The organism is Psychromarinibacter halotolerans (genome assembly GCF_029168315.1).
In the GTDB taxonomy this organism is placed as follows: Bacteria; Pseudomonadota; Alphaproteobacteria; order Rhodobacterales; family Rhodobacteraceae; genus Psychromarinibacter; species Psychromarinibacter halotolerans.
In genome coordinates, this window is sequence record NZ_JARGYD010000016.1 from 1 (window position 1) to 40,588 (window position 40,588).

Genomic DNA, 40,588 nt, shown 5'->3' on the forward strand with positions numbered 1-40,588 from the left:
CCGAGTAGCCGTCACAAGGGCCGCAGTTCTCGATGGTCGGCTGACCGTCGCAAACAGAAAACGCGCCGCATGACCCCCATGTTTTGTCCACTCCCCGCGGCCCTTCACCCAGGGCATGCCAATGGCGGTCTCGCTGTTCATCGTGGCGCTGCTGCTGACCGGATTGAATGTCGGGCTGATCCTGCCATTCCTGAACAGGAAGTTGGGGCGCTGGCTGGCTGCGCGCTGAAGCCGGAACGGGCAGGGCGGTACGATTTCATATATGTGAAATGTCGCAATGATCCCGCCGGCAATCAAGACAAGGTGCTCTCCGCCAAATAAGCTTAGATAGCTTACCCTTTAGGTTGAGCAGCCAATCCAGACCAGACTGTCCGCCCAGGGGCGGCGCAGTCGGAACGCTACGGGAGGAGCGAGCGACATGACTTCATCCACCACATTCACCAACAAACTGCGTGCCCTTGCGGGCGCTTCGGCGCTGTCGGCCGCGACGCTGGGCCTGACTGGTGCCGCCGAGGCACGCGACTTCCGCCTGCTGTCGGGCTGGGATTCCAGCTATGTTGCGGTCGACGTGCTGACGTCGTTCATCGAGACGCTCGACGAAGCCGTAACCGAGGGCTTCGGCGTCAACGTCATGGGCCCCGAGACCGTGCCCCCGTTCGAGCAGTTCGACCCGGTGTCGCGCGGCCTGTTCGACCTGCTGTTCACCAATGGTGCCTATCACTTCAACCAGACTTCGGTGGGAATGGCGCTGGACGGCCTGTCGGGCGATACCGAGGCCTTGCGCGAAGCCGGAATTTGGGACGCGGTGGATGCCGATTACCAGGAGCAGGGGTTGAAGCTGATCGCTGTGCTTTACGACCTGAATGGCTACCACATCATGCTGAACGAGCCGGTCGGCGAGAACGGCCTCGAAGGACGTCGCGTGCGCGGCACGCCGATCTACCACCCGGCGATCAACGTGCTGGGTGGCTCGCCCGTGGTGCTGCCGGGCGGCGAGATCTACCCGGCGCTGGAACGCGGTGTGATCGACGGTGCGGCCTGGCCGACCATCGGCGCTCTGTCCTACCGCTGGTTCGAGGTCGCCGACTACATGATGCGCCCGACCTTCGGCCAGGTCGGCCATCTGGTGTTGATGAACCTTGACACCTGGAACGACCTGTCCGAGGAAACCCGGGCCGAGATCGAGACCGCCGCGCGCGAGTTCGAGATCGAGGCCAATGGCCTGTTCGACACGCTAGTCGCCGAAGAGAGCGCCGCCCTGGAAGCAGAGGGCATGAGCGTGACCGAGCTGTCCGAGGAACTGGCGGGCACGCTCAGCTCGGCCTGGTTCTCGGGCGTGATGGACCTCGCGGCCACGCAATCGGGCGAGGCGATCGAGGAAATTCGCCGTCTGGCAACCGAAGCCGATCTCGACGGCTGATCGGGGCCCGGCCCCTTCCGACGCGCGGCCGCTTGGTGCCGCGCGTCTTTCCGTCCCCCGGTCGTCCTTCTCGGCCCATTCTCTTCGGCCTTTCCGTTCCAGGAGCTTCCCTCCATGCGACCGATCCTGACGCTTCAGGACGTGCTGACCCGGCTGATGTTCTTCATCGGCGTCGGTGCGCTGGCAGCCATCGTGCTCATCTACGCCTTCGAGGTCGTCTCGCGCTATGCCTTCGGCGCGCCGACCCTCTGGGCGAGCGATTTCGTTTCCTTCCTGCTGCTGATCACGGTGTTCAGCACCGCGCCCTGGCTGACCCGCGAAGGCGGGCACGTGGCCGTGACTATCCTGCCCGACCTGGTCGGCCGGCTGCGCCAGGTGATCCTGCGCGCGGGCTTCCTGGTGGCGGCGGCGACCTGTCTCTGGGCTGCCTGGCTTTGCATCGGCGAGGTGCAGCACCTGGCCTCGCGCGGGACGGCGACCCTGACCACCGTGCGCATTCCGAAATGGATCCTGGTGGCCTTCATCACCTATGGCGTGGCCAATTCCGGCCTGTATTTTCTGCGCCTCGCCTTCGGCCAGGCGCTTTCCGAGACCGACTCCCAACCCGAGGTGACCCATGGTTGAAGGTATCGCCGCCGTCGCGACCGGCGTGGGGCTGCTTCTGGGCTTCATGGCCGTAGGCCTGCCCGTCTTCGCGGCCTTCCTGCTGGTCAACCTGCTGGCCGTCGCGGTCATCATGGGACCGATGGGCTACGGCATGTTCGTCAACTCGCTCTACGAGACGACGACCACGCAATCGCTGGTCACCATCCCGCTGTTCATCCTGATGGGCGAGATCCTGTTCCGCTCGAACTCGGTCGAGGTGCTGTTCCGGTCCATCGACACGCTGGTCGGTCGGGTGAAGGGGCGCCAGTACGTGCTGTCGATCCTGCTGGCCACGGTGTTCAGCACCCTGTCGGGTGCTGCGATGGGCGTGGCGGCCATGCTGGGCCGCTCGCTGCTGCCGGGTATGATCGCGCGCGGGTACGACGCGCGGCTGTCGGCCGGCACGATCCTGGCCGGCGCCAGCCTGGCGCCGCTGATCCCGCCTAGCGTCCTGGTCATCATCATTGGCACGCTGGCCGGCGTGTCGATCGCCGGGCTGCTGATCGCGGGGATCATCCCGGGGCTGATGTTCGCGGGCATCTTCCTGGGCTATTGCTTCATCCGGGTCTGGCTCAACCCCTCGCTGGCGCCCGACGAGCCCGACGACGGCACCCGTGCCACGCTGGCCGACAAGGGCTGGGCGCTGCTGCGGGTGGTGCCGTTCTCGATCATCATCCTGATGGTGATGGGTCTGATCCTGGCCGGGATCGCCACGCCGACCGAGGCGGGCGCGATGGGGGTCATCGGCTCGCTCATCACCGCCGCGATCTATCGCAACCTGTCCCTGAAGATGATCGGCGAGTCGCTGGTCTCCTCGGCCAAGGTGGCGGCGATGATCCTGTTCATCATGGCCAGCTCGAAGCTGTTCAGCCAGCTGCTGGCCTTTACCGGCGGCGCCTCGGCGATGACCGAATGGGTCGTGGGGCTGGAACAGTCACGCTGGGTGATGCTGATCCTGCTGATGCTGCTGCCCTTCGTGCTGTGCATGTTCATCGACCAGATCGCGCTGATGCTGATCGTCATCCCGATCTACCTGCCGATCATCGAGGAGCTGCAATTCGATCCGATCTGGTTCTGGCTGCTGTTCTTGGTGAACATCACCGTGGGGGGCATGACCCCGCCCTTCGGCTACACGCTGTTCGCGCTGAAAAGCGCGTGGGAGGATGCCAGCCTCGGCAAGGTCTTCTCCTCGGCCTGGCCCTTCGTGCTGCTGTACCTGCTGGGCATGATCGTGCTGGCGCTGGTTCCCGGGCTGACGACGCTGCTGCCGTCGATGCTGTGACAACCCTCGGCGCGGCGGCCCCGGTCGCCCGCCCCCTGCAAGACAAGGAGGGCTCCATGCTCGAACCGATCCTGCCCGACAACCTGGGCCTCTACTACGGCAATGCTTGGCACGCGCCGCAATCCGGGCGCACCGATCCGACCTTCGACCCGGCAACCGGCAAGGTGCTGGCCCAGGTGGCCACGGCGGGCGAGGCGGATGTCGACGCGGCCGTGGCAAGCGCCCGCGCGGGGTTCCGCGAATGGCGCGACGTGGCGCCCCTGGAGCGCGCGCGCGTGCTCAAGGAGATCGCCGCCATCATCCGCAAGCACGGCGACGAGCTGGCGCTGCTGGATTCCGCCAATTGCGGCAACCCCTATACCGAAATGCGCGGCGACGCGGGCGTCGCCGCGGCGCAGATGGAATTCTTTGCCGGCCTCGTCACCGAGATGAAGGGCGACACCATCCCGATGGGCCCCGAGCGCATCAACATGACCCTGCGCGAGCCGTTGGGCGTGGTGGCGCGGATCCTGGCGTTCAACCACCCGCTGATGTTCTGCGGCGGCAAGATGGGCGCACCGCTGGCTGCGGGCAACGCGGTCATCATCAAGCCTCCGGTGCAGGCGCCGCTCTCGGCGCTGAGGCTGGCCGAGCTGATCGACGGCCTGCTGCCCAAGGGTGTCTTCACCGTGCTCCCCGGCGGGACGGAGGCGGGCGCGGCGCTGGCCTCGCACAAGGGTATCGACAAGGTCACGCTGATCGGTTCGGTGGGGGCCGGGCGCGCGGTGATGCGCGCGGCCAGCGACACGCTGAAGCCGGTGCTGCTGGAACTGGGCGGCAAGAACGCCCTGATCGCCTATCCGGACAGCGACCCCGACAAGGTGGCCAACGCCATCGTCGCGGGCATGAACTTCAGCTGGTGCGGGCAGAGCTGCGGCTCGACCAGCCGCGCCTTCCTGCATGACGACCTGCACGACGCGGTCGTCGAGCGGCTGGAGGCGGATGTGTCGCGCTTCAAGCCGGGCATGCCGACCGATCCCGCGACGACGATGGGCGCGCTGGTCGGGCGCGAGCATTTCGACCGGGTGATGGGCTACATCGCCTCGGGCAAGGCAGAGGGCGCGCGCGTCGTCACCGGCGGCAACGCGGTGACCGAGGGCGCGATGGCGGACGGCTGCTTCGTCGAACCGACGATCTTTGCCGATGTCACGCCCGACATGCGCGTCGCCCGGGAAGAGATCTTCGGCCCGGTTCTGGTGCTGCGCCGCTGGTCGGAAGAGGGGGCGATGATGGACGAGGTGAACGGCCTCGACGTGGGCCTGACCTGCTCGATCTGGTCGAAGGACCTGGCCACGGCGCATCGCGCGGCGGCCCGCGCGGAGGCCGGCTTCGTCTGGATCAACGAGGTCGGGCGGCACTTCCTGGGTGCGCCCTTCGGCGGCTACAAGCAGTCGGGCTTGGGGCGCGAGGAGGGGATCGGCGAGCTGATCTCGTTCACGCAGGAGAAGAACATCCACATCAACCTGGGCGGCCAGTAAGCCTTTATCCGGACTGTGGGAAAAGGAAAGGGGGCGGATCATCCGCCCCCTTTTTCGTGTCTCAGCGGGGCGCCAGCCGGCCCACCGGGTCGCGCTCCCGCAGCCAGTCCAGGAGGTCTGTCAGCTGGCGGTCGCGCTCCTCGACGATCTCGGCATAGGGCGCGTCGTACTCGTACCAGCCGCGTCCGGTGATCGCGCCCATGTGCCCGGCCTCGGCCAGGTCGCGCAGCGCCTTGCGGCCCTTGTAGTTCTCGTCCCCGGTCTGGTGGTACAGCGAGTCCGTGACCGCCAGCGCCGTCGCCTTCGACACGATCAGATCTTCGGTCAGCAGCGGCCCCCACAGCGCGAGGCGCGGCCCGATGCTCAGCCGCACGGCCGCGTCGATATCGTCGCGGCTGGCGATGCCCTCGTCCATCAGGCGATAGATCTCGGTCAGCATGGCGAACTGGATCTTGTTGATCAGGAAGCCCGGCCGCTCACCGCAGGCGACGCCCACGTGATCGATGGATTCGACGAAGGCCCGGCCCCATTCCACCAGCGACGCCGGGGTGAAATCGGCGTGGATCACCTCGATCGAGCGGATGATGTGCCCGGGCGTGATATAGTGCAGGCCCAGTATCCGCTCCTTGCCGTTCACCCTGGCGCCGATGTCCGACAGCAACAGCGACGAGGTGTTGGTGGCCAGAACCACCTCCGACGGGCAGAGCGCGTCCAACTCGGCGAACAGCGCCTGCTTGGTCTCGAGCTTCTCCTGCACCGCCTCATGCACCATGAAGGCGCCCTTCACGGCCTCGGCCAGCGAGGGCTCGGTGCGCACGCGTGCCAGCATCGCGTCGACGGCGGCCGAGTCGTCTGCGAAGGTCGCGGCGATCGGGCGCGCGCGCTCGGCAAAGCTGGCCAGCAACTCGGTATTCATGTCGCACAGCGCGACATCATGGCCGTGGTGGGCATAGAGCGTGGCGATCACGCAGCCCATGAAGCCCGCGCCGACGACGCAGATCGTGCCGGACGACGGCGGGCGGGGGATGGAGGGGGCGGTGTCGGGCATGGAACCTCGTCTGGTGTCAGGGGCGGTCGGGGCGTGCCGGCCGCCTGCCGAAAGGGATGAACGGGGAGGGCCGTGCCGCTGCGCCATCGCGCGCGCATCCCGCCGTCTCCCTTGCCGACAGCCTTGCGAAATCGGGCCTCCGGTCAACGCCAACCGCCCCGCACGGCGGATATTTCGAGGATGTGAATTCTGCCCGTAGTCCCGTGCGCCGGCTGCGGGACATCCGCCGGGGCCGCGTCGCGAACCCTTTCCGCAGCGCGCCGATTCGCCTAGATTGGGACAGGAGGGAGCTGGCCGGTACGGGTCGCCGAGTCGTGTGAATCGGAAGGGCAGGAGAGATGACCGCAGACAAGGTGAAATCCGCCGCGCGGGTGTTCGAGATCCTCGAGTTCTTCGCCAGTCACCGACAGCCTGCCCGGCTGCACGAACTGGGCGCCGCGCTCGGCTATCCGGTTTCCAGCCTGACCGCGCTTTTGCGTACAATGCTGGACATGGGTTACATGACGCTCGATCCCGCGACCCATGCCTATCTCCCCGGGCCCCGGCTGCAGACGTTGACGGGCTGGATGCAGGTCGACGATTATGAGCAGACCGTGCTGTTCGATGCCCTGTGCCGTCTGCGCGAGGCTGCGGGCGAGCCGGTGGTGCTGGCCGCGCCCGCCGACCTGCATGTCGATTACGTCACCTCGCTGCACCGGCAGGAGGGGCGCAACACCCATATCCGCGCGGGCGACCGGCGGCTGATGGTGCAGAACGGCACCGGCTGGCTGATGCTGGCGCGCGCGCCGCGGCCGGTGGCGCTGCAGATCTACCGCCGCACCGTGGCCGAGGGGCTGATCTCGCCGCGCGACTACCCCCAGGCGGCCTTCGAGGCGGTGCTCGACGCCAATCGTGATACCGACGTGTCGATCCTGCACGCGCGCGACCTGCTGGACATTCCGACGCACCGCACGGTGCATTGGGATGCGTCTATGATGTCGACGCTGATCCCGGTGCCGCCGGGGCACGCACGCTCGCTGGGCATCGGGATTCATGGGCCGACGGAGCGCATATCACGCCGCGCGGATGAACTCTCCGAGCTGCTGCGCCGGACGTCGGCGGAGCTGGCGGCGCGCCTCGAAACCGTCTGAAGAGGCGCGCGCAACTCTGAACAAGACCATGAAAAAAGGCCCGCACGATTGCTCGTGCGGGCCTTCCCTGCGTGCGCCTTGGGAGGAAAGCGCCAGCGCGTCACTCGGCCGCTTCGGCCGGGTCATGGGCGACCAGCGTGCGCCAGTCGACATCCTTGGGATAGACCCCCTCGTGCGAGGCGATGCGCGACTGCAGCGCGAAGCTGTCGGTGCCGATCGCCTTGCCGCCCTCGGCCACCTTTTGCGCGGCGTCGGTCATCAGGCGGCGGAACTCGACGATCGCCAGATCCGAGGCGCCCAGCACGTCGGTGTGACGCTGCACGCGGCTGCCCATCGACACCCACATGATGATGTCTTCGTTCGGGATGCCCGGAACGCCGGTGAAATGGCCTTCCTTCATCAGCTCACGGTCTTGTTTGAAGTCGTTTTCCAGCGTGCGCAGCGTGCGCCACTTGTGGTCCAGATCCTTGCCCGGCACGGCGTGGTTGAAGGCGCGCCATTGCTCGGTCGAAGGCACGTTCGGGCCACCGAAGGCGAGGAAGTGGAACGCCGTCTCATCGTCGTTGATCGGCACGATGACGCTGGCGACCTTGTAGTTGTTGTTGGGCGGAATGAGCGAATAATAGGGCGCCACGAACTCGGTGATGCGCAGGTAGTGATGCGTCGCCGCGTTCTTGATCGGCTTGCGGATCGCCGCATAGTGGAAACCGTAGCTGGTGGTTTCCGTCTGCATGCGCGGCGACTTGTCGGTCGAGGGGCGGTACCACGACTTGTCATCGGCCGCGGCACTTTCCACCCGCGCCGGTTTCATCGTTGATGAATGCAGCGACGAGGAATGCGCGCTGTCGATCTGTCCTTCGTGGATCTGCGCCCAGTTGGCGGGGACACGGATCTTCAGGATGGCGACCGGGGTGTCTTCGGTTGGGGCGAAGGCGGGGGGCTGGAACTCCGGCATGTCGGTCTTGTCGCCGAGCCACGCCCAGACGAAACCGCCCCATTCGCGCACCGGGTAGGAACGGGCCTTGACCTTGTCCATCAGCGGGCTGCCCTCGGGCTCGGACGACATGGCGACGACGTTGCCGTCCACATCCATCTTCCATCCGTGGTACAGGCAGCGCAGGCCGCAATCCTCGTTGCGACCGTAGACCAGCGAGGCTTTGCGGTGCGGGCAGAGCTCGTCGAGCATGCCGAGACGGCCCTTGGTATCACGGAACGCGACGTAGGATTCGCCAAGCACTTCGACGCGCAGCGGCTTGCCGTCGTTCTCCGCCACTTCTTCCATCAGGCAGACCGGCGTCCAGTGCTGACGCATCAGTTTCGCCATCGGCGCGTCACCCGTCACGCGGGTCAGGACTTCGTTCTCTTCGGGGGTCAGCATCTCGTACTCCTCCTGCGGCCCGGGCCCGTGAAGGCCAATCTCGAATGCTTGACAACATATACTTAGCTATCTAAATGAGCAAGGGCAGATACACGTTTTTTGGGAGGGGCGAATGGAGCTCATCAGGATGCGCGTCGGTGCAAGACGCGCGCTGACCCCGCAGATCACCGAATTCACGCTGGTTCCGATGGAAGAGGGCGCGCTGCCCGGATTCACGCCCGGCGCGCATGTCACGGTCGAGACGCCCTCGGGGGCAATGCGGCGCTATTCGCTGGTCAACGACGGCACCGCGCCGGACCATTACAAGATCGCCGTGAAGCGCGAGCCGGCCAGCCGGGGCGGCTCGGCCTCGATGCATGACGAGGCGGTCGAGGGGTTCGAGCTGAACGTCGAGGCGCCGGAAAACGACTTCCCCATGGCCGACGCGCCGCGCTACCTGCTTATCGCGGGCGGCATCGGGGTCACGCCGATCTCGGCCATGGCCGCGCATCTTGAGCGCGAAGGCAAGGATTTCAACATCATCTACCTCAGCCGCAGCGCGGAAGAGGCGGCCTACCTGGAAGACCTGACCACCGCTTACGGCGACCGTGTCCTGGCCCATCACGACGAGGGCGACCCCGAGAAGATCTACGATTTCTGGGACCATTTTGCCGAGCCGCAGAAGCTGAATGTCTATTGCTGCGGGCCAAAGCCCCTGATGGACGAGATCGAGGCGATCTCGGGCCATTGGCCGGAAGGCCGCGTCAACTTCGAGGATTTCAAGCCCGTCGACGTTGTGCGCGCCGATGACGAGGCCTTCGAGGTCGAGCTGAAGAAGACCGGCATCACGCTGACCGTGCCCGCCGACCGTTCGATCCTCGAGGCTATGCGCGATGCCGGGTTCCCGACCGTCAGCTCGTGCGAGAGCGGCACCTGCGGCACCTGCAAGACGCGACTCCTGGAGGGCGAGGCCGATCACCGCGACATGGTGCTGATGGACGAGGAAAAGGCCGACAAGATCATGATCTGCGTCTCGCGCGCCTGTTCGGGCGGGAGGCTGGTCCTTGACCTCTGAGCCCGCGCAAATGCCCGTCAGGCTAGGCGTCGTCGGGCTGGGTCGCGGCTTCATGCTGATGATCCCGACCTTCACCGCCGATCCGCGCGTGAAACTGGTCGCCGCCGCCGCCCCCCGCGCCGAAAGCCGCGCGGCGTTCGAGGCCGAGTTCGGCGGTCGGACCTATGACGACATCGTGCCGCTTTGCGCCGATCCTGAGGTGGAGGCGGTCTATATCGCCACGCCGCACCAGATGCACGCCGACCACGTCTGCACCGCGCTGGCCGCCGGCAAGCATGTGCTGGTCGACAAGCCGATCGCCATCTCGATGGCGGATGCCGACCGCATGGTCGCGGCCGCCGAGGCCTCGAGCAAGCATCTGATCGTAGGCCCCAGCCACAGCTTCGACCCGCCAGTCGAGGCCGCGGCGCGCCTGATCGAGAGCGGTGAGGTGGGATCCCTGCGGATGATCCAGGCGTTCAACTACACCGATTTCCTCTACCGCCCCCGGCGCCCCGAGGAACTGCGCACCGAAGAGGGCGGCGGCATCCTGTTCAGCCAGGCGATCCACCAGATCGACGTGGTGCGCCGGCTGGCCGGTGGCCTTGCCACCCGAGTCACCGCGATGACCGGCGCCTGGGATCCCGCGCGCCCGACGGAAGGCGCGTTCAGCGCGCTCATCGCCTTTGCCAATGGATCCTTCGCCAGCCTGACCTATTCCGGCTACGCGCATTTCGACAGCGACGTCTGGATGGATAATGTGGGCGAGCTGGGCCAGCGCAAGGACCCCGCCGCCTATGGCAAGGCGCGTCGCGCCTTGCAGGGGCTCGACGCCGAGGCCGAAGCCGCGCTCAAGCAGACCCGCACCTACGGCAGCGGGGCCGGGCTTATCGAGGCGGAAAACAACGAGCATTTCGGCCCGGTGATCGCGCTGTGCGACCGCGCCGACCTGCGGCTGACGCCTGCCGGGCTGGATGTCTTCGGCGACATCGAGCGCCGCTTCGTCGAGGTGCCCTTCGGCCCCGCCCCGCGCGGGCCGGTCATCGACGCGCTGGTCGGCGCCGTGCGCGAGGATCGCGCGCCCGCCCAGACCGGCGCCTGGGGCCGCGCGAGCCTCGAAATCTGTCACGCGATCCTGGAATCGGCGGCCTCGGGCCAGCCGGTGGATCTGCAGCGCCAATGCGGCATCACGTAAAGGAGGAACACGTGTCCGATCTGAAACTCTCCCTCGCCATGGGGAATTACGACCGCACGCGGGCCATCGTCGACGGCCGGGTCAAGATCGACGGCGTCGATCCCGTGCCGATGCTGCTGTCGCCCGAAGAGATGTTCTTCCGCGCCTTCCGGCACGAGGCCTTCGACATCTCGGAGCTGTCGCTGTCGTCCTATTCGATCTCGGTCGCGCGCGGGAACCCGCATTACGTCGCGATCCCGGTGTTCCTGAGCCGCGCGTTCCGTCATACCTCGGTCTATATCCGCACCGACCGCGGCATCGACCGGCCCGAGGATCTGAAGGGCAAGCGCATCGGCATCGCCGAGTACCAGCTGTCGGCCAACGTCTGGGTGCGCGGCATCCTGGAAGAGCATTTCGGCGTGAAACCCTCGGACGTGATCTGGGTGCGCGGCGGCATGGACACGCCGGGCCGCCCGGAAAAGATCGCGCTGACGCTGCCCGACGACATCACCATCGAGCAGGCGCCCGAGGGTGCCACGCTGAACGGCATGCTGGCGGCGGGCGAGATCGACGGCTTCATCGGCCCGCGCTGGCCGCGCTGCTTTGCCGAGGGCCATCCCCATGTCGGCCGCCTGTTCCGCGACAGCATCGGCGCGGCCGAGGAGTATTTCCGCCAGACCCGCATCTTCCCGGTGATGCACGTTCTGGGCGTGCGCCGGACCTTGGTCGAGGAATACCCCTTTCTGCCCGCAGCGCTGCTCAAGGCGTTCTCGGAGTCGAAGAAGCTGGCCGAAGAGGCCTTGAACGACACCTCGGCCACCAAGGTGACGATGCCCTTCGTCGAGGACACGCTGAACCGTGCCCGCGCGCTGATGGGCCCCGATCCCTGGAGCTATGGCGTCGGCGCCAATGCGCATGTGCTCGACAAATTCCTCGACTACCATTTCGCGCAGGGCCTCTCGCCGCGCCGGGTGCAGGTCGACGAGCTGTTCCACCCCTCGACCCTCGAAGCCTACAGCCTGTGAGCAAGGAGGCCCCATGAGCCGTTACCAACCCGGCGATATCGTCGAGATCCGGCTGGAGCAGGGCCTCGCCTATGCCCAGCTGACCCATGAGCACGAAAGCTACCCGCCCGTCGTGCGCCTGTTCCGGGGGCTGAGCGACAGCCGCCCCTCCGATCTGGAGGCGCATGTCGCGCAGGCTCCGCGCCTGACGGCGATGATCCCGCTGGAACAGGCGCTGGACCGGCTGGGGCTGGCGCATGAAAAGGCGGGCAGCGCCGCGCTGCCCGAGGACGAGCGCAAGTTCCCCACCTTCCGCATGCCGATCCGCGACAAGCAGGGCGAGATTGTCTATTGGTGGTTCTGGGACGGGCAAGGGCTGAGCTATTCGGTCGAGCTGGACGCGATCCAGGACAGCCTGCCGCTGCGCGAGGTGATGTCCTCAGCCAGGTTGCTGCAGGAATTGCAGGCCCCGGCCTGAGCACGAAACACGACAGGTCCCCATGATCCCCTTTATCGGCGAGATCTTCGCCATCCTCGCCGCCTTTTGCTATGCCTTCGGCTCGGTCGCCGCGACCAAGAACGCGCGCGAAAAGGGCGGGCGGGGCAATGCCGTGCTGCTGTCGATCGTGTTGACGGCGCTGTTCTCGGGCGGGTTGTGGCTGATCATGGGGCCGTCGCTGCCGCCGATTGACACAGGCTTCTGGATCGGCGTGGCGATCTTCGTCGTCGCCGGCATGCTGGCCACGGTGCTGGGGCGGATCTTCTTCTTCCGCTCCATCGAGCTGGCCGGCGCCATCGAGACCGGGCTCATCCGCCGGCTGATCCCGGTGTTCGCCGCCGTGCTGGCGATCCTGTTCCTGGGCGAGAGCCTGACCATCGCCAGCGCGCTGGCCTTCGTGCTGGTCTTCGCCGCCGTGGCGCTGGTGGTGTTGTCGAACAGGGGCCAGATCGTCGCCGATGACGAGGACGCCCGGCGAGCGGCCGGCGAGCGCAACACCGGCCGTGTCCTGGCGCTGATGTCGGCGGCGAGCTATGGCGGATCCTACGTGGCGCGCAAGTTCGCCATGCGCTGGCTGCCCGATCCGCTGATCGGCGCCTTCATTGGCGCGGTAGCCGCCTTCGTGTGGTTCGCCGTCGCAGCCCTGTTCAGCGCCGCCTATCGCCGCCACCTGAGCGAACTGTTCCGCCGCCCGACCGGCTGGCAGCTGGTGGCGGCCTCCTTCGTATCGCTGGGCCAGACCGCGCAATTCGTGGCGCTCAGTTTCACCACCGTCACCGCCGTGGCGATCATCGGCACGATCGAGATGTTCCTCGCGGCCTGGCTGGCCGCCTGGGTCCTGCGCACCGAGGATCGCCCCGGCCCGATCTTCGCGCTGGCTTCGCTGATGGCGATGGCAGGCGTGATCGTGCTGGCGCTGGTGCGCACCTGAAATAACACAAGAATTCCGAAACGGGAGAGAGACAGATGACCAGGGAAACCGACCGCCCCACACCCTGCGAGGTGAAGACGCTCTACGGCAGCGACGCCATCGCCGAGATGCTGCGCCGGCTCGACACGCCCTACGTCGCGCTCAACCCCGGCTCGAGCTTCCGGGGCCTTCATGACAGCATGGTCAACTACCTCGGCAACCAGGATCCGCACATGCTGCTGTGCCTGCATGAGGAACACGCGGTTTCCATCGCCCATGGCTGGGCCAAGATCACCGGCAAGCCGATGACCGTGGTGCTGCACGCGAATGTGGGCCTGATGCACGCCGCGATGGCCATCTACAACGCCTGGTGCGACCGCGTGCCGATGCTGATCCTCGGCGCGACCGGCCCGGTCGACGCGGCCAAGCGTCGGCCCTGGATCGACTGGCTGCATACCTCGCGCGATCAGGCGGCGGTGGTGCGGCCCTATGTGAAATGGGATGATCAACCGGCGTCGCTGGCCGCCTCGCTGTCGTCGCTGATGCGGGCGATGCAGATTACCACCTCGGCCCCGATGGCGCCCACCTATGTCTGCTTCGACGTGACGGTGCAGGAAACCGCCATCGAAGCCATGCCCGCGCTGCCCGATCCCGCGCGTTTCGCAGCCCCTCAGGCCCCGGGTGCGAGTGCCGCGCAGGTCTCGGCCCTGGCCGACATGCTGGCCGAGGCGCAATCGCCGGTGATCCTGATGGGCCGCGTCTCGCGCGATGAAGGGGACTGGGCGCGGCGCGTGGCGCTGGCCGAGTATTTCGGCGCCCGCGTCATCACCGACATCAAGACCGGCGCCGCCTTCCCGACGCGCCACAAACTGCACGCGGGCGCGCCCGGGTTCTTCCTGTCGGCTGAATCGGTCGAGGCGCTGTCGGGCGCGGATCTGGTGCTGTGCCTCGATTGGGTGGACCCGGCCGGCACGCTGGCGCAGGGCAAGCTGGGCGCCGGGGCCAAGGTGGTCAACGCCACGCTCGAGCCGATGCTGACGAACGGCTGGTCGATGGATCATCAGGACGTGGTGGCGAGCGATCTCACCATCCTGACCGAGGCCGATGCGCTGGTCGCGGCGCTGTGCGAACGGCTGGGGCTGGAACCCGCCGCACCCGCGCCCCGCACGGCACCCGCGCCGCACGGGCAGGAGCCCGATGCCGTGCTGTCGCTCGACGCGCTCTCGCATGTGCTGCGCGCGGGGCTGGCCGAGGATCCGCACACGCTGGTGCGTCTGCCCCTGGGTTGGGACGGTCGCCATTGCGATTTCACCGGGCCGCTCGATTATCTGGGCTATGACGGCGGCGCAGGCATCAGCTCGGGCCCCGGCATGGTCGTGGGCGCGGCGCTGGCACTGAAGGACACGGGCCGCATGCCGGTCGCGGTTTTGGGCGACGGCGATTTCATCATGGGCGCGACCGCGCTGTGGACCGGGACGCATCAGAGCGTGCCGATGCTGATCGTGGTGGCCAACAACCGCTCGTTCTTCAACGACGAGATCCACCAGGAACGCGTCGCCCGCGACCGCGACCGCCCGGTCGAGAACAAGCATATCGGCCAGGCGATCGACGAGCCGGATATCGACATCGCCGGCCTCGCGCGGGCGCAGGGCGCGGTGGGCATCGGCCCGGTCGCGACGGTGGCCGCCTTCGAGGCCGCGCTGGCCGATGCCGTGGCGCAGGTGCGCGCGGGCAAGTCGGTGGTGATCGACGCCCGCATCCTGCGCGGCTACGTCAAGGAGATGGCCGAAGGCATGACCGCGGAACAGGACGGCTGAACAGAATGGCTATGCGGGGCGTCGTGGATGGGCAACGGGTGACACGAAACGGTTGAAAAGACATCTAACCCTTGTGTCCTGCACGGGAAATCAGCACAAATGGAAGCGACCCGTCGCCGGCATCGCGCTGGCGACGGGGCTTTCGTTTCTGGCCGATTGAGACCGTTCCACATGGATGAAACCGCGCCCTCGGGGCATGAAGACTTCGATCCCAAGCTGACCGAAGAACGCCTCGCGCGTCTCGTTCGTCTCGCCGCCAGGGCTTTCAACCGCTCGCTGCAGATGCGCCTTCAGGACGAGGGGATCACCTTCGGCCAATGGATCTTCCTGCGCATCCTTTGGTACAATGACGGGTTGTCGCAGCGCGAGCTGAGCCAGCGCGCGCATCTGACCGAACCCACCGCGCACGCCGCGCTGACCAAGCTGGAGAAGCAGGGCGTGATCACGCGGCAGAAGATGGACGGCAACAAGCGGACTTTGCAGATCTTCCTGACGCCCAAGGGCTGGGAATTGCGCGACCGGCTGGAGCCGATGGCGCATGACGTCAACCTGATTTCGCTGAAGGGGCTGGAGGAGGACGAGGTGCGCGTGCTGCGCAAGGGTCTCCTGGCGATCATCACCAATCTCGAGGCGGATGAGAACGCCGCCGCCGAGCAGGGGATCAAGGTGCCCGCGACCCGGTCGAGCTTCTGACCGGGGCGCAGGCGGGTTGGTGGGGCAGGGCGCCGTTCAGGCGCCCGCCATCTCGCGCATCAGCGCCGCGTCGAGCGAGACCACGTCGGCATATTTTGCCTGCAGGTCCAGCAGGCTCTGCTCATGTGCGGGCTGGCTGCGGTCGCCCACCGCCTCGCGCACCACGATCGGACGGAAGCCGTTCTGCAGCGAGTCCACCGCCGTCGCGCGCACGCAGCCCGAGGTCGTGCAGCCGGTGATCACCAGCGTGTCGACACCCTCGGCTACCAGGCGGCTCGACAGATCGGTGCCGAAGAAGGACGAGGCGTATTTCTTCACCAGCGTGCGTTCTCCGGCCGCGAGGCTCAGCCTCGGGTCCAGCTCGGCCCCGTCGCCGCTGGCGGCCAGCGTCTTCAATCCGCCCTGTTTCAGCGGCCAGATCCCGGCGTCCGACAGATCCGGCTCGTCGTAGCGCACGGTGGTAAAGAACACCGGCTCGCGGCGGGCCGCGAAATCGGCGATCAGTGCGTTGATCGCCACGATCTGCGACGACAGGTCCGCGCCCAGCGGCAGGTCGGGATTGGTGAAACCCTTGATGACATCGATCACCACCAGCGCCGAGCGGCGGCCGAAACCGATGGTCTGCCCGAAGCCACGGGCCTTGAAGGCTTGTTCGTCCATGAAGTTTCTCTCAGTTTGGATCCCGGAAGCCCAGGGATCGGGATATGGAATGGGCATAGAGGCGGTTGAGCCGCCCGGTATCCTCGCGCCGGCCGTCGCGGCTGCCGTCGCGGTCGTAGATCGTGCTGAGCACGCCCACCGGCGCGCCGGTCTCGTCGCGGAAGGCGCAGGCAGTGCCCTCGATGTTCTCCAGCCCGCTGCCGAGGTTCTCGGCGTAACCCAGGTCGCGGGCGGCGGTGACGCGCTCGGCCAGACCCTCGTAGGTCAGGCCGCTGTCTTCCAGGTGGCGGCTGATCTCATCGCGGCGCGAGGTCAGCTCGACCTCGGGCTTGGCGGCGATATAGGCGATCTGGAAGGCCACGAAATCGGACCAGCCGTAGATGATTCGCCAGATCGGCACGCGGGTGCCCGTGGGCCAAAGCCTGCGCATGGGATGGGCGATCGGCGTACCGATCCGATCATAGAGGGTCAGTTCCTGGCGTTCCTCGGCTGCCAAAGTGATGTGCACGAGGCAGTTCGCCTTGAGCGCGAGCCCGTCCGCGTCATTCAGCGCAAGTTGTCCTGCGCGCGAGTGCAGCCATACCTCGTAGCCCATCTCCCAGTAGCGCAGCGAAGGGCTGTAGCGGGACTTGGTGTTCTTGTGGACGAATCCATACGCCGCAAGGGTTTGCAACAGGCGGTGCACGTTGCTCTTGGTCATGCCGAGAGCCGCCGACAGGTCGCTGATGCCCGCCGGCGCCTCGCAGGTTGCTAGGTGCCGCAACAGGATCAGCCCCTTCGAGAAGGACTTGTCGAGACCTGCCTTATTGTTGGGCAGATCGGGGCTTTCGTCGGTCATGCCGCACGCCTTACTTGACGGAAAGAAATGTGAAAAATTAGTCGCAAATTACGGTACAAGCTTTCTACAATATAGAACAAGGGAGGTCAATATGATCCGCCATACCGGAAAGCCCCTTATCACCACCGCGCTTTCGTCCGTGCTGTTCGCAGGTGCCTTCACCGGCCCCGCGCTGGCGCAGGAGCTGATCGAAGGGCATCTCAACATCATCGGCTCGGCCAGCTTCATGCCCCTCTATGCCGAGCGGGAGATGCCGTTCTGGACCCAGACCCTGGCCGAGGAATCCGACGGGCTCATCACCGCCGACGTGCGCCCGTTCAACGCGTTCAACGAGGCCGGCCTCAACGGCACCGAGCTGTTGCGCCTGCTGCAGCAAGGCGTGGCTGATGCAGCGACGCCGATCCTGAGCTACCTGGCTGCCGACGACCCGATGAGCGAAGCCATCGACCTGGCCGGCATCGCCCCCGACTTGGCCAGCGCCCGCGCCGTGTCCGAAGCCTGGGCGCCGGTTCTCGACGCGCATTTCGCCGAGCGCAACGACGCGCGCGTGCTGGGCGTTCTGGCCTATCCGTCGGGCGCTGTTGGATAAATCAGCTGGCGAGCGCAATCCCCCTTTCCCCGGGCACACTTACCCTGCGGCCACGGTCATCGGGATGCCGAGTGCCGTGAAGCGGTTGAGGACCGCCACCCGGATCTGGACCTCCGCCACCTGGCGGTCGAATTCCCGGGACATCAGCCGCTGGCCGAGCAGCTTCACGCAGTTCATTCTCGTCTCGACCCTGCTGCGCCGGCGGTACCCGCTCCAGTTCCGCCAGAGTGCCCGGCCCAGGTGCTTCGATGCTCGCAGGATCTCGTTGCGTGCGCGAGCTCCTGCCGTGTCCGGCTTCCAAGGCCGGGCGTTTCGACGGGGTGGAATGATCGCTGTTGCTCCACGGGCCGCAATGGCATCGTGGCAGGCGCGTGTGGCGCAGGCACCGTCAGCCGAGACAGTGGCGATGTCCTCGTTCGCCGAGATCTGGGCGAGAAGGTTCGGCAGCATCGGGGCGTCGCCGACATTGCTTGAGATGACCTCGACCGCCCGGATCGCTCTGGACGCTCATTCGGTAGAAGCGCCGCATGTTGACGGCCGGGTCGATCCGCTTGAGACCGATCACGGTCGGGAACACCTCGAGCTCGTGCAGTAGGTCGAGCATTGAGCAGCCACCTCTTCAGCGGCCAGTTTTTCAGCCGGCGCTCGGCGTCTCCACTCAATTGGAACCAAGGGCCGGGATTGGGGGCTCGCGCCCCCACCTCGAACTTCATGACCGGGATCGGACGCCTCGATGTGTTGAACTTGGATCTGGCGCCCATGCCAAGCGTGATCCACGCCGTACATCTGGGGCGGCATGGCATGCGCCCGGCAGTGGCGCAATTGCTGGATTGGCTGAAAGTCTCTGCGAAACGCCTTGTATGACGGACCCGTGCGGCACGAGGCGAACAGATATCTTCCGCAAACAAAGGAAACCGATCAGGCTGATCTATGTGGGCGTCGCCGACGCAGATACCTGCGCGTTCAGCCGTGAAAATCTTCCTTGAATCTGTCGATCTGATGCATGCGCTCATGCAGGATCGCGACGATACCGATATCGCCGTCGGACAGTCGGCGCCAATAGACGATGTGGTGTTCGTACCGAAAGAAGAACCCTTCGACGCCGAACTCTGCCGGGATCAGCTTTGAGGCGACGCCATGGGCCTCGATCCGTTCGAACGCTTCGAACATGCCGGTGATGTAGCGGTCCGCCTGGACCTCGCCCCATCGGTCGCGCGTATAGCGGTAGATGTCATCGAGGCGGAGTGATGCCGCCTCCTGAACCCGGATCGCCATCTGGTCAGGCCCGGTTGCGAGCGATGACTTCGGCGGCCGTCAGCGGCCTGTAGCTGGTCTCGGGCGCTGCGAAGGCGCGGGTCAGCTCGGCCTTCAGCCGGTCAAAAGCCTCCTGCTCGGCCCGCTCCTTGTCTCGCCGGATCAGGTCGCGCACGTATTCGCTGATGTTCTCGTAGGAGCCGTTCTCGCCGACATTGGCCGCGACGAAATCGCTGAGCGCACCGCTCAGACGGACGGTCATGGTCGTGGTGCGGGACATGGAAGGCTCCTCATGCTTGGCGCGTATTCAATATAACCAAAAAACACTACACATCAAGTCTGGCGGCGGTGGAGCAATTTGGCCTCCCCGCCGCCTCAGTGGCGGCTTGACCTTATTCGGCATCCGCGCCGTCGTGCCGATCGGCCAGCAGCAAGACCATGTGGAACACGATATCCGAGTGCCTGGCCAGTGCGATCAGATGCTCGCCGCTGGGTCCACGCTCGCCCGCAATCCAGTATTTCACGGTTCGCTCGCTGGCGCCCGTCCACCGCATCGCCGTCTTGACTGCTCGATGCGTCAAGCCGAGTTCGTCCCGAAGCGCCGCGGCAATGGCGGTCCGGTAGTCGGCGGCATCGGCTTCAAGGTGCACATTTGTGCCCGTTTTCGGCACAAATGTGCCCGTCTTGGTCCGCATCTCTGCGTCCTCCTTCGATAATACTCTGGGAAGGACATGAAAAGCGGCAGTTCGTATTTGCGCCCAATCTGCGGTAGAGGGCCATCAGCTCGAAGCAGCCCACATGATTTCTTGGGAGGCGGGCGTGGCTCGGGGAAAAGCACCATTATCCGAAGGAGAAACCGAGCCGTCCGCGCAGCTGCTGGCTGCGGAGTACGTCCGGATGTCGACCGAGCATCAACAGTATTCAACCCAGAACCAGGCGCAGACGATCCGCGAATACGCCGAACGCCGCGGCATCAGGATTGTCAAAACCTATTCGGATGATGCGAAAAGCGGCCTGATCATCGGCGGCAGGATGGCATTGCAGCAGATGATCGCCGATGTCGAATCCGGCGTGGCCGACTTCAGCGTGATTCTGGTCTATGACGTCACCCGCTGGGGACGTTTTCAGGACACCGACGAATCTGCCTATTACGAATATCGCTGCCGAAAGGCGGGAATGCAGGTCGCCTATTGCGCCGAGCAATTCGAGAACGATGGTTCTCCGACCTCTACCATCGTCAAAAGCGTCAAGCGGGCAATGGCGGGCGAATACAGCCGTGAGCTTTCAGTGAAGGTCTTCGCGGGCCAATGCCGTCTGATTGAGCTCGGCTATCGTCAGGGCGGCCCGGCGGGCTTCGGGTTGCGTCGCGCCCTGCTCAATGAGCGGGGCGAAGTAAAAACCGAACTGAAGCGCGGTGAGCACAAGAGCCTTCAGACGGATCGCGTCGTCCTGGTTCCCGGACCAGACGATGAGGTCCGGACGGTGCGCTGGATCTACAGCCAGTTTCTGAAGAAGGGCCTGTCGGAAACCGAAATTGCGACAGAACTGAACGCGCGCGGCATCCTCACCGATCTCGGGCGGGCCTGGACCCGCGCGACCGTCCATCAGATCCTGACCAATGAGAAATACATCGGCAACAACGTCTACAACCGGCGCTCGTTCAAGCTGAAGCGAAAGCGGGTCGCAAACGGCCCGGAGATGTGGATCCGCTCGGACGGCGCCTTCGATGCCATCGTCGAGCCGAAACAGTTTCAGAAGGCCCAGGCCATCATCGCGGCACGCAACCGTCGCTTCTCGGATGAGGTGATGCTGGAGCGCCTTGCCCGGCTCTTCCAGCGTCATGGTTACATTTCCGGGCTGGTGATCGACGAAGCAGATGGCATGCCGTCCAGCGGCGCCTATGCCCATCGCTTCGGCAGCCTGCTCAGGGCCTATTCCCTTGTCGGGTTCACCCCGGATCGCGACTATCGCTACATCGAAGCCAACCGCCTGTTGCGGCAATTTCACGGCGACGAGATTGAGCGCGTGATCCACGAAATCACCCTGCTTGGCGGTGCTGTGATCAGGAACCCTGCGACGGACCTGCTGACCATCAACGGCGAATTCACGGCATCCGTCGTCGTCGCCCGCTGCCGCGAAACCTCCTCAGGCGGCCTGCGCTGGAAGATCCGCTTCGACACCGGACTCGCGCCCGACATCACCATCGCCATCAGGATGAACCGCACGAACACTGACGCGCTCGATTACTACCTGCTGCCCCAATTCGAGATGCGGAGCAAACCTCTGGGGCTTGCAGAGGAGAATGGCCTGATGCTGGACGCCTTCCGCTTTGAAACGTTGAACTTTTTCTTCGACATGGCCCGGCGCGTTTCCGTTTCCGAGGTGACACCATGGTGAGCGATATCGAAACCCACGCCGAGGTTCAGATTATCCCCATTGCGGCCATCACCGTGGAAAATCCGCGAGAACGATCTGAAAAGACCTTTCGTGCGCTGGTGGACAGTATCGGCAAGGTCGGGCTGAAGAAGCCGATCACCGTCGCGCAGGATGACACGGCGTCAGGGGATGCCTATCGGCTGGTCTGCGGTCAGGGGCGGATGGAGGCCTATGTTGCACTGGGCGAAACCCACATCCCGGCCATCGTCGTGGACGCGAACGAGGTCGAACGACTTCTGCGTAGCGTGATCGAGAATATCGCCCGCCGTCAGCAGCGACCGCTCGAGCTGCTGCAGGACATCGCCATCCTGCGCGACCGAGGATACTCGGACCACGACATCACCGAGAAAACCGGATTGTCATGGTCGTACGTTCACGAAATCGGCGAGTTGATCGCCAACGGCGAGGAACGACTGCTGATCGCGGTCGAGACCGGTCAGATGCCCCTCAGCGTCGCACTGTATATCACGAGGGCGGAAGAGAAGGATGTGCAGAAGGCGCTGGAAGCGGCCTATGCCTCGGGTGAATTGCGCGGCAAGAAGCTGCTTGAAGCACGGCGGCTGGTGGAACTGCGCCACCGGCACGGCAAGAAAAAGGGTGCCACACGCACAAAACGATCTGGGGTGCGGATGACATCGGCGGCGCTGGTCCGGGCCTATCGTATCGAGGCAGAACGCCAGCAGGACATGATCCGCAGGGCCCAGTCGACGCGCGGCAACCTGCTGTTCCTCGACGCAGCGTTCCAGTCCCTGCTCAAGGATGAGAATTTCCTCACTTTGCTCCGTGCCGAGGGGTTGGATTCCCTGCCGAGCATGGTGGTCGACGGTCTCAAGGAACCTCGGGCATGACACATATGGGCAAAACGCCCCCGCCCAAGGGGCCAGGATTTGAGCCGACCCTGCGTCAGATCCCGATCGCCACCATCCTGCCGGTGAAGCAACTGCCGATCACGGTTCCCAAGGGCCAGAAGTATGCACAGATCGCCGCATCGATCCGCGAGGCCGGCTTGATCGAACCGCTCGTGGTTGCGCGCGCTCCTGGTCAGGACGGCACGTTCATCCTGCTCGATGGTCATGTCCGTCTGCATGTCTTGAAGGAAATGGGCGAGGAAACCGTCACCTCCCTGGTCGCCACAGACGACGAGTCTTTCACCTACAACAAGCGCATCAGCCGTCTCGCGACAATTCAGGAACACAAGATGATCTTGCGGGCCATTGAGCGTGGCGTGCCAGAGGCCCGTATTGCTGCTGCACTGAATGTGGATGTGGCGTTGATCCGGCGAAAGCGGACATTGCTGAACGGCATCTGCCCCGAGGCTGCTGAACTCCTGAAGGACAAGCATTGCCCGGTCAACAGTTTCAGGTCCCTGCGCAAGATGAAGCCCTTGCGGCAGATTCAAGCGGCGGAACTTATGATCGCCGCGAACAACTACACGGTGGCCTATACCGAGGCCATCCTTACCGCGACCGATGCCGAAGACCTTGTCGATCCGGAAATGAAAAAAGAAACCTCTGGCATTACGCGCGAACAGGCGGAGCGGATGAAGGCCGAAATGGCCAGCCTGCAGAAGAACATCAAGTTGATCGAGGGGACGCTTGGCCCCGATCATTTACGCCTTGTGGTAGCGGGTCGCTACGTCGAACGGCTGCTCACGAATGAACGGATCAATCGCTATCTCGAAAAGAACCATGGAGAGATCCTCGGCGAGTTAGGTCGAATCGTGGCGGGCCTGTCTCGACCGGAACCGTCTTCGGAAGGGCCCGACGAGGCGGACGATTAAGGGATTCTGGAACAATCTGACGATGGGGACCCGGACCCAGTTCAAGCGCGGGGACCGCGGGAGACGCCGGACTGTGGGCCGGATCAAGCGCGGAGGTGGGGATGGCGGCGAACCCGTTCGGAGCCCACCAAGGTCGGCGGACATATCGCCGACCACGCAGGTATTCTTTTGCGATGACTATCTGCGATGTTTGACGGGCGCGCTGCATTCGACCGGATATTGGGTGCCAGTTGGGTTGGCGGCGCGCCCGCGAGTGACCACGTTTTGGTTGGCCAACACTTCGGTACTCAATGCCTGTCTGCCGCGATGCAGGGCAGGCCAGAATGGATTGGGCCCGCAAGTCATCTCGATATCTCGCCGGCCAGCACCGCGAGTCCGTGCACCGCCAAGGTCGCTGAAAACCTCTGGCACTCAAACTTGCGGATCACATCGAGGACCCGCGCTTCGTAGGCAGCGTGTCCAATCAAGCGACACAAGTCGGACGCGTGGAACTGGCGGTTCGCCGTTGGTGCGGCTTGCATCTGTCTCAGCAATTCGCGCTCTTTGGGGTCCGTTGTTGGTCTCGCGGGCGGCTTGACCGCGGGACGAGTTGGAGTTCCCGACGAATTTCGCCACCGGCGCATGAAGCCAAGCAGGAAGCCGGCCGGCACCCTGCCGTTGCCTCGCGACCGGTTGAAGGCGAGGAAGCGATCCCAGATGACCTGGGTGTCGATGTTCCAGCAGGGCAACGTGGCCTTCACTGCTTTGATGAGCTCTGCCCAACTGGTCTGAAAAACGTTCGAACTCGCGGTGATATCGATCAGCCCTGAGAAGATAGTTTTGTTATTATTATCTCTAGATAGTGATGTGTCGCCTTCACCTGACACGAGATCATGGGTTTCACGCTCCTCGTCGAAGGCGGAAAACCGAAAGATCCAGGGCGCGAACTTGCCATTCGGCTTCGCCCGCTCGAGCTGCAACTGCGAAGCCTCAAGTTCGTTCAGAAGAACCGTAAGATACTGCCGTGAGACACCCATCTTCTCCGCCAGGGCCGAGAGGGTGAAGGCTGCCGTTCCGCGCGACAAACCGTTGTAGCCATCCTTCCAGGCGATGGCGTCGAGGATGAGGGTGGCAAGCTTGTGCGCTGCGACAGAGAGATTTGTCTGTGTAATCCGTCGCAGGATCAGGCCGGTCGTAGGTTCCATAGTCGAGGTCTCCTTGGAGATCCGACGCCATGTCGTGAGACAACAACATTCTTGCCAGCAAAACAACTTTGCTGGTTGCAGGTGTTTTAGCGGTGCGCTAGGAAACTCTTGTTCACGGAGTTTTCTAGCGCGGCGTCAGGCTTCACGGTCTGGCGTCGTATCCTTTTCTTGGGGGTTAAGGGGTGCCACGCTTGGTCGTCAGGGCAAGAACGACGAAGCGCGGGCCGGTTTGTCAGTAGTGAACTTCTTCGAATCCGTAGCTGCCTGCGTTATCTCGCCAGTCGACGAAGACGGATCGGTATAAATAGCTGCCACACCGATCAGGGATGCTCAGGCCAGCTGCGGCCGGCACTTGGCCAACGTTGGATCTTGTCCATCGGTAATCGCCCTGCACGCCGTAGGACCCCAATCGCGTGAGATCGCTATGATGACATGTGCCATCTCGGTTCTCGTACTGGCTATACTCGATGTGATAGACGCGAATGCTGCGCACGAAATCAAAGGCGTCGCCCGAAATGTCGATGTCGGCTTGCTCATCCGCTTGGACGCGGACTAGGGGAATTGGATTCGAGGCCTGCGGTTCGGGCGGATTGCGGAACGTGATGTCATAAAGGCGTTCCATAGGCGACATTGGACTGGGGTCTTTGAACGACACACCCATTGGGCACCGCCAGATTTGTAAGGGCGGCTCGATCGGCCATGGCGTGATCCGCCGAATGAAGACCGCTCTGGCATGCGCGCAGGGCGCAGAGGCAGGCCAACCGCCCGCAAGGCAGAGGAGGATCGCACAATCCACCTGATAGGCCTGAGCCGGAGCTGACGAGGCCATTAGTCCGGATATGCTTATTGCCGTGGCTGTTGCCACGCCGTGGATCACGTGCTTCATGATGCCGACTCCATCTATAATGGTGCAGCGATACGAAACAACATTAATGATAGCAAGGAGATTTGATTGATGGTTGCGTGCGATTGTTCGCTTGTCTAGCTTGATGGCTTCCAAGAACTGACGTCGGTTCTGGCTGCTTCGGCGTCTTGAAAGTGGCCAAAATTGCGGACCTCTTTCATGTTAACTTTCACTCAAATATCTGTAAAAAAATACAAATATAGCATTTCAATGCGGCCACGAAAGCGGTCATGGAAGAACAGGCCGCATGAGCCCGTCACACGGAGAGTCGCAGCGCTCATGGTCTCAGGAATGGCAGAACGGAAAACTGTCTCGCCTGGTTCCCCGGCGGGAATCCGGGCGCAGAAGGACGGGGTGGAGCAACGAGCCTATGTTGGGACCGAACATGACCTTGAAGATTTATGTCAGTATCTGATACGATTGAGCATGGATAGGAGAGTCTGATGCCAAACGTCCACCTGACCGAACCGATGCAGAAATATGTGCAGGCGCAGATCGAGTCCGGCGCCTACGCCAATTTGAGCGAAGTCGTGCGCGCCGGCGTCAGGATGCTGATGGAGCGGGATGGCGCCCGGCAGTTCTATTCCCTCAAGGCCGACCTAGAGGAAGCAGCCTCCCTGGCCGAAAATGGGGATTTCGCCGAGTTCGATGCTCATGCCTTCGAACCGGATGCGTTTGATCGCTGACCCACATGACAATTCGGCTTTCCGGTCGGGCCAGGGCCGACCTTGAAGAGATCCGTGCCTACACCGTCGAAACTTGGGGTAGGGACCGATGGCTCGTCTATTACCGCCAGTTGGTCAACGCCTTCGAGCAGATCACCGGGGATCCCGACCGGGGTCGGGACAGGAGTCTCTTCGTTCCGGGGATGCGGTCCGTCAACTGCCAACGTCACGTGATCTTCTACAAGCGGCTAGATGCGGCGGACGGGGCGGCAGTCATCCTGCGCATCGTGCACCTGCGCCGCAACATGCCCGCGCTCGTCTACTACGAGGATCTCGACGGCGGTTAAGCCCTTGCGTTTCCTCATTCCAATAGCTCGACCAGTTTCCCATAGTCTTCACTGACCTCGCGTGCCTCCTGAAACGCGCGTTGACGCTCGGCATCAAGGCAACGGAAGTATTCCTGGATGTCGGCGATGTAGCCCTCGAAATCAGAACGCAGCAGATCGGCATAGGCACGCATGTCTTCTTGCGACTGGGGCAAGAACGGTCGCTCGGGTGGTATGCAATCCGCAGCTGCGGCTACCGGCATGCTTCTAAGCAGGAACGCGAACAGCAACGGTGCGTTGCGCGCAATAAACAAGCGCAGGGCAAAACTCCTTTGCCGCCTTTAAGATTATCATTCTGTCGGATATCACCCTTATCGGAGCAAGGCGAACTTCGTCAACACGTTATTATTGTCTTGCTATCATTAATGTTGTTTTGTATCGCTCGCGGTGTTGCGACCCCGTGGGCCTGATACTGCACCCAGGCAGAACAAGGACCCAAGGGAAGGCCATGATAGAAGAAGCCCCGAATGTGGTTACAGAAGACGGACTGCGCGGCTTGCTCGCCGAGGGCTACCTCATTGAGGTGGTCTGCAAGGAGAGAGCAGAGAAGCGCCATAACAGCTGGTACGGCTCGTGGGTCATCCGCGCCGTCGCCACTGATGGGCGTGACGATAAGATGCTCGTCACCAGCCGAAGCGTCCTCAAGCTCCGCGACTTCAAAACCATCGTTGGCCTTGTCAGTTTCCTGGCCGACATGGGCTGTACGACCGCTAGCATCCCACTTGAAGAAGGTGGCCGCGAACGCCACGCCGCGCCTCCGGTCAAAGGCAGCTGACTGCGCGACTGCGCTCGTCGTTGCTTTGGGTACAGGCGTTTGTTCCGCGCCCCCGGCCCTGGCCGACGGTTTCATCTTTTCGGTTGGCCCAGACGGCCAATTGATTTCCACTTCTCAAGAGGCAAACGGGCGCCTTTTTCTCTTCGCAGAACCTCGCGTTCCTGACGCAACGAGCGAGACAGCGATCCCGGCTCGATCCGCCGCCCGCGCCACCCCAGAAATCCTCCATGCGATCGAGAGCACGGCTCTGCGGTATGCCGGGCATGGTGCGCTGCGTCGCGCGGGGCTTTCAGTCACTGATTGGGCGCTCCTTTACCGGGCCAATATCGAAGTCGAGAGCGCATACAATCCGGCTGCACGTAGCCCTGTCGGTGCGATAGGCCTTGGCCAGCTTATGCCGGATACCGCCCGCGACCTCGGCGTGGACCCACATGACATTGCGCAGAACCTCGACGGATCAGCCCGCTACTTGCTGATGATGCTCGACCAGTTCGGTGAGGGCTCTCTGGCCCTTGCGGCGTACAACGCTGGCCCTGAGGCGGTCACACGCCACGGCGGCATCCCCCCTTTTCGAGAAACCCAAGGGCATGTGGCCCGTGTGACTGCCGTGTTTGAGCGGCTCAGAGGAGATCTTTCATGACATCGAGACCTTCGATCGTCGCGCTCGGCGCGATGGCCCTTATCGTGCTGGCGGGTCCAGCGCTTGCACAGAGCATCGACCTCTCGCCGGTACAGACCCTGCTTCAAGGAATTGTCGATGCGATCACCGGCCCCTTGGGAATCGTGATCGGAACGCTTGCGCTGATCGGGGTGTTCCTTTCCTGGCTCTTTGGCATCCTCGACTTCCGTCAGGCGCTCTGGGTCGTGGTTGCAATCGCGGGCATCGCCGCAGCACCCACCATCGTCGCCGCCATCTGGACCACCTGAGCTCCGTCCATGGCTGACCAGTCCCGCGTGTTCATCGGCCTTCTCAGGCCACCCAAGCTGATGGGCTTGCCGATCATGTACGCCATGGTCTGGCTCTTCGGCTCGACGCTTCTGTTCCTCTGGGTGCAGAGCTGGGTGGTCGCTGTGTTCGCGGGGCTGGCCTGGCCGGCGCTCTGGAAGGCCGCAGACTGGGATCCGAACTTCCTCGATGTCCTGGTGATCACCCTGCAGGAAACCCCGCCCACGACGAACCGCAAGCTGCACGGAGGCGACAGCTATGCCCCGTGATGGACTTGCCGATGAGGTTGAGAACGCCAGCGATCCGCTGACCGCGCTACCCGCATGGGTCAAGGGCGAGAAGCGGCTCTCAATGATGCTGCCTTATGTGAGCCTCGTGAACGACCGAACGATCCGGACACGCGGCAACGAACTGATGCAGTGCATCCGCCTCGAAGGGGTGAACAGCACCACGAGCGAGGACGGGCATCTCGACCGTATCGGAGGGTTGCTGGCTGGCATCGTGGCGCAGGTCGGGACCGAGTTCTCATTCTACCTGCACAAGGTGTCGAAAGCGGTCGATGTGACCCTGCCGCCCGTTCCGGGCGAAGGGTTTGCGGCTGCCGTCGACGAACGATGGCACGCGCATCTCGGCCGCGCGGGTTTGCGCGACAAGACGCTGACCCTGACGGTGCTGAAGCGACCCGAGACCGGCAGCCGCTTGCCCTTCGGTCTGGGCGCGTCCCGCGCCCGGCATGCGGCGGACACGACCCGACGCTTGCGCAAGCTCGACGAGGTGGTGGGGTTTCTGCTGTCGTCCTTCGATGAGCTGAAGCCCCGCCTGCTGGCCGCCAGCGGCGGCGAGCTTCTGGGCTTCCTCGGCTCCCTCAACACCGGCGAAGAACATCCGCTCTTCCCCCGGTCGCGCCTCGGTGTGATCGCCGAGGACGTAGCCAATACCCGCGTCACCTTCCGCGGCACGACCATCGCGCTCTCCGACGGTGCCGTGGGCGACAAGCTCGGCGCGATCTTCGCGGTGAAGAACTACCCCGCCAAGACCGACAGCCTGATGCTCGACGAGCTGAACCTGCCCGTCGACATGGTGGTCACCCATTCTTTCGTGCCGATCAACGCCAACATCATGGCCGGCAGGATCAAGCGGCAGCTGCGCCTCATGCAGGCCGCCAATGACGGGGCCGTCAGCCTCGCGCAGGAGTTGGAACTGGCCCAAGACGATCTGGAATCGAAACGCCTGATCTTCGGCGAACATCATATGACGGTGGCGGTCTATGCGCGGACCCAAGCGGCACTCGACGACATCGCGGCCGAGATCCGCAATATCTCGGCCACCTCCGGCATCAACCTGATCTCGGAAGCCTTCGGGGGGCGGGCGCATTTCATGGCGCAGCATCCCGGGAACACCGGGGCGCGCAGCCGAAAGGCCGCGATCACGAACCACAACTTCGCCGATCTCGCCACCTTCCACCGCACGCCGCTCGGCAAGACCGGTAGGGAAGTGCCATGGGGCGTGCCGATCACGCTTTTCCCGACACCGGAGCGCAGCGGGTTTCGCTTCAGCTTCCACGAACAGGGCGCGCCGGATCGCGAACCCACGGGAGGCCACACGCTAATCCTCGGCCGTCCCGGCTCCGGCAAATCCGTCCTGGCGGCCTTCCTGATGACCATGGCACGGCGGGCAGGTGCGCGGGTCTTCGTCTTCGACTATCGCGCGGGGATGGAGATGGCCGTCCGCGCGCTCGGAGGCAGCTATTCGACCGTGCGGGCGGGGCGCCCCACGGGCCTCAATCCGCTCCAGACCGAGATCGACGTGCGGGGCCAGGCATGGCTTGCTGATTGGCTCGCGAGCCTCTTGGAGCGGCGCGATCGACCGCTAACCCCGGTTCAGACCAACCGATTGCAAGAAGTCGTGCGCCAGAACGCAAGCGCAGGACATGCGGGCCTACGAAACTGGTCGGATTTCGCCTCGCTGCTGGTCTCGACCGATGACGAGGGCGATCTCTTCGAGCGTATGCAGGAATGGACGGCCGAGGGTCGCTACGGCTGGATCTTCGGGGCCAATGCCGAGGACAGTTTCAGCATCGATGGCGACGTCGCGGGCTTTGACCTCACTGGCATTCTCGATTCCGAGAGTGAGCGGGAACGCATGGCCGTCCTGTCCTACCTCTTTCGCCGGGTCGAGCGGGTGATCGAGGACCGCAAGCCCACCATCATCGTCATCGACGAGGCATGGAAAGCCCTCGACAACGCCTACTTTGCGGAGCGACTCAGCAACTGGCTGGTGACCGCCCGCAAGCAGAACGCCGTCGTCGTGATGATGACGCAATATGCCAGCCAGCTCGAGCGCACGCGCACCGGCAAGACCATCGTGGAAGCTGTGCCAACCCAGGTGCTCTTGCCCAACATTCGTGCTTCCGCCGCTGACTACGCGATGCTCGGCCTGACCGAGAAAGAGCTCGACGTGCTTCTAGGCGTCGGCTCGGCCTCGCGGCTCGCGCTTGTACGCGACGACCGTGGTTCCGTCGTGATCGATGCCGATCTCAGCGCGCTCGGCCCGCTCGTGACCATCCTTGGCGGAATGGAGAAGGGCGAAGCGCTTGTCGGCGCCGATTATCGCGAACGTCCTGATTTCTGGAGAGTGACATGACCCGTACCATCATTCGCAGCGTCGTGCTGCTCGGGCTCGGCCTGACGTTGACAGCCTGTGCGCAGCATAACGCCCCGCAAGCCAACTGCTTCAGTTTTCGCGAGGCTCCTGTGCAGGCAGGAACCGCCACCGCCACGATCTCGACCATGGGGGCGGAGGTCACGCGCCGCGACACGGCCTGCGATTTTGTCCTCTTGGGGGCGAGCGGCTAAGCCAATGCGGACCTGGCTTCCTCTCTCGATGATCGGTTTTGCGCTGGCAGGTCCCACGGCGGGGCCAGCGATCGCCCAGGGCGTGCCGACCTTCGACCTGCGCCTCTTCGCGGAGCGGCAGGCCATCCTTGAGCAGACCGATCGTGACCTGGCACTGCAGCAGGACCGGCTAAGCCGCGAGGAGGAACTGGCCGAAATCGAGCGCCAGCAACTCGCCTCCCTCGAAGGGCTGATGGATGCCATGTCGCTTGGCGCTGGAGACGTGGCCGGAACCGTGGCGGGGCTCGAGGCGGGGCAGGGGGCGGTAGACAACGTCGAAAGCGCGGCCGCCAGTCTTTATGCGCCCGAGGACGCCAATCCAGCGGCAGCGCGGATGTTCGGCGATGCCCGGGAGGGGATCGAGGAGCTGATCATCCGCGCAGCACGCGACACCCATAGTCTGTCCGGGGTCGGCCGCGCAGGTCTTTCGCTCGTGCAATGGCGCTGTCTCTTGCAGGCGCTGATCTGGCAGGAAAGCCGTTTCCAGATCGGGGCACGCTCACCCGTGGGGGCCTTCGGACTTACCCAGATCATGCCCGGTACCGCGGGGGATCTCGGGATCTACCCGGCCTATTACGACGATCCCTATCTGCAGGTCACCGGCGGTGCGCGATACCTCGCACAAATGCTGAACATGTTCGATGGCAACATTATCCATGCGCTCGCCGCCTATAACGCCGGGCCGGGCAATGTGCAGGATTATGGCGGTGTGCCGCCTTTCGCGGAAACCCAGCATTATGTCGTGGTGATCCCGCAGCAGTACAACAGCTACCTCGCGGCCGTAGGCGGCATCGATGCCCTCGGCACCATCGACCCTGTGCTCCTCGCCAACGCGAGTTTCAGCCTCTCGGCCCACGGCGCAGGGGTCTATGGCGACTATTCGCTGGTCTCGGTCCGTGCCGCCGCCCTGCGGGTTCAGGACATCATCACCCGCATTGGTGAGACCGAGGATCTCCACGAGGCCATCGCGCTCAACACCTATGCCCGGGCCGAACTGGCCCGGCTGGTCGCAATCCGGACCCGGATCAAGGCCGCACGAACCGAGCCACTCAGCGCCGAGCAGTTCGCCTTGGCGGCAGCGCAGGCTGCCGAACGGCAATACATGGATTTTAGTCAGGAGGATTTGCGTTGAACCTGCGCCTGCCCCGTTCCCTTTTCGCCGGTAGCATCGCTCTCGCGCTTGCCCTCAATGTCACCGGACCTGTCGCGGCACAGGGTGTGCCCACGGTGGACACTCAGAACATTGCTCAGGAAATCCGCCAGCTTCAACAGATGCTGCAGGATTTCGGGATCCAGACCGATCTTCTGGACAATGCGTTGGAGCAACTGGACATGCTGCAAAGCCAACTCGATCAGCTGAACGAGATGTATGCCTCGCTCACCGGGCCGCGCAGCATCCTCGGACTTGCCATGGGCGGGGACCTCGACACCTTGCTTGAGGCCAGCTTCGAAGACATCCCCGGCCTGATCCGAGGCATCCAGGCGGGCGATTGGAGCGCGCTCATCGGGCCCAATGCCGGGCCCATGCGCACGCAGATGGAACAGGCGCTGGCAAGCGCCGGGTTCGACGAGGATTCACTCCGCGAGATCGCCACCAGCGGCAATCCGGGCGCCGAAGGCGTTGCTACGCGGGCAACCACAGGTGCTGTGATGTCGGCGGCGGCGCAGAACAGCCACGCAGAGGCGGAACAGTCGCTCGAACGGGTGGAACGTCTGGTCGAGATGATCCCGGACATGGAAGATCTCAAAGCCTCGATGGATCATAACACACGCGTCACGGCGGAACTCGCCATCGCCATGACCCGGATGTGGGAGCTGGAAGCGATCCAGACCCTCGGCGCAGGCAATGCAGGCGTGGTTGATGCCGCCACCGTCGCCGAAGAGCGCCGCTACATGGACTTCACCTTGCCGGATCTTGAGCCATGAGTGGGGCAGGCGTGATGACTGCGCGCGAACTCGTGGAAGAGGAACTTGTTTACGGTGCCCTGCGCCGTGAACAGCTTTGGCGAGTGATCGGCCTTTCCGGGGCGGGCTTTGGCGTATTCGGCTGTTTGACGGCTGCGGCTGTCGCGCTGATGATCGAAACGCCGCCTCCCGTGGTTGTGCCCTACGATCCCGCGACCGGGATGGCGCTCCCCAATGCCACGGTTGAAACCGTGTCGCTCTCCGAACGGCCTGCCGTGATCGAAGCGCAAATCTACCGCTACATTCTCGACCGCGAAACCTACAACCAGCTCGACAACGATCTTCGTGTCCGCCGTGTCCTGGCACAGTCTTCCGGGTCGGCCGAGGCCAGCATGCGCGCGATGTGGACATCGGGTCAGGAGAACTATCCGCCGACGCGATACGGGGCTGCGGCCGAGATGGCCGTTGAGATCGCATCGATCAACCTTATTGGCGAGAACCGCGCACAGGTGCGGCTCAGAAAGCGCCTGACAAGTCCGCAGGGGGTACAGGATGGATCGTTCACTGCCACGTTGATGTTCGAATTCCGGCCCGAGCGGACCCGCGCGATCGACGATGTCTGGCAAAACCCTTTCGGTTTCACCGTCACCCAATATGCCATCCGATCGGACCGTTCCGAATGACTAGCACTCCAATCTTTACCTTGTTGGCCGCCAGTTTTCTCACGTTCGCGGGATCGACTGCCTTGGCCGAGACCACGCCCCGCCCAGGTTCTCATGACAACCGCGTGCGCGTAGCGACCTGGACTGAAGGCCAGGTTTACCGTGTCGTCACGACTCTGACCCGAGTCACCACAGTCGAATTCGGTGAGGGTGAAACCATCCGCTCGATCATCGCCGGCGATACGGTCGGGTTTCAATTCGACGGTGTCCCGGGTGGCCGTGCCTTCGCCATCAAGCCGACAGCATCTGGCGTCGCCACCAACATCACCGTCTACACCAACCGCCGCTCCTACTACTTCCATGTCGTCGAAGCCCGGGAGACGCCGCATTATGTCGTGCAGTTCCGCTACCCTGAAAGCCGCGTGCAACCCACCAGGGCGGTTGCGGCCGATGCGCCGAACGCGAACTATGCGGTCAGCGCCCGAGAAGAGTTCACGCCGACGGCCATCTGGGATGATGGTACCTTCACGTATTTCCGGTTCGCACGGAATGCGCCGGTGCCCGCCATCTTCCGATATTCGAACGGCAGGGAACGCGCGGTGAACAGCCAGGCCTTGAGTGACGGCGTCATCCGCGTGTCCGGCGTCAACCGACAATGGGTCCTTCGCCTTGGCGAAGAGGTGATTTGCGTCCAGGACGCAGGACAGGCCACATCATGACCGAAGGTACGGAAGACCTCGCCGCGCGCCTCGCGGCTCTCGAAGGTTCGACGGGCAAAGCGAAGGCCAACAAGCGGCCTGCGCCGCTTGCCGCGATCCTTGGAGTCGTCGGCATCGCCGCAGCAGGTGGTCTGGCGTGGGCCGCCCTGCAGCCGTCGGCAGAAACACCAATGGCGACCGCCGCGCCGGAAGAGTTCCAGAGCAGCGGCCCCGGATTCGGAGATCTGGCGCCGATTTCTGCCCCAGAGCCCAGCCAAGCCCCGCCTACGGACACAGGTCCGAGCGAGTCGGAACTCGCGCTGATGGAAAGTCTTGCGACATTGAGAGCGGAACTCGAGGAACTACGCGCAAGACCGGCCGAGGCCGCGGATAGCGGGGCGGAGCAGGCTATTGCCGACCTGACGGCGCAAATTGCCACCTTACAGGAAGCATCCGCCGAGGCTCAGCGTGCCCTCGAGCGGCAACTGACCGAGCGGGATCGCGAATTGGATCAGCTCCGCATGGACTTGGAACTTGCACGGCTTGCACCACCAGAGCCGACCTCATTGGGACCAAGTGAAGAAGAATTGCGGCTGGCCGAACTCGAAAGGCGGCGCGCAGCCGAAGCTGAGGCCCGCGCAGAGCGCATCGCGTCTCCTATGATCGCGTTCTCCGGGATGGGCGCGGGTGCGGATAGGGAGAATACGCTGGAAGCCGCGCGTCTGAATGCAGATGAAGCCTTTGTTCGTTCGGGCGCGCAACCAGCACAGGTGACACGTGCCGAAGTGATCGCGAACCCATCGAACACGGTTGTTCAGGGCACCATGATTCAGGCTGTGACAGAGACGGCCCTCGACAGCACACTGCCCGGCGCGATCCGCGCCATCGTCTCGGAAGACGTCCATTCTTTCGATGGAACGCGTATCCTGATCCCGCGCGGCGCGCGGCTGATCGGGCGCTACCGCTCTGATGTCGCACTTGCCCAATCGCGCGTCATGGTGGCATGGGATCGGATCATCTTGCCCGATAATCAGACCGTGCAGATCAGCGCCTTCGGTGGAGACGAACTCGGCCGTACTGGCACCACCGGGTTTGTCGACACCCGTTTCGCGCAACGCTTCGGCTCCGCCGCGCTGATCTCCTTGATCGGCGCCTTGCCTGCGGCTGCAGCGGGTCAAATCGACAGCGAGGCGGCGGCCGATGTTGCGAGTGATGTCGGCACCGACCTGCGCGATAGCACGCAAAGCGTGATGCAGGACTATCTGGCGATCCGGCCAGTGATACATGTCGATCAGGGTACACGGATCACGGTCATGGTTGATCGTGACCTCGAGATTTTCTGACATGGCTGCAAGTTATCTGGAAGCGTCGCTCGACCGTTTCGGCCCCGAGGTCCTGCGCGACGACACGATCGAGATCTGCATCAATCCCGACGGACAAGTCTGGGGCGAATTCCAGGGCGATCACTTCATGCGAGGTCTCGGCAGCCCGCTGAGCCAGACCGAGATCAAGGACCTCGGCAACCAGATCGCCTCGGCCGCCTCGACGACGCTCAGCACGAAGAAGCCCATTGTCTCGGTCTCGATCCTATATCGAGATCGCCCGATCCGCGCGCAGGTGATCCAGCCACCGGCAGTCGAGGGCGGGTTTTCAATATCGTTGCGCTTCTTCTCCTCCCTGCCGCTGGAGGCAATCCGGCTCGGCTTCCTCTATGGAAAGGAGCGCAGCCTCGAAGGTCTGCGGCGCGAACGAAACGCCGCGCTGCGCGATGTGGTTGCCTCCGGCGACATCGACGCCGCGCTGCGCTTCTGCGTCGAGAACAAGCTCAACATGATCGTTTCGGGCGGTACATCGACCGGCAAGACGGTCGCGGCGCGCAAGATCCTTTCGCTCATCCCGCCCGAAGAGCGGATCATCACCATCGAGGAGGCGGCCGAGCTGCGCCCCGAGCAGCCCAATGCCGTGACTTTGATCGTGGACCGGGACACGGATGCCCGCAGTGCAGATGTGCTCTTGGCCTCAACGCTTCGCATGCGACCCGACCGGATCGTCCTGGGCGAAGTCCGCGGGCGCGAGGCGATGACGTTTCTCGAGGCAATCAATACCGGCCACGGTGGATCGCTGACTACGCTCCATGCCGAGACTCCACAACTTGCTGTTCGCCGCCTCGCCATCGCCGCCCTGAAAACCGATGTGCCAATGACCTACGCCGACATGATCGATTATATTGAGGGCTCGATCGACGTGATCATTCAGGCAGGCCGCCATGAAGGCACGCGCGGGATCACCGAGTTCTTTCTCCCGGGCCAAACCACAGATTTGAACCTCGACACGGTCGACGGCAGAGGCAACAAGAGCCCCTCCGTTGCCGCTGAGTAAGAAAGGAACCCCCCAGATGCGAAAACCAATTCTCGCACTCATGCTTGCCGCCTTGGCGGGCCCCCTTGCGGCGCAGACTTCGCCTCCGATCTCAAACGATCTCACGGTCGATATGTCGCCTCAACAATACCGGATCTGCAACGATCGTCCGGCGCGCCCGACCTGGATGGACGAAATCAATCCGCGGGAAGCTTACAAGGCAGCAGCTTTGATGGAGTTGTACGAAATTCGGGCCTGGGAGGAGATCGCTGAATCTGGCGACTGCAGCTGTGAAACCCGCTTTCCCGCTTGGGATAGCTCCGATGGCGAATATCATGAAAGGTATGCAGGCCTTAGCCAAGCCGAGCATTCAGCGTTTCGCCGCGACTGGATTGAAGTAAGGAAGCAACTCGAGCCGAGCGTGCGTACAATCTGCGAAGCTCAAGGCAACTGGTAATGGGCGTCGTCAGCTGGATGGTCGGAACGGCAGACGCGTTCCTTGTCGATGCCGCTGAGTCCCAGTTCGGGGCCGTGGCAAGCAATACCGGCACGATCGTCCTGCTGATGGTCACGCTTTCGCTAATCGGCGTCTGCATCAACATGGCATTCCAGTTCCGCAGCATGGATGGGGCCAACTTCTTCTGGTACCTGATCAAGCTGACCCTTATCGGTCTGTTCGCCTTCAATTGGGCAAACTTCAATGCAGTAGCAAACGCAGTCATTGGAGGCTTGGACTACGTCGCTGGCGCACTGGTGTCTTCGGTTGGCGGCGGCGGAGCCGGAGCCACACACTTTGCCGGCGAATTCGACATCCTGATCGAAAAATTCAGCCAGTACCTGAATGCCATCGGCAGCAACCTGAACTGGATGACGGGCGCGATCCTAGGCGGCATCGGGCTTATTCTTTTGAGCCTCCTTGGCTTCATGACCGGCATCGTCCTCATATTCGCCAAGATGATGCTGACACTCATGCTTGGTCTTGCTCCGATCATGATCGCACTGTCGCTCTTCGACGCGACCAAGGACTTCTTCCATAGGTGGGTCTCGACGACGGTCAGCTATGCCTTCTACCCCATCGTCATCGCAGCTATGTTCTCGACCGTCGTCGGCATGGCGAATTCTCTGCTCGCCCAACTCGGTGATCCGAACTCGGCAACCAACATCGGATCGCTGGTGCCGTTCTTCGTGATGGTGTTCCTGGCCAAGGGCTTCGTCGCCGCAACGCCCCTGATCGTGCGGGGGATCTCGGGCAACTTGATGGTGGCAGCCGCGCCCGCCGTTGTCGCCGGATCGACCGGGATCATGCGCGGGCTCTTCAATACAGCGGGCGTCAAAGGGAGGTCACGGATCGGGGCGTTGACCACCGGGGAGGTGATCGGACGGGGCGTTACGCAGAGCCCGGCGGCTATACGGACGGCTAGCGTACGACTGGCCAGGATGGCGGAACGAGCTAGAAGACTGGGTGCCTAGTGTACGTAGACCACCATCTCTGCAGCATTCAAGCTGTGTGATTGGGGGAAGGTTCATTCCAACGGAAATTCGCGTGTTCGTCGCCGAATACCTTTCACCCAAAGACATCAAGATGTGTGTTCTAACCGGTATTCAATAACCTCTTGAGATTCAGTAAAATTTGCATGCGGGTGGCCTCCGCCGACAATCCCATCGTCGAGGCGATCACTTCTACAGTATAACCTACGTCGCCGGGATCAACTGGCTTGTCGCCACGAGCTACGAAGGGGCCGTCCGTCTCTGTCAACACCCGGTCGATTGGAATTTCGCGCATCACGCGCATCCCGGTGTCGGAAGCGAGCATGCCCTCGTTAACGGAGAAATAGCAGCCGCGATCAACAGCCCTGCGCACATCGGCCTTGCTGCCAGTGAACCAATGCAAGACGACGCCCGCCCGATCTGGCGGTAGATGCTCATCGAGCATGTCCAGGACCGGCTTCGTCGCCCTGACGCTATGCAGACTCAAGATCTTGTCGCCTTGCTGAGCGCAGGCTCGAAGAATTCTGCCGAAGACAGACTGTTGCAACTCGAAAGAGCGATAATGAGCGGGTCCGCGATCAAGCCCGATTTCCCCAACGTAACGCGTCCGCGGCAAGAGCTTCTCGAACAGGTCGAGCTCAAGATGGCGATCGGCGACGAGCTGCGGATGCAGACCGAGCCCAACCCTTACGAAGTCGCTGTCTGCGGACAGTTCAACATTCCTTTCAAACGCCTTCGGGGTCGTCGTGACCGCCAAGGTCGCTACGCGCTTGCGATCGCAGGCTGCAATCGCCCTCGCGAGGTCGGGATAGAGGTCGAGATGCGTATGGAAATCCACGTAGTCAGGCCGCATGGTCACCCGCCCGGCCGTGCCCGAACACCTTTCAGGAGCTCGGCGACTTCAAGGACGCCACGTCGAAACACGTCGGCATAATCCGGTATCTCATCCGGCTTGTCATGTAGCGGACCGGGCTTGTGGACCAGTATCTTCGCGAGATCCGGCTTCGCCCTGATCCGCTTGGCCATCAGCTGGAAGGACCTGACGTGCTCCCCTTCAGGCTGGTCGGAGGCCAGGATATGCCCCTTCAGATCCTCAACCGTGTAGAGCGTCTCATCGTCTCCATCGAGACCGACTTCGAGCGAAGATCTACGGATCAGGCACGGAACGCAGTACCCGCAGTGTCGAGGGGAGAGCTTATTGTAGCGCGCCTTCGCCGGCGACGAGCAAGACATGGAGTTCGACACGATCTTCTGAAGGAAAAGTTTGTCGGCGCAGTTCGCAACCATCTCGCCCTTCGTCATGTGCCTGTACGGGTTGTTCAGTTCGACGTCGAGGGCGAGAGCGTCGATTAGCCTCTGCATGCTCGCGATGAAGTGCGGATGCGCCGTCCGCGTGCTCAGCGCCCCAAATCGCAAGGGATCAAGGGGAACGTTGAGCGCGATTAGGCCGTTCTCCGGTATGTCGACGGCGGTCCTGCCATTGATCGCCGACGCTGCCAGCGTCGCCAGCGAGTAGAAGAGGAAGGACCGTCCCCGCTGCGTGTTCTCGGTTTCCCCGGTGGTTAGATGGTGCTTATCGAACCCGAGCCGCACTCGCAGACTCTTGAAGGCCTCTTTGCCAAACTGGGTTTCCAACCTTTCGAGGATGTAAGCTTGGGCTTTGGCAGTCTCGCTATCCCAGTAATGGCTGACGAAGAATGGCCGCACACCGCCGCTCAGGAGATCGACTGCGCCGATGAGACTGTCCAAACCTCCGGACAGGAGGCTGACTTTAGTCAGCCCGTCGATAGCCAAGCGTTTCGGAGCGACAGCAAGAGTCTTGGTCCTCTTTGTTCGGTCACGGAAGAAGACGCGCCACCGATCCCCGGAGAGGAAGCGCAACATCGACTCGATCAATCCACTGTTCGCGGACCAAGCCGCGGCTGCAGACACCGGGACATAAAGATCGATCTCGCGGGTCCAGCCGTCTTGAGCGTTCAGCTTTCGGGAGACTCTCGTGTCACCAGCGTTAACGAGCGCGGCGAGTACAACGAGATCTATGCCCCTCTCCGAGGGTTCCAGCCCGAGGGAGGCGAGCTGGTCCAACGCATGACCGATGCCAAAGCCCATTCGCAGATCACCGTCCAGGAAATCGATCTCGAATACGTCGGAGTCGGACTGGACCAAGTTGATCTTGCCCTTGTCGTCGGGACCGAGTCGACCGATCAGACTGAACCTTCTCATCCGTCGTCTCCCAAGACCTCGACCAGATCGAGTGCTGCGCCGTAGAGGTCGTCGACAAAGCTATCGATGGCGGCCGCATCCAGGTCACTCAAATCGGTTCCGCGCGCATCGAACTCATCACGCACACAACCTTCGACGAAGTCATGCAACATGGCTTGCGCGCGTTCGACCCCGCCGATGTCCGAAGGCGCCGCGATGGCGTTGGTCCCTACCTCATTGAGAATTTTACCTTCGATCGAACGGCTTACGACCCCGATGAAGAACTCGCGCAAATCGTCTGCGGAGAGCTCATCGAAGTGGTTCTGTCGCAAACTTTCGACGTTCCGAGCGTGCGTGATATGTCAGCGTTGTCAGAGAGTTGGTGAGAGGCGTTTGGTGTGATCGAGTTCAAGG

The 40,588-nt window shown here is 63.4% G+C and carries 46 protein-coding genes and 1 pseudogene; 32 read left to right on the plus strand and 15 right to left on the minus strand.

Annotation, left to right across the window (positions count from 1 at the left end):
* Positions 1-418 precede the first annotated feature (418 nt).
* The 4 genes from dctP to P1K30_RS22450 all read left to right on the plus strand — a co-directional run bounded on the left by dctP (position 419) and on the right by P1K30_RS22450 (position 4,864).
* Complete coding sequence (gene dctP, locus P1K30_RS22435; RefSeq protein ID WP_018065881.1) at positions 419-1,420, plus strand: TRAP transporter substrate-binding protein DctP; 1,002 nt, start codon at positions 419-421, stop codon at positions 1,418-1,420.
* Between the two features lie 114 nt (positions 1,421-1,534).
* Positions 1,535-2,044 (plus strand): TRAP transporter small permease, encoded by a 510-nt coding sequence (locus P1K30_RS22440; RefSeq protein ID WP_018065880.1) that lies wholly within the window; start codon positions 1,535-1,537, stop codon positions 2,042-2,044.
* Positions 2,037-3,347 carry a TRAP transporter large permease gene (locus P1K30_RS22445; protein ID WP_089849677.1) on the plus strand — a complete coding sequence of 437 codons (1,311 nt, stop codon included), beginning with the start codon at positions 2,037-2,039 and terminating at the stop codon, positions 3,345-3,347. The genes P1K30_RS22440 and P1K30_RS22445 overlap by 8 nt, the downstream gene beginning before the upstream one ends.
* Positions 3,348-3,403: 56 nt before the next feature.
* Complete coding sequence (locus P1K30_RS22450) at positions 3,404-4,864, plus strand: aldehyde dehydrogenase family protein (protein WP_089849679.1); 1,461 nt, start codon at positions 3,404-3,406, stop codon at positions 4,862-4,864.
* Between the two features lie 61 nt (positions 4,865-4,925).
* Here P1K30_RS22450 and P1K30_RS22455 read toward each other — a convergent pair whose 3' ends face one another.
* Positions 4,926-5,912: a 3-hydroxyacyl-CoA dehydrogenase family protein gene (locus P1K30_RS22455; RefSeq protein WP_275635012.1), complete on the minus strand. Its 987-nt coding sequence runs from the start codon at positions 5,910-5,912 to the stop codon at positions 4,926-4,928.
* A gap of 338 nt (positions 5,913-6,250) precedes the next feature.
* Between P1K30_RS22455 and P1K30_RS22460 the strand changes: the two genes are divergently transcribed.
* Positions 6,251-7,042: an IclR family transcriptional regulator gene (locus tag P1K30_RS22460; RefSeq protein ID WP_224953347.1), complete on the plus strand. Its 792-nt coding sequence runs from the start codon at positions 6,251-6,253 to the stop codon at positions 7,040-7,042.
* A gap of 100 nt (positions 7,043-7,142) precedes the next feature.
* Here P1K30_RS22460 and P1K30_RS22465 read toward each other — a convergent pair whose 3' ends face one another.
* A complete protein-coding gene (locus tag P1K30_RS22465) occupies positions 7,143-8,420 on the minus strand; it encodes a Rieske 2Fe-2S domain-containing protein (protein WP_275635013.1) in 1,278 nt (425 codons plus the stop codon).
* A 112-nt stretch (positions 8,421-8,532) separates the two neighbouring features.
* Here P1K30_RS22465 and P1K30_RS22470 point away from each other — a divergent pair, with 112 nt between their 5' ends.
* The 7 genes from P1K30_RS22470 to P1K30_RS22500 all read left to right on the plus strand — a co-directional run bounded on the left by P1K30_RS22470 (position 8,533) and on the right by P1K30_RS22500 (position 15,550).
* Positions 8,533-9,474 carry a PDR/VanB family oxidoreductase gene (locus tag P1K30_RS22470; protein WP_018065874.1) on the plus strand — a complete coding sequence of 314 codons (942 nt, stop codon included), beginning with the start codon at positions 8,533-8,535 and terminating at the stop codon, positions 9,472-9,474.
* Positions 9,475-9,484: 10 nt separating this feature from the next.
* Positions 9,485-10,648, plus strand: coding sequence for a Gfo/Idh/MocA family oxidoreductase (locus P1K30_RS22475; protein ID WP_018065873.1), 1,164 nt, complete (start codon positions 9,485-9,487; stop codon positions 10,646-10,648).
* Between the two features lie 11 nt (positions 10,649-10,659).
* Complete coding sequence (locus tag P1K30_RS22480; RefSeq protein WP_224953348.1) at positions 10,660-11,652, plus strand: ABC transporter substrate-binding protein; 993 nt, start codon at positions 10,660-10,662, stop codon at positions 11,650-11,652.
* Positions 11,653-11,665: 13 nt separating this feature from the next.
* Complete coding sequence (locus tag P1K30_RS22485) at positions 11,666-12,109, plus strand: hypothetical protein (RefSeq protein WP_018065871.1); 444 nt, start codon at positions 11,666-11,668, stop codon at positions 12,107-12,109.
* Positions 12,110-12,131: 22 nt separating this feature from the next.
* Entirely contained in the window at positions 12,132-13,061 is a 930-nt protein-coding gene (locus P1K30_RS22490) for a DMT family transporter (RefSeq protein WP_275635014.1), read from the plus strand.
* A gap of 35 nt (positions 13,062-13,096) precedes the next feature.
* Complete coding sequence (locus P1K30_RS22495; protein ID WP_018065869.1) at positions 13,097-14,857, plus strand: thiamine pyrophosphate-binding protein; 1,761 nt, start codon at positions 13,097-13,099, stop codon at positions 14,855-14,857.
* A 171-nt stretch (positions 14,858-15,028) separates the two neighbouring features.
* Complete coding sequence (locus P1K30_RS22500; RefSeq protein WP_089849685.1) at positions 15,029-15,550, plus strand: MarR family winged helix-turn-helix transcriptional regulator; 522 nt, start codon at positions 15,029-15,031, stop codon at positions 15,548-15,550.
* 36 nt (positions 15,551-15,586) lie between these two features.
* Here P1K30_RS22500 and P1K30_RS22505 read toward each other — a convergent pair whose 3' ends face one another.
* Together P1K30_RS22505 and P1K30_RS22510 are read right to left on the minus strand one after the other, a co-directional pair.
* Entirely contained in the window at positions 15,587-16,210 is a 624-nt protein-coding gene (locus P1K30_RS22505; RefSeq protein ID WP_018065867.1) for an isochorismatase family protein, read from the minus strand.
* Between the two features lie 10 nt (positions 16,211-16,220).
* Positions 16,221-17,048, minus strand: coding sequence for an IclR family transcriptional regulator (locus P1K30_RS22510; RefSeq protein ID WP_089849687.1), 828 nt, complete (start codon positions 17,046-17,048; stop codon positions 16,221-16,223).
* Between the two features lie 91 nt (positions 17,049-17,139).
* Here P1K30_RS22510 and P1K30_RS22515 point away from each other — a divergent pair, with 91 nt between their 5' ends.
* On the plus strand, positions 17,140-17,637 hold the full coding sequence (locus P1K30_RS22515; protein ID WP_089849690.1) for a type 2 periplasmic-binding domain-containing protein: 498 nt from the start codon (positions 17,140-17,142) through the stop codon (positions 17,635-17,637).
* 39 nt (positions 17,638-17,676) lie between these two features.
* On the opposite strand, the pseudogene P1K30_RS22520 reads toward P1K30_RS22515, so the two are convergent.
* From P1K30_RS22520 to P1K30_RS22540, 5 genes and pseudogenes are all read right to left on the minus strand, one after another.
* Positions 17,677-18,132, minus strand: a pseudogene (locus tag P1K30_RS22520) (IS5 family transposase); the annotation flags it as partial.
* On the minus strand, positions 18,026-18,241 hold the full coding sequence (locus tag P1K30_RS23945) for a hypothetical protein (protein WP_199672162.1): 216 nt from the start codon (positions 18,239-18,241) through the stop codon (positions 18,026-18,028). The gene P1K30_RS23945 and the pseudogene P1K30_RS22520, both read right to left, overlap by 107 nt.
* Before the next feature lie 359 nt (positions 18,242-18,600).
* Positions 18,601-18,912, minus strand: a complete 312-nt coding sequence (locus P1K30_RS22530; protein WP_089849693.1) for a type II toxin-antitoxin system RelE/ParE family toxin — start codon at positions 18,910-18,912, stop codon at positions 18,601-18,603.
* 4 nt (positions 18,913-18,916) lie between these two features.
* Positions 18,917-19,171 carry a ribbon-helix-helix domain-containing protein gene (locus P1K30_RS22535; protein ID WP_089849696.1) on the minus strand — a complete coding sequence of 85 codons (255 nt, stop codon included), beginning with the start codon at positions 19,169-19,171 and terminating at the stop codon, positions 18,917-18,919.
* A gap of 112 nt (positions 19,172-19,283) precedes the next feature.
* Positions 19,284-19,586: a helix-turn-helix domain-containing protein gene (locus P1K30_RS22540; RefSeq protein WP_089849698.1), complete on the minus strand. Its 303-nt coding sequence runs from the start codon at positions 19,584-19,586 to the stop codon at positions 19,284-19,286.
* Positions 19,587-19,689: 103 nt separating this feature from the next.
* Between P1K30_RS22540 and P1K30_RS22545 the strand changes: the two genes are divergently transcribed.
* Genes P1K30_RS22545 through P1K30_RS22555 form a run of 3 tightly spaced genes read left to right on the plus strand, consistent with a single transcriptional unit; the run spans position 19,690 to position 23,107 of the window.
* A complete protein-coding gene (locus tag P1K30_RS22545; protein ID WP_226562356.1) occupies positions 19,690-21,288 on the plus strand; it encodes a recombinase family protein in 1,599 nt (532 codons plus the stop codon).
* The gene (locus P1K30_RS22550) at positions 21,285-22,175 is read left to right on the plus strand and encodes a ParB/RepB/Spo0J family partition protein (RefSeq protein WP_199672159.1); all 891 of its coding nucleotides are present in this window, start codon (positions 21,285-21,287) and stop codon (positions 22,173-22,175) included. The genes P1K30_RS22545 and P1K30_RS22550 overlap by 4 nt, the downstream gene beginning before the upstream one ends.
* 5 nt (positions 22,176-22,180) lie before the next feature.
* Positions 22,181-23,107 carry a plasmid partitioning protein RepB C-terminal domain-containing protein gene (locus P1K30_RS22555; RefSeq protein ID WP_275635015.1) on the plus strand — a complete coding sequence of 309 codons (927 nt, stop codon included), beginning with the start codon at positions 22,181-22,183 and terminating at the stop codon, positions 23,105-23,107.
* Between the two features lie 341 nt (positions 23,108-23,448).
* Here P1K30_RS22555 and P1K30_RS22560 read toward each other — a convergent pair whose 3' ends face one another.
* Together P1K30_RS22560 and P1K30_RS22565 are read right to left on the minus strand one after the other, a co-directional pair.
* Positions 23,449-24,291 (minus strand): hypothetical protein, encoded by an 843-nt coding sequence (locus tag P1K30_RS22560; RefSeq protein WP_089849706.1) that lies wholly within the window; start codon positions 24,289-24,291, stop codon positions 23,449-23,451.
* 232 nt (positions 24,292-24,523) lie between these two features.
* Positions 24,524-25,291 (minus strand): hypothetical protein, encoded by a 768-nt coding sequence (locus P1K30_RS22565; RefSeq protein ID WP_338052394.1) that lies wholly within the window; start codon positions 25,289-25,291, stop codon positions 24,524-24,526.
* Positions 25,292-25,638: 347 nt separating this feature from the next.
* Here P1K30_RS22565 and P1K30_RS22570 point away from each other — a divergent pair, with 347 nt between their 5' ends.
* Positions 25,639-25,881: a type II toxin-antitoxin system ParD family antitoxin gene (locus tag P1K30_RS22570; RefSeq protein WP_089849711.1), complete on the plus strand. Its 243-nt coding sequence runs from the start codon at positions 25,639-25,641 to the stop codon at positions 25,879-25,881.
* 5 nt (positions 25,882-25,886) lie between these two features.
* Complete coding sequence (locus P1K30_RS22575; protein ID WP_089849714.1) at positions 25,887-26,207, plus strand: type II toxin-antitoxin system RelE/ParE family toxin; 321 nt, start codon at positions 25,887-25,889, stop codon at positions 26,205-26,207.
* 14 nt (positions 26,208-26,221) lie between these two features.
* Here the strand turns inward: P1K30_RS22575 and P1K30_RS22580 are convergent, their stop codons facing one another.
* The gene (locus P1K30_RS22580; protein ID WP_057796709.1) at positions 26,222-26,449 is read right to left on the minus strand and encodes a hypothetical protein; all 228 of its coding nucleotides are present in this window, start codon (positions 26,447-26,449) and stop codon (positions 26,222-26,224) included.
* A gap of 245 nt (positions 26,450-26,694) precedes the next feature.
* Between P1K30_RS22580 and P1K30_RS22585 the strand changes: the two genes are divergently transcribed.
* The 14 genes from P1K30_RS22585 to P1K30_RS22650 are packed head-to-tail and all read left to right on the plus strand — an operon-like array spanning position 26,695 to position 37,954.
* Positions 26,695-27,021: a hypothetical protein gene (locus tag P1K30_RS22585; RefSeq protein WP_010138156.1), complete on the plus strand. Its 327-nt coding sequence runs from the start codon at positions 26,695-26,697 to the stop codon at positions 27,019-27,021.
* Entirely contained in the window at positions 26,978-27,661 is a 684-nt protein-coding gene (locus tag P1K30_RS22590; RefSeq protein WP_089849717.1) for a lytic transglycosylase domain-containing protein, read from the plus strand. Before P1K30_RS22585 ends, P1K30_RS22590 begins: the two co-directional genes overlap by 44 nt.
* Complete coding sequence (locus P1K30_RS22595; protein WP_054540759.1) at positions 27,658-27,948, plus strand: TrbC/VirB2 family protein; 291 nt, start codon at positions 27,658-27,660, stop codon at positions 27,946-27,948. The genes P1K30_RS22590 and P1K30_RS22595 overlap by 4 nt, the downstream gene beginning before the upstream one ends.
* Before the next feature lie 9 nt (positions 27,949-27,957).
* The gene (locus P1K30_RS22600) at positions 27,958-28,236 is read left to right on the plus strand and encodes a VirB3 family type IV secretion system protein (protein ID WP_009574151.1); all 279 of its coding nucleotides are present in this window, start codon (positions 27,958-27,960) and stop codon (positions 28,234-28,236) included.
* Positions 28,226-30,610 (plus strand): VirB4 family type IV secretion/conjugal transfer ATPase, encoded by a 2,385-nt coding sequence (locus tag P1K30_RS22605; RefSeq protein WP_089849720.1) that lies wholly within the window; start codon positions 28,226-28,228, stop codon positions 30,608-30,610. The genes P1K30_RS22600 and P1K30_RS22605 overlap by 11 nt, the downstream gene beginning before the upstream one ends.
* Positions 30,607-30,822 (plus strand): hypothetical protein, encoded by a 216-nt coding sequence (locus P1K30_RS22610; RefSeq protein ID WP_089849723.1) that lies wholly within the window; start codon positions 30,607-30,609, stop codon positions 30,820-30,822. Before P1K30_RS22605 ends, P1K30_RS22610 begins: the two co-directional genes overlap by 4 nt.
* A gap of 4 nt (positions 30,823-30,826) precedes the next feature.
* A complete protein-coding gene (locus P1K30_RS22615) occupies positions 30,827-31,993 on the plus strand; it encodes a lytic transglycosylase domain-containing protein (RefSeq protein WP_089849725.1) in 1,167 nt (388 codons plus the stop codon).
* A complete protein-coding gene (locus P1K30_RS22620; protein ID WP_275635016.1) occupies positions 31,990-32,787 on the plus strand; it encodes a type IV secretion system protein in 798 nt (265 codons plus the stop codon). Before P1K30_RS22615 ends, P1K30_RS22620 begins: the two co-directional genes overlap by 4 nt.
* Before the next feature lie 14 nt (positions 32,788-32,801).
* The gene (locus tag P1K30_RS22625; RefSeq protein WP_089849825.1) at positions 32,802-33,449 is read left to right on the plus strand and encodes a VirB8 family type IV secretion system protein; all 648 of its coding nucleotides are present in this window, start codon (positions 32,802-32,804) and stop codon (positions 33,447-33,449) included.
* On the plus strand, positions 33,446-34,147 hold the full coding sequence (locus tag P1K30_RS22630; RefSeq protein ID WP_275635017.1) for a TrbG/VirB9 family P-type conjugative transfer protein: 702 nt from the start codon (positions 33,446-33,448) through the stop codon (positions 34,145-34,147). Before P1K30_RS22625 ends, P1K30_RS22630 begins: the two co-directional genes overlap by 4 nt.
* A complete protein-coding gene (locus tag P1K30_RS22635) occupies positions 34,144-35,469 on the plus strand; it encodes a TraB/TrbI/VirB10 family type IV secretion system protein (RefSeq protein WP_148380042.1) in 1,326 nt (441 codons plus the stop codon). The genes P1K30_RS22630 and P1K30_RS22635 overlap by 4 nt, the downstream gene beginning before the upstream one ends.
* Before the next feature lies 1 nt (position 35,470).
* Complete coding sequence (locus P1K30_RS22640) at positions 35,471-36,505, plus strand: ATPase, T2SS/T4P/T4SS family (RefSeq protein WP_148380041.1); 1,035 nt, start codon at positions 35,471-35,473, stop codon at positions 36,503-36,505.
* A gap of 16 nt (positions 36,506-36,521) precedes the next feature.
* Complete coding sequence (locus P1K30_RS22645) at positions 36,522-36,941, plus strand: hypothetical protein (RefSeq protein ID WP_148380040.1); 420 nt, start codon at positions 36,522-36,524, stop codon at positions 36,939-36,941.
* Positions 36,941-37,954, plus strand: a complete 1,014-nt coding sequence (locus tag P1K30_RS22650; RefSeq protein WP_275635018.1) for a TrbL/VirB6 family protein — start codon at positions 36,941-36,943, stop codon at positions 37,952-37,954. The genes P1K30_RS22645 and P1K30_RS22650 overlap by 1 nt, the downstream gene beginning before the upstream one ends.
* Before the next feature lie 121 nt (positions 37,955-38,075).
* On the opposite strand, the gene qatD is transcribed toward P1K30_RS22650, so the two are convergent.
* The 3 genes from qatD to P1K30_RS22665 are packed head-to-tail and all read right to left on the minus strand — an operon-like array spanning position 38,076 to position 40,506.
* Positions 38,076-38,825: a Qat anti-phage system TatD family nuclease QatD gene (qatD, locus tag P1K30_RS22655; RefSeq protein ID WP_275635019.1), complete on the minus strand. Its 750-nt coding sequence runs from the start codon at positions 38,823-38,825 to the stop codon at positions 38,076-38,078.
* A 2-nt stretch (positions 38,826-38,827) separates the two neighbouring features.
* Entirely contained in the window at positions 38,828-40,195 is a 1,368-nt protein-coding gene (gene qatC / locus P1K30_RS22660; RefSeq protein WP_275635020.1) for a Qat anti-phage system QueC-like protein QatC, read from the minus strand.
* Positions 40,192-40,506, minus strand: a complete 315-nt coding sequence (locus P1K30_RS22665; RefSeq protein ID WP_275635021.1) for a hypothetical protein — start codon at positions 40,504-40,506, stop codon at positions 40,192-40,194. The genes qatC and P1K30_RS22665 overlap by 4 nt, the downstream gene beginning before the upstream one ends.
* Between the last annotated feature and the right edge of the window lie 82 nt (positions 40,507-40,588).

Excerpts from the sequence above, each read along its gene's own strand:
- dctP (WP_018065881.1), top strand. The coding sequence starts at position 419 with ATGACTTCATCCACCACATTCACCAACAAACTGCGTGCCCTTGCGGGC.
- P1K30_RS22440 (WP_018065880.1), top strand. The coding sequence starts at position 1,535 with ATGCGACCGATCCTGACGCTTCAGGACGTGCTGACCCGGCTGATGTTC.
- P1K30_RS22445 (WP_089849677.1), top strand. The coding sequence starts at position 2,037 with ATGGTTGAAGGTATCGCCGCCGTCGCGACCGGCGTGGGGCTGCTTCTG.
- P1K30_RS22450 (WP_089849679.1), top strand. The coding sequence starts at position 3,404 with ATGCTCGAACCGATCCTGCCCGACAACCTGGGCCTCTACTACGGCAAT.
- P1K30_RS22455 (WP_275635012.1), bottom strand. The coding sequence starts at position 5,912 with ATGCCCGACACCGCCCCCTCCATCCCCCGCCCGCCGTCGTCCGGCACG.
- P1K30_RS22460 (WP_224953347.1), top strand. The coding sequence starts at position 6,251 with ATGACCGCAGACAAGGTGAAATCCGCCGCGCGGGTGTTCGAGATCCTC.
- P1K30_RS22465 (WP_275635013.1), bottom strand. The coding sequence starts at position 8,420 with ATGCTGACCCCCGAAGAGAACGAAGTCCTGACCCGCGTGACGGGTGAC.
- P1K30_RS22470 (WP_018065874.1), top strand. The coding sequence starts at position 8,533 with ATGGAGCTCATCAGGATGCGCGTCGGTGCAAGACGCGCGCTGACCCCG.
- P1K30_RS22475 (WP_018065873.1), top strand. The coding sequence starts at position 9,485 with ATGCCCGTCAGGCTAGGCGTCGTCGGGCTGGGTCGCGGCTTCATGCTG.
- P1K30_RS22485 (WP_018065871.1), top strand. The coding sequence starts at position 11,666 with ATGAGCCGTTACCAACCCGGCGATATCGTCGAGATCCGGCTGGAGCAG.
- P1K30_RS22490 (WP_275635014.1), top strand. The coding sequence starts at position 12,132 with ATGATCCCCTTTATCGGCGAGATCTTCGCCATCCTCGCCGCCTTTTGC.
- P1K30_RS22495 (WP_018065869.1), top strand. The coding sequence starts at position 13,097 with ATGACCAGGGAAACCGACCGCCCCACACCCTGCGAGGTGAAGACGCTC.
- P1K30_RS22500 (WP_089849685.1), top strand. The coding sequence starts at position 15,029 with ATGGATGAAACCGCGCCCTCGGGGCATGAAGACTTCGATCCCAAGCTG.
- P1K30_RS22505 (WP_018065867.1), bottom strand. The coding sequence starts at position 16,210 with ATGGACGAACAAGCCTTCAAGGCCCGTGGCTTCGGGCAGACCATCGGT.
- P1K30_RS22510 (WP_089849687.1), bottom strand. The coding sequence starts at position 17,048 with ATGACCGACGAAAGCCCCGATCTGCCCAACAATAAGGCAGGTCTCGAC.
- P1K30_RS22515 (WP_089849690.1), top strand. The coding sequence starts at position 17,140 with ATGATCCGCCATACCGGAAAGCCCCTTATCACCACCGCGCTTTCGTCC.
- P1K30_RS23945 (WP_199672162.1), bottom strand. The coding sequence starts at position 18,241 with ATGCTCGACCTACTGCACGAGCTCGAGGTGTTCCCGACCGTGATCGGT.
- P1K30_RS22530 (WP_089849693.1), bottom strand. The coding sequence starts at position 18,912 with ATGGCGATCCGGGTTCAGGAGGCGGCATCACTCCGCCTCGATGACATC.
- P1K30_RS22535 (WP_089849696.1), bottom strand. The coding sequence starts at position 19,171 with ATGTCCCGCACCACGACCATGACCGTCCGTCTGAGCGGTGCGCTCAGC.
- P1K30_RS22540 (WP_089849698.1), bottom strand. The coding sequence starts at position 19,586 with ATGCGGACCAAGACGGGCACATTTGTGCCGAAAACGGGCACAAATGTG.
- P1K30_RS22545 (WP_226562356.1), top strand. The coding sequence starts at position 19,690 with ATGATTTCTTGGGAGGCGGGCGTGGCTCGGGGAAAAGCACCATTATCC.
- P1K30_RS22555 (WP_275635015.1), top strand. The coding sequence starts at position 22,181 with ATGGGCAAAACGCCCCCGCCCAAGGGGCCAGGATTTGAGCCGACCCTG.
- P1K30_RS22560 (WP_089849706.1), bottom strand. The coding sequence starts at position 24,291 with ATGGAACCTACGACCGGCCTGATCCTGCGACGGATTACACAGACAAAT.
- P1K30_RS22570 (WP_089849711.1), top strand. The coding sequence starts at position 25,639 with ATGCCAAACGTCCACCTGACCGAACCGATGCAGAAATATGTGCAGGCG.
- P1K30_RS22575 (WP_089849714.1), top strand. The coding sequence starts at position 25,887 with ATGACAATTCGGCTTTCCGGTCGGGCCAGGGCCGACCTTGAAGAGATC.
- P1K30_RS22580 (WP_057796709.1), bottom strand. The coding sequence starts at position 26,449 with ATGCCGGTAGCCGCAGCTGCGGATTGCATACCACCCGAGCGACCGTTC.
- P1K30_RS22585 (WP_010138156.1), top strand. The coding sequence starts at position 26,695 with ATGATAGAAGAAGCCCCGAATGTGGTTACAGAAGACGGACTGCGCGGC.
- P1K30_RS22595 (WP_054540759.1), top strand. The coding sequence starts at position 27,658 with ATGACATCGAGACCTTCGATCGTCGCGCTCGGCGCGATGGCCCTTATC.
- P1K30_RS22600 (WP_009574151.1), top strand. The coding sequence starts at position 27,958 with ATGGCTGACCAGTCCCGCGTGTTCATCGGCCTTCTCAGGCCACCCAAG.
- P1K30_RS22605 (WP_089849720.1), top strand. The coding sequence starts at position 28,226 with ATGCCCCGTGATGGACTTGCCGATGAGGTTGAGAACGCCAGCGATCCG.
- P1K30_RS22610 (WP_089849723.1), top strand. The coding sequence starts at position 30,607 with ATGACCCGTACCATCATTCGCAGCGTCGTGCTGCTCGGGCTCGGCCTG.
- P1K30_RS22615 (WP_089849725.1), top strand. The coding sequence starts at position 30,827 with ATGCGGACCTGGCTTCCTCTCTCGATGATCGGTTTTGCGCTGGCAGGT.
- P1K30_RS22625 (WP_089849825.1), top strand. The coding sequence starts at position 32,802 with ATGACTGCGCGCGAACTCGTGGAAGAGGAACTTGTTTACGGTGCCCTG.
- P1K30_RS22630 (WP_275635017.1), top strand. The coding sequence starts at position 33,446 with ATGACTAGCACTCCAATCTTTACCTTGTTGGCCGCCAGTTTTCTCACG.
- P1K30_RS22635 (WP_148380042.1), top strand. The coding sequence starts at position 34,144 with ATGACCGAAGGTACGGAAGACCTCGCCGCGCGCCTCGCGGCTCTCGAA.
- P1K30_RS22640 (WP_148380041.1), top strand. The coding sequence starts at position 35,471 with ATGGCTGCAAGTTATCTGGAAGCGTCGCTCGACCGTTTCGGCCCCGAG.
- P1K30_RS22645 (WP_148380040.1), top strand. The coding sequence starts at position 36,522 with ATGCGAAAACCAATTCTCGCACTCATGCTTGCCGCCTTGGCGGGCCCC.
- P1K30_RS22650 (WP_275635018.1), top strand. The coding sequence starts at position 36,941 with ATGGGCGTCGTCAGCTGGATGGTCGGAACGGCAGACGCGTTCCTTGTC.
- qatD (WP_275635019.1), bottom strand. The coding sequence starts at position 38,825 with ATGCGGCCTGACTACGTGGATTTCCATACGCATCTCGACCTCTATCCC.
- qatC (WP_275635020.1), bottom strand. The coding sequence starts at position 40,195 with ATGAGAAGGTTCAGTCTGATCGGTCGACTCGGTCCCGACGACAAGGGC.